Source organism: Janthinobacterium lyxosi (genome assembly GCF_051380665.1).
In the GTDB taxonomy this organism is placed as follows: domain Bacteria; phylum Pseudomonadota; class Gammaproteobacteria; order Burkholderiales; family Burkholderiaceae_D; genus Janthinobacterium.
On sequence record NZ_JBNYXM010000013.1, the window covers coordinates 114,145 to 170,440 of the forward strand.

General features: G+C 62.2%; 54 protein-coding genes (2 of these 54 running past the window's edge). 27 read left to right on the top strand and 27 right to left on the bottom strand.

Annotated elements, in window-relative coordinates; genetic code table 11:
• On the bottom strand, positions 1-349 hold the beginning of the coding sequence (locus ACQ4WP_RS16015) for a sensor histidine kinase (protein WP_436522271.1). The gene continues 725 nt to the left of window position 1, outside the view; only the first 349 of its 1,074 coding nucleotides appear in the window; its start codon is at positions 347-349; its stop codon lies off the left edge, out of view.
• Positions 350-487: 138 nt separating this feature from the next.
• On the opposite strand from ACQ4WP_RS16015, the gene ACQ4WP_RS16020 reads away from it, so the two are divergent.
• Positions 488-1,339, top strand: a complete 852-nt coding sequence (locus tag ACQ4WP_RS16020) for a DUF2306 domain-containing protein (RefSeq protein WP_436522273.1) — start codon at positions 488-490, stop codon at positions 1,337-1,339.
• Positions 1,340-1,417: 78 nt separating this feature from the next.
• Here the strand turns inward: ACQ4WP_RS16020 and ACQ4WP_RS16025 are convergent, their stop codons facing one another.
• On the bottom strand, positions 1,418-2,923 hold the full coding sequence (locus ACQ4WP_RS16025) for an anion permease (protein WP_436522275.1): 1,506 nt from the start codon (positions 2,921-2,923) through the stop codon (positions 1,418-1,420).
• 258 nt (positions 2,924-3,181) lie between these two features.
• Between ACQ4WP_RS16025 and ACQ4WP_RS16030 the strand changes: the two genes are divergently transcribed.
• Both ACQ4WP_RS16030 and ACQ4WP_RS16035 read left to right on the top strand, forming a co-directional pair.
• Positions 3,182-4,327 carry an acyltransferase family protein gene (locus ACQ4WP_RS16030; RefSeq protein WP_436522277.1) on the top strand — a complete coding sequence of 382 codons (1,146 nt, stop codon included), beginning with the start codon at positions 3,182-3,184 and terminating at the stop codon, positions 4,325-4,327.
• 233 nt (positions 4,328-4,560) lie between these two features.
• On the top strand, positions 4,561-5,334 hold the full coding sequence (locus tag ACQ4WP_RS16035) for a ferredoxin--NADP reductase (protein WP_436522279.1): 774 nt from the start codon (positions 4,561-4,563) through the stop codon (positions 5,332-5,334).
• Positions 5,335-5,407: 73 nt separating this feature from the next.
• Here ACQ4WP_RS16035 and ACQ4WP_RS16040 read toward each other — a convergent pair whose 3' ends face one another.
• Positions 5,408-7,072: a phosphoethanolamine transferase gene (locus ACQ4WP_RS16040; protein ID WP_436522281.1), complete on the bottom strand. Its 1,665-nt coding sequence runs from the start codon at positions 7,070-7,072 to the stop codon at positions 5,408-5,410.
• A gap of 218 nt (positions 7,073-7,290) precedes the next feature.
• Here ACQ4WP_RS16040 and ACQ4WP_RS16045 point away from each other — a divergent pair, with 218 nt between their 5' ends.
• Positions 7,291-7,881: a type 1 glutamine amidotransferase family protein gene (locus ACQ4WP_RS16045; RefSeq protein ID WP_436522283.1), complete on the top strand. Its 591-nt coding sequence runs from the start codon at positions 7,291-7,293 to the stop codon at positions 7,879-7,881.
• On the opposite strand, the gene ACQ4WP_RS16050 is transcribed toward ACQ4WP_RS16045, so the two are convergent.
• The 3 genes from ACQ4WP_RS16050 to ACQ4WP_RS16060 form a co-directional block, all read right to left on the bottom strand.
• A complete protein-coding gene (locus ACQ4WP_RS16050; RefSeq protein ID WP_436522285.1) occupies positions 7,878-9,356 on the bottom strand; it encodes a serine hydrolase domain-containing protein in 1,479 nt (492 codons plus the stop codon). The two genes, ACQ4WP_RS16045 and ACQ4WP_RS16050, sit on opposite strands and share 4 nt — an antisense overlap.
• A gap of 85 nt (positions 9,357-9,441) precedes the next feature.
• Entirely contained in the window at positions 9,442-9,771 is a 330-nt protein-coding gene (locus ACQ4WP_RS16055) for an immunity protein Imm33 domain-containing protein (protein WP_436522287.1), read from the bottom strand.
• Positions 9,772-9,778: 7 nt separating this feature from the next.
• Entirely contained in the window at positions 9,779-10,147 is a 369-nt protein-coding gene (locus ACQ4WP_RS16060; protein ID WP_436522289.1) for a hypothetical protein, read from the bottom strand.
• Between the two features lie 133 nt (positions 10,148-10,280).
• Between ACQ4WP_RS16060 and ACQ4WP_RS16065 the strand changes: the two genes are divergently transcribed.
• From ACQ4WP_RS16065 to ACQ4WP_RS16075, 3 genes are all read left to right on the top strand, one after another.
• Entirely contained in the window at positions 10,281-10,682 is a 402-nt protein-coding gene (locus tag ACQ4WP_RS16065) for a GFA family protein (RefSeq protein ID WP_436522291.1), read from the top strand.
• A gap of 208 nt (positions 10,683-10,890) precedes the next feature.
• Positions 10,891-11,217: a hypothetical protein gene (locus tag ACQ4WP_RS16070; RefSeq protein WP_436522293.1), complete on the top strand. Its 327-nt coding sequence runs from the start codon at positions 10,891-10,893 to the stop codon at positions 11,215-11,217.
• A gap of 181 nt (positions 11,218-11,398) precedes the next feature.
• A complete protein-coding gene (locus ACQ4WP_RS16075; protein ID WP_010398340.1) occupies positions 11,399-11,647 on the top strand; it encodes a DUF3297 family protein in 249 nt (82 codons plus the stop codon).
• A gap of 75 nt (positions 11,648-11,722) precedes the next feature.
• Here the strand turns inward: ACQ4WP_RS16075 and ACQ4WP_RS16080 are convergent, their stop codons facing one another.
• The 4 genes from ACQ4WP_RS16080 to ACQ4WP_RS16095 form a co-directional block, all read right to left on the bottom strand.
• A complete protein-coding gene (locus ACQ4WP_RS16080; RefSeq protein WP_436522295.1) occupies positions 11,723-12,370 on the bottom strand; it encodes a hypothetical protein in 648 nt (215 codons plus the stop codon).
• Positions 12,367-13,227, bottom strand: coding sequence for a hypothetical protein (locus tag ACQ4WP_RS16085; RefSeq protein WP_436522297.1), 861 nt, complete (start codon positions 13,225-13,227; stop codon positions 12,367-12,369). The genes ACQ4WP_RS16080 and ACQ4WP_RS16085 overlap by 4 nt, the downstream gene beginning before the upstream one ends.
• Positions 13,228-13,308: 81 nt before the next feature.
• Positions 13,309-14,127 (bottom strand): glutaminyl-peptide cyclotransferase, encoded by an 819-nt coding sequence (locus ACQ4WP_RS16090; protein WP_436522299.1) that lies wholly within the window; start codon positions 14,125-14,127, stop codon positions 13,309-13,311.
• Between the two features lie 25 nt (positions 14,128-14,152).
• A complete protein-coding gene (locus ACQ4WP_RS16095; RefSeq protein WP_436522301.1) occupies positions 14,153-15,061 on the bottom strand; it encodes a LysR family transcriptional regulator in 909 nt (302 codons plus the stop codon).
• A 103-nt stretch (positions 15,062-15,164) separates the two neighbouring features.
• Here ACQ4WP_RS16095 and ACQ4WP_RS16100 point away from each other — a divergent pair, with 103 nt between their 5' ends.
• The 11 genes from ACQ4WP_RS16100 to ACQ4WP_RS16150 all read left to right on the top strand — a co-directional run bounded on the left by ACQ4WP_RS16100 (position 15,165) and on the right by ACQ4WP_RS16150 (position 24,318).
• Entirely contained in the window at positions 15,165-15,638 is a 474-nt protein-coding gene (locus tag ACQ4WP_RS16100) for a CidA/LrgA family protein (protein ID WP_436522303.1), read from the top strand.
• Positions 15,635-16,324 carry an LrgB family protein gene (locus tag ACQ4WP_RS16105; protein WP_436522305.1) on the top strand — a complete coding sequence of 230 codons (690 nt, stop codon included), beginning with the start codon at positions 15,635-15,637 and terminating at the stop codon, positions 16,322-16,324. Before ACQ4WP_RS16100 ends, ACQ4WP_RS16105 begins: the two co-directional genes overlap by 4 nt.
• 191 nt (positions 16,325-16,515) lie before the next feature.
• Positions 16,516-17,607, top strand: coding sequence for a tRNA 2-selenouridine(34) synthase MnmH (gene mnmH / locus ACQ4WP_RS16110; RefSeq protein WP_436522307.1), 1,092 nt, complete (start codon positions 16,516-16,518; stop codon positions 17,605-17,607).
• A 45-nt stretch (positions 17,608-17,652) separates the two neighbouring features.
• Positions 17,653-18,717, top strand: coding sequence for a selenide, water dikinase SelD (selD, locus tag ACQ4WP_RS16115; protein ID WP_436522309.1), 1,065 nt, complete (start codon positions 17,653-17,655; stop codon positions 18,715-18,717).
• Between the two features lie 28 nt (positions 18,718-18,745).
• Positions 18,746-19,624, top strand: a complete 879-nt coding sequence (locus ACQ4WP_RS16120; RefSeq protein ID WP_436522311.1) for a putative selenate ABC transporter substrate-binding protein — start codon at positions 18,746-18,748, stop codon at positions 19,622-19,624.
• Positions 19,625-19,679: 55 nt separating this feature from the next.
• Positions 19,680-20,492 (top strand): phosphonate ABC transporter ATP-binding protein, encoded by an 813-nt coding sequence (locus tag ACQ4WP_RS16125; RefSeq protein ID WP_436522313.1) that lies wholly within the window; start codon positions 19,680-19,682, stop codon positions 20,490-20,492.
• A 17-nt stretch (positions 20,493-20,509) separates the two neighbouring features.
• On the top strand, positions 20,510-21,322 hold the full coding sequence (locus ACQ4WP_RS16130) for a PhnE/PtxC family ABC transporter permease (protein WP_436522400.1): 813 nt from the start codon (positions 20,510-20,512) through the stop codon (positions 21,320-21,322).
• Positions 21,319-22,119: a phosphonate ABC transporter, permease protein PhnE gene (gene phnE, locus ACQ4WP_RS16135; protein WP_436522315.1), complete on the top strand. Its 801-nt coding sequence runs from the start codon at positions 21,319-21,321 to the stop codon at positions 22,117-22,119. Before ACQ4WP_RS16130 ends, phnE begins: the two co-directional genes overlap by 4 nt.
• A gap of 26 nt (positions 22,120-22,145) precedes the next feature.
• Complete coding sequence (locus tag ACQ4WP_RS16140; RefSeq protein WP_436522317.1) at positions 22,146-22,511, top strand: hypothetical protein; 366 nt, start codon at positions 22,146-22,148, stop codon at positions 22,509-22,511.
• A 104-nt stretch (positions 22,512-22,615) separates the two neighbouring features.
• The gene (locus tag ACQ4WP_RS16145) at positions 22,616-23,110 is read left to right on the top strand and encodes a GNAT family N-acetyltransferase (protein WP_436522319.1); all 495 of its coding nucleotides are present in this window, start codon (positions 22,616-22,618) and stop codon (positions 23,108-23,110) included.
• A gap of 536 nt (positions 23,111-23,646) precedes the next feature.
• Entirely contained in the window at positions 23,647-24,318 is a 672-nt protein-coding gene (locus ACQ4WP_RS16150) for a hypothetical protein (RefSeq protein ID WP_436522321.1), read from the top strand.
• Positions 24,319-24,342: 24 nt separating this feature from the next.
• Here ACQ4WP_RS16150 and ACQ4WP_RS16155 read toward each other — a convergent pair whose 3' ends face one another.
• The 7 genes from ACQ4WP_RS16155 to cyoA all read right to left on the bottom strand — a co-directional run bounded on the left by ACQ4WP_RS16155 (position 24,343) and on the right by cyoA (position 31,117).
• On the bottom strand, positions 24,343-24,879 hold the full coding sequence (locus ACQ4WP_RS16155; protein ID WP_436522323.1) for a response regulator transcription factor: 537 nt from the start codon (positions 24,877-24,879) through the stop codon (positions 24,343-24,345).
• Positions 24,869-26,218, bottom strand: coding sequence for an ATP-binding protein (locus tag ACQ4WP_RS16160; protein ID WP_436522325.1), 1,350 nt, complete (start codon positions 26,216-26,218; stop codon positions 24,869-24,871). Before ACQ4WP_RS16160 ends, ACQ4WP_RS16155 begins: the two co-directional genes overlap by 11 nt.
• Positions 26,202-27,035 carry an SURF1 family protein gene (locus ACQ4WP_RS16165; RefSeq protein ID WP_436522327.1) on the bottom strand — a complete coding sequence of 278 codons (834 nt, stop codon included), beginning with the start codon at positions 27,033-27,035 and terminating at the stop codon, positions 26,202-26,204. The genes ACQ4WP_RS16160 and ACQ4WP_RS16165 overlap by 17 nt, the downstream gene beginning before the upstream one ends.
• The gene (gene cyoD, locus ACQ4WP_RS16170) at positions 27,032-27,418 is read right to left on the bottom strand and encodes a cytochrome o ubiquinol oxidase subunit IV (RefSeq protein ID WP_436522329.1); all 387 of its coding nucleotides are present in this window, start codon (positions 27,416-27,418) and stop codon (positions 27,032-27,034) included. Before cyoD ends, ACQ4WP_RS16165 begins: the two co-directional genes overlap by 4 nt.
• Positions 27,415-28,053 carry a cytochrome o ubiquinol oxidase subunit III gene (gene cyoC, locus ACQ4WP_RS16175; RefSeq protein ID WP_436522331.1) on the bottom strand — a complete coding sequence of 213 codons (639 nt, stop codon included), beginning with the start codon at positions 28,051-28,053 and terminating at the stop codon, positions 27,415-27,417. Before cyoC ends, cyoD begins: the two co-directional genes overlap by 4 nt.
• Positions 28,046-30,049 (bottom strand): cytochrome o ubiquinol oxidase subunit I, encoded by a 2,004-nt coding sequence (cyoB, locus tag ACQ4WP_RS16180; protein ID WP_436522333.1) that lies wholly within the window; start codon positions 30,047-30,049, stop codon positions 28,046-28,048. Before cyoB ends, cyoC begins: the two co-directional genes overlap by 8 nt.
• 84 nt (positions 30,050-30,133) lie before the next feature.
• Positions 30,134-31,117 carry a ubiquinol oxidase subunit II gene (cyoA, locus tag ACQ4WP_RS16185; RefSeq protein ID WP_298414640.1) on the bottom strand — a complete coding sequence of 328 codons (984 nt, stop codon included), beginning with the start codon at positions 31,115-31,117 and terminating at the stop codon, positions 30,134-30,136.
• 217 nt (positions 31,118-31,334) lie between these two features.
• Here cyoA and ACQ4WP_RS16190 point away from each other — a divergent pair, with 217 nt between their 5' ends.
• From ACQ4WP_RS16190 to ACQ4WP_RS16210, 5 genes are all read left to right on the top strand, one after another.
• On the top strand, positions 31,335-32,681 hold the full coding sequence (locus tag ACQ4WP_RS16190) for an MFS transporter (RefSeq protein WP_436522335.1): 1,347 nt from the start codon (positions 31,335-31,337) through the stop codon (positions 32,679-32,681).
• Between the two features lie 351 nt (positions 32,682-33,032).
• Positions 33,033-36,503 carry a response regulator gene (locus ACQ4WP_RS16195; protein WP_436522402.1) on the top strand — a complete coding sequence of 1,157 codons (3,471 nt, stop codon included), beginning with the start codon at positions 33,033-33,035 and terminating at the stop codon, positions 36,501-36,503.
• A 37-nt stretch (positions 36,504-36,540) separates the two neighbouring features.
• Positions 36,541-37,422, top strand: coding sequence for a CheR family methyltransferase (locus tag ACQ4WP_RS16200; RefSeq protein ID WP_436522337.1), 882 nt, complete (start codon positions 36,541-36,543; stop codon positions 37,420-37,422).
• Positions 37,412-38,602, top strand: coding sequence for a hybrid sensor histidine kinase/response regulator (locus ACQ4WP_RS16205; protein ID WP_436522339.1), 1,191 nt, complete (start codon positions 37,412-37,414; stop codon positions 38,600-38,602). Before ACQ4WP_RS16200 ends, ACQ4WP_RS16205 begins: the two co-directional genes overlap by 11 nt.
• 7 nt (positions 38,603-38,609) lie before the next feature.
• Positions 38,610-41,507 (top strand): hybrid sensor histidine kinase/response regulator, encoded by a 2,898-nt coding sequence (locus ACQ4WP_RS16210; protein ID WP_436522341.1) that lies wholly within the window; start codon positions 38,610-38,612, stop codon positions 41,505-41,507.
• Here the strand turns inward: ACQ4WP_RS16210 and ACQ4WP_RS16215 are convergent.
• A complete protein-coding gene (locus ACQ4WP_RS16215) occupies positions 41,504-44,704 on the bottom strand; it encodes a PAS domain-containing protein (RefSeq protein WP_436522343.1) in 3,201 nt (1,066 codons plus the stop codon). The two genes, ACQ4WP_RS16210 and ACQ4WP_RS16215, sit on opposite strands and share 4 nt — an antisense overlap.
• Positions 44,705-44,843: 139 nt before the next feature.
• On the opposite strand from ACQ4WP_RS16215, the gene ACQ4WP_RS16220 reads away from it, so the two are divergent.
• Together ACQ4WP_RS16220 and ACQ4WP_RS16225 are read left to right on the top strand one after the other, a co-directional pair.
• Positions 44,844-45,749 (top strand): alpha/beta hydrolase, encoded by a 906-nt coding sequence (locus ACQ4WP_RS16220; protein ID WP_436522345.1) that lies wholly within the window; start codon positions 44,844-44,846, stop codon positions 45,747-45,749.
• The gene (locus tag ACQ4WP_RS16225; RefSeq protein ID WP_436522347.1) at positions 45,746-46,255 is read left to right on the top strand and encodes a hypothetical protein; all 510 of its coding nucleotides are present in this window, start codon (positions 45,746-45,748) and stop codon (positions 46,253-46,255) included. The genes ACQ4WP_RS16220 and ACQ4WP_RS16225 overlap by 4 nt, the downstream gene beginning before the upstream one ends.
• Positions 46,256-47,106: 851 nt before the next feature.
• Here ACQ4WP_RS16225 and ACQ4WP_RS16230 read toward each other — a convergent pair.
• Both ACQ4WP_RS16230 and fusA read right to left on the bottom strand, forming a co-directional pair.
• Positions 47,107-47,637 (bottom strand): SRPBCC family protein, encoded by a 531-nt coding sequence (locus tag ACQ4WP_RS16230; protein WP_436522349.1) that lies wholly within the window; start codon positions 47,635-47,637, stop codon positions 47,107-47,109.
• A 105-nt stretch (positions 47,638-47,742) separates the two neighbouring features.
• A complete protein-coding gene (gene fusA, locus ACQ4WP_RS16235) occupies positions 47,743-49,851 on the bottom strand; it encodes an elongation factor G (RefSeq protein ID WP_436522351.1) in 2,109 nt (702 codons plus the stop codon).
• A 334-nt stretch (positions 49,852-50,185) separates the two neighbouring features.
• Between fusA and ACQ4WP_RS16240 the strand changes: the two genes are divergently transcribed.
• Positions 50,186-51,244 (top strand): phospholipase A, encoded by a 1,059-nt coding sequence (locus ACQ4WP_RS16240; RefSeq protein WP_436522353.1) that lies wholly within the window; start codon positions 50,186-50,188, stop codon positions 51,242-51,244.
• Positions 51,245-51,307: 63 nt separating this feature from the next.
• Here the strand turns inward: ACQ4WP_RS16240 and ACQ4WP_RS16245 are convergent, their stop codons facing one another.
• From ACQ4WP_RS16245 to ACQ4WP_RS16275, 7 genes are all read right to left on the bottom strand, one after another.
• Positions 51,308-51,505 carry a hypothetical protein gene (locus ACQ4WP_RS16245; protein WP_096235523.1) on the bottom strand — a complete coding sequence of 66 codons (198 nt, stop codon included), beginning with the start codon at positions 51,503-51,505 and terminating at the stop codon, positions 51,308-51,310.
• A 163-nt stretch (positions 51,506-51,668) separates the two neighbouring features.
• Positions 51,669-51,917, bottom strand: coding sequence for a hypothetical protein (locus ACQ4WP_RS16250; RefSeq protein ID WP_436522355.1), 249 nt, complete (start codon positions 51,915-51,917; stop codon positions 51,669-51,671).
• A 99-nt stretch (positions 51,918-52,016) separates the two neighbouring features.
• Positions 52,017-52,940: a class I SAM-dependent methyltransferase gene (locus tag ACQ4WP_RS16255; RefSeq protein ID WP_436522357.1), complete on the bottom strand. Its 924-nt coding sequence runs from the start codon at positions 52,938-52,940 to the stop codon at positions 52,017-52,019.
• Between the two features lie 269 nt (positions 52,941-53,209).
• Positions 53,210-53,860 (bottom strand): ankyrin repeat domain-containing protein, encoded by a 651-nt coding sequence (locus tag ACQ4WP_RS16260; protein WP_436522359.1) that lies wholly within the window; start codon positions 53,858-53,860, stop codon positions 53,210-53,212.
• 16 nt (positions 53,861-53,876) lie between these two features.
• Positions 53,877-54,656: a TatD family hydrolase gene (locus tag ACQ4WP_RS16265; protein ID WP_436522361.1), complete on the bottom strand. Its 780-nt coding sequence runs from the start codon at positions 54,654-54,656 to the stop codon at positions 53,877-53,879.
• Positions 54,657-54,747: 91 nt separating this feature from the next.
• On the bottom strand, positions 54,748-55,380 hold the full coding sequence (locus tag ACQ4WP_RS16270) for a carbonic anhydrase (RefSeq protein WP_436522363.1): 633 nt from the start codon (positions 55,378-55,380) through the stop codon (positions 54,748-54,750).
• Positions 55,381-55,437: 57 nt separating this feature from the next.
• Positions 55,438-55,824 (bottom strand): VOC family protein, encoded by a 387-nt coding sequence (locus ACQ4WP_RS16275; protein ID WP_436522364.1) that lies wholly within the window; start codon positions 55,822-55,824, stop codon positions 55,438-55,440.
• A gap of 154 nt (positions 55,825-55,978) precedes the next feature.
• Between ACQ4WP_RS16275 and ACQ4WP_RS16280 the strand changes: the two genes are divergently transcribed.
• Positions 55,979-56,296, top strand: the 5' portion of a protein-coding gene (locus tag ACQ4WP_RS16280) for a hypothetical protein (RefSeq protein WP_436522366.1). It continues 42 nt past the right edge of the window; the window shows 318 of its 360 coding nt (coding positions 1-318); its start codon is at positions 55,979-55,981; its stop codon lies beyond the right edge, outside the window.

The following is a 56,296-nucleotide window of genomic DNA, read 5'->3' on the forward strand; positions in this document are numbered from 1 at the left end:
GGAAGTGACCGACGAGGGTTTGCGTTTGCGCAAGGTAGGTAAAGAACTGGCTGCGCTGCGTGGCCAGTGCCGTCACAAACGCGGCCACGGGCGCCATCAGCACCACGGCGCCCACTCTTGCCGCCGCCAGGGGCAGCCAGCGCGGACGCAGGGCGCCGGCCGCCGAATACGCCAGCAGCAAGGCGGCACCGATAAAACCGATACGCCCGAACACGCCCAGGTAAGAAGTCCCGCTGAGCAGGTGCAGCAGCCACGACAGCAGCAAGGTGAAGACCGTCACGACGAGCGCCTGCCGCGCGCTGGGCAGAAGCGCGGCGTAGCGGCGGGTGGTGGCGGGCGCAGATGTCATGGCATCACCATACCCGCGATACGCCCGCCGTTCAAGCCCTGAAAACCGTCGTTCGTCGCACCGGCGGCGCCGGTTCGCGCCCGACCGGAGGATGCCCGCCTATCTTGATGGCTGCACAACACTGTCAGGAGACACGCCATGCCATCCGCACCTTCCGCCGCCAGCCATGTCCCCGCATCGCGTCTGGCGTCATCACGCAACGGGGCCGCCACGGCGCTGTCGGCCGCCGCAACCTTCTGGTTCGCGGCCACCGTCCTCGGCCAGCTGGTGTTTGCCGCCTACATCGTGGTCCTGTACGGCGGGCATGGCATACACGGCAACTTCCAGGGCTGGAATGCGGTCATGTCGCACGGCCACGTGCCCGGCGATGGCGTGGGCAACCTGGCCACCGGCATCCACCTGCTGCTGGCGGCCGTCATCATGCTGGGCGGCGCTCTGCAACTGGTGCCGCAGCTGCGCCGCATCGCTCCCCGCGTGCACCGCTGGAACGGGCGCGCGTACCTGGCCGGCGCCGTGCTGGCCGCGCTGTCAGGCATATACATGTTGTGGTGGCGCGGCGCCGTCGGCGACGTGGTGCAGCACATCGGCATCAGCCTCAATGCCGTGCTGGTGCTGCTGTTCGCGGGCCTGACGCTGCGCCGCGCCTTGCAGCGCGATATTGCCGCGCACCGGCGCTGGGCCATGCGCCTGTTCCTGGCGGTCAGCGGCGTGTGGTTCTTCCGTGTCGGCCTGATGTTCTGGCTGGCCGTCAACGGCGGCCCGGCCGGTTTCGACCCAGGCAGCTTCACGGGACCTTTCCTGAGTTTTCTTGCCTACGCGCAGTATCTGCTGCCGCTGGCCGTGCTGGAGGGCTATTTGCGCAGCCGCGACGGCGGCAGCGCGCCGGCCCGCTGGACGATGGCGACGCTACTGTCGCTCCTGACAGTGGCAATGGGCGTGGGCATCGCCGTCGCCAGCATGGGCATGTGGTTGCCGCGCATGCATGGCTGAGACGTCCGGCGACGGATGTGGTGCGATCCGCGCAGGTAGTGACTATCGACACTGGCGCGCCAGCGATAGTGTGCAGTCTTACCAGTAACCGAGCAATTTCCACCAGGTCGTGCCGACAACGGCAAAGATCACCAGTTCCACCACGCACATGATGAAGCCGACGCGCCACCAGTTGCCCATCGTCACGAAGCCGCTGCCAAAGATGATGGGCGACGTGCCCGTGGCATAGTGCGTCAGGGTCATCATGATGGCCGAGCCGGCCGTCATCATCAGCATGAAGGGTACGTGGTACTCGGCGGGAATCAGGTGCAGGCCCACCGTCAGGAAGGCCAGCAGCATGGCGCTGATGTGGGCCGTCGTGCTGGCAAAGAAGTAATGCGAAAAGACAAACACCAGCACCAGGACGGCGGCTATCGGCAGCCAGTCCATGCCGCTGGCGACAATGGCGGCCTTCATGCCGGCCGAGAACCAGGCAATCACGCCCGTCTTGTTCAACTGCTCGGCCATCATCACCAGCGCGCCGAACCAAACGAGGGTATCCCAGGCGCTCTTTTCGGACAACACGTCGTCCCAGTCGATGGTGCCGGTAATGATCAGCACGAACAAGCCGACAAAGGCCACCACCGTCGCATCGAGCGAAAACGCGGGACCGAACAGCATGGCGGGCACGTTCGCCCACAGCAACAGCAGCAGGGCGAAGGTGCCCAGCATGACTTTTTCCGACGGCGACAGCGGGCCCATGCTTTTCAGCTCCGCCTTGGCGTAGGTGACGGCGTCCGGCGTGGCTTTCAATTCCGGCGGCGACAGCCAGTAGATGATCAATGGCATCACCAGCAGGCACACCAGGCCCGGCAGCAGCATGCACAGGGCCCAGGTGGTCCACGTCAGGTGGAAACTCTGGCCGCTGGCCTTGGCCACGAAATCGACCACCAGCGGATTGGGCGCCGTGGCCGTCAGGAACATGGCCGAGGTGATGGGGTTGGCGTGGTAGTTGACGAGAGCCAGATAGGTGCCGACTTTCTTTTCCGTGCCCTTGGCAGGGTCCGAATCGAAGGCGTTGGCGATCGATTTCATGACGGGGTGGACGATGCCGCCACCGCGTGCCGTGTTACTCGGCGTAAATGGCGCCAGCACCAGTTCGCAAATCGCCAGGCCGTAGCCGATGCCCATGGTGCGCTTGCCCAGCAGGGAAATGAACAGCAGGCCGATGCGGCTGCCCAGCCCCGTCTTTTTCAGGCCGCGCGAAATCAGGATCGCCACGACGATCAGCCAGATCAATGGATTCGAAAAACTGCTGAGCGCATCCGTGATGGCGCCCTTGGACGAGGTCGACGTCACTTGCGACAAGGAAACGATGACAATGGCCATCATGGCCATCACGCCGATGGGCATGACTTTTAAAATGATCGCCAGGATGGTGGTGAGGAAAATCGCCAGCAGGCCCCAGGCCTTGGGCGTCAAGCTGTCCGGCGCCGGCAGCAATAACATGCTCACCAGCAAGGCAGTGCAAATTAAGGCGGGGACGAGGCGGAATGGGACGGCTTCCTTGAAATGCAGGAACATGTCGCGCACTGTTTTATACATCTTTATTACCTTTCGCTGTGGGGCAGGCATCTGGCGGTCGGAATCGTGCACGCAGATTCATGGGCTGGCAGGCACGAAAAACCGCGCCCGCAAGATGACAGATGCCCAACAATTCTGTTCGGCAATATCATACACGCAAGGCGCCCCCGCCCCCTGCTCCATTCGGCGCGCCTTCCCGGCAATTGCAAAATCGTTGACCTGCGAGCGACATATCTCACATAATCGCCCCTCATGCAAGCAAACCAAACAAGGACGCCATTGCAAGCCCGCAACCATCATATCGACGCCCTGCGCGGCGCGGCCATCCTGTGCGTGCTGGTGCTGCACTTCGCGCTGGCCTATGGCTTGAAGAACAGCCCGCTCTCGGCCTTGCCGGGCTGGCTGCTGGGCGCCGCCTACCAGGGCAATTACGGCGTGACCATGTTCTTCGTAATTTCCGGCTACCTGATCACCTCGACCTCGCTACGCCGCTGGGGCGACCTGGCGCGCATCGACCTGGCGGCGTTTTATGCATACCGCATCGCCCGCCTGCTACCGTCTCTGCTGCTGGCCCTGTCCCTCATCGTGCTGCTGGGCGTGCTGGACGTGCCCTTCTTTGCCAATTCGGATGGCGGCAAGGACTTGCCAGCCAGCTATTTCTTCATCGCCATCGCTTCCGTACTGACCTTCTGGCACAACGTGCTGATGCAAAGCGCCGGCTATTTCAATTACTGCCTGAACGTGTACTGGTCGCTATCGGTCGAGGAAATGTTTTATCTGCTGCTGCCGCTGTCGTGCCGCTTCCTGCGCCAGCGCCAGGCGATCATGCTGCTGTGCGGCGCTGTCATCGTGGCCGGCCCCGTCTATCGCAGCCTGCACGCGGACAACGAAATCTACTTCATGTATGGCTATGCCGCCTGTTTCGACGCCATCGCCATCGGCTGCCTGACGGCCCTGCTGACACAACATTGGCAGCCCGGCGCGCGTGCCGGGCAACGCTTGCGCTGGGTAGCGGGCCTGGCCCTGGCGGCCCTGTATGTACGCGGTATCGGCGGCCATGAAGTCTTCGGCTTCAGCGCGATCGCGCTGGCCAGCGCCGCCTTCATCATGGGCGCCACGGCGGGCCAGGCGGCCAGCCAGGGCCGCCCCGGTCTGCTGCAATGGCTGGGACGGCACAGCTATGAGCTGTACTTGTTCCATATCATCGTGCTGGCCGCCATGCGCAATGTGGTCGATAAGGCTAGCCTGGGCTACGCGGAGCGCTTGCCGTGGCTGGCGCTTTTCCTGGCCGTGACGGCGCTGGCGGCCGCCCTCGTCGCCCGCTATGTGTCCGAACCGGCCAATACCGCCCTGCGCCGGCGCTTCCGCGGCACCGCCACGGCCGCGCCTGCGTGTGCTGGCGGCAGCCCTGGAGCGGCACCTTGAAAAAGTGAGCCAGGTCAAGAGAGCGCATGCCCACAGCCCGTTTCCGGGCAAATCCCAGCCCGAACTTGCCATCCGCACTATAATGTTGGCACCGTATGCGGCAGCATTGGCGGCGATAGACGGTAACAATTTCGTGTGGAGGCCGGTACAATAGTGTCTGGGCCTACACAGGGTTTCACTTTTGCCAGCAGTTGCCAGCAACTAACCATTTTTTTGACCAGCCAACAAACACTATGAGTTCGATGAATGAAGAGCGCGTATTAAGCGTGCACCACTGGACGGATACCCTGTTCTCCTTTACCACCACGCGCGACCCGTCGCTGCGTTTCTCGAATGGCCATTTCACCATGATCGGCCTGCGCGTCGATGGCAAGCCCTTGCTGCGCGCCTACAGTATCGCCAGCGCCAACTACGAAGAGCACCTGGAATTTTTCAGCATCAAGGTGCCGGGCGGCCCCCTGACGTCGCGTTTGCAGCACTTGCAGGTGGGCGATACCGTCATTGTCGGCCGCAAGCCGACGGGCACCCTGGTGTCCGACTACCTGCTGCCAGGCAAGCGCCTGTACATGCTGTCGACAGGCACGGGCCTGGCGCCGTTCCTCAGCATCGTGCGCGATCCGGACATCTACGAGCGCTTCGACCAGTTGATCCTTGTGCATGGCGTGCGCCAGGTCGATGAACTGGCCTACCGCGAGCTGCTGGAAGAGCACCTGCCGAAGCATGAATTCCTGGGCGAAATGGTCAGCGACAAGCTGCGCTATTACCCGACCGTCACGCGCGAAGACTTCCGCAACATGGGCCGCATCACGGCACTGATCGAGAACGGCAAGCTGGCCGAAGACCTGGGCTTGCCACCACTCAATCCTGCCGAAGACCGCGTCATGATCTGCGGCAGCTCGGACATGCTGCGCGACCTGAAAGAGATGCTGGAAGCGCGTGGCTTTAAGGAAGGCAATACCTCGACGCCCGGCGACTTCGTTGTCGAGCGCGCGTTCGCCGAGAAGTAATCGGCAAGTCATCCGCAACACAGCAGAGGCCCGGCCCCGCCGCTTTCCGCGGCGGCGCCGGGCCTCTTGCATGTCAGCTGGCGCCAGGTGCGCGAACCAACACGGGCGCGCCGCGCTGGTATTGCAAGCCATTCATGAAGCGCTGCACGGGCTGAAAGGCACCGCTGAGGATATCGTCATGCGCCGCGTAATAACGCGTCTCGATCTTCAGCAGGCCCAGCACGGTCGCATCGAGCTTGTCCGTCTGATACGGCCGGTTTTCCAGCGCGGCGCGCGCGGCCGTCGATTGCGGCGCTTGCTGCTTGTTCCAGATCAACATGGGAATTTCATAGCCGCTCTTGTCCGACGCGGAATGGCCCGCGTGATTGCGGCTGTAGCCGACTTCCTGACCATGGTCGGAGACAAACAGCAGCGAGACGGCGCGCCCGGCCTTGCCTTGGTCGGCCATGCCGATCAAGTTGCCCAGCACATAATCGCCATAGCGGATGGCGTTATCGTACTCATCGCGCCGGCTGCGTACCCAGCTTGACCTGCCCTGGCTGGCCATTTGCGCGCTGACGGCGTCCTGCGCCTGGTCGAAATGCGCAAAGCGGCTGGGATAGCGCATGTCATAGCTGGGATGGGCACCCAGCAAGTGCACCACGATCAGCTTTTTCGGCGCGCTATCGGCCAGCGCACGGGCGAACGGCTGGAACAGCTTGCCGTCGAAATTGTTTTCGCCACGTCCCGTACCGTAGTTGATGAAATCGCTTTCATCCGCCTCGCCCGCCAACAGTCCGATCCAGCCATCGTTGCGCGTCTGGTTCGAGACCCAGAACGTCTTGTAGCCGGCCGCCTCGGCCAGCATCAGCAGGTTGGGCTTGGCCATCCACGCATCGGGGTTGCCGATATCGGCTGGCGTAAGCATGGTCATCATCGATTCCACCGTGCTGGACGCGGGCGAAATCACATCATTGAACACCAGCAGCCTGGAACGCATGGCGTCGAGCCGGGGCGTGGTGGCGCGCGCGTAACCATACAGCGACATCGAGGCGCGGTTGGTGCTCTCGCCGATCACCAGGATGACGGTGCGGGCATCCTCACCCGCATAGCGCACATGCCAGTCGCGCGGCGCGGCCATGGCCGCCGTCAGCGCATGCTGCATGGATTTCATCGCTTCCAGCTGCGCCTTGTACTGCTGGTAGCGTAGCGGCCAGAACAGGGCCGGATTTTCGCGCCGCATGGTGGTATTGACGTGCAGCAGCACGAGAAAGACGGCCATGGTGGCGGCAAAGCCTTTTTGCAGCAGGCCCGGCACCGCACTGCCGCGCGCCGCCTGCCAGCGCAGCAACTGGCGGTCGGCCAGCAGCAGCGCCACCGTCACGAGCACAAACCAGACCGCCGATTGCGCCAGGGCAATGCTGTTGTGCAGGAAAAATTCTCCCGTTTCGGCTTGATCTGTCGCAAACATGGCCTGTAAAACTGCATTTGGATTCGGCCGCATGCCAAAATAGCCACGTAAAAACCCTTTGATGGCGGCGTCGAGATAAAACACGGGCACGACGACGCGCAGCAGCACGGTGACCGCGCCGGCGCTGGCGTTGCAGCGCCAGGCGTGCAGCACGCCGCCCACGCCCAGCAGGAAAGCCGCCAGCAAGACGCTCAATTTCAGGCATTCGTTCGCGCTTAATTGATCGAAGAGGAAGAAAAGCAGCAGGCCAGCAACGCTGAACAGGACACGGCAAAACAGAATCAGCATGGAGGCGACAGGTAACAGGCATTCAAGGGGGGGAAGGCCCGTGCGGACGGGCCAGCGATTGTAGCGTAGTCTCTTGCAGTCTGTACCATCATTTCATGCGCGCTCTTGGTTCAAGCGCGCTCCTGACAGAAATTGTCAGTACTTTCTATTATGCTTTCGGCACCAGCAGGCTAGCCAGCCTGTACTATTGATATCTCCACCTGCGACAGGACTTTTCCATGACACGTGCCATCACCATATTGACCGAGAATTTTGCCGATTGGGAAACCGCCCTGATCAACTCCACGGCGCGCCTGTATTACGGCTTTTATACGCAGTTCGCCACGCCGGGCGGCCTGCCCGTCACCTCGTCCGGCGGCATGCAGGTCACGCCGCAGCTGGCGCTGGAAGCCATTTCACTCGATGAACTCGACTTGCTCATGGTGTGTGGCGGCAGCCACTGGAAAAGCGGCAAGGCGCCCGACCTGGGGCCCCTGCTGCGCGCCGCCCGCGACAAGGGCGTGGTGCTGGCCGGCATTTGCGATGGCACCCGCGTGCTGGCGCAGGCGGGCGTGCTCGACAACGTGCGCCACACCTCCAATTCCGCCGATAACCTGACGGATGTCGGCTATGCGGGCGCCGCCCTGTATCAGGATGTGCCCTGGGCCGTGGCCGACCAGCGCATCATCACGGCGCCAGGCACGGCGCCCGTCACCTTCACGCAAGAAGTCTTGCGCGCGCTGGGCATAGACGACGAGAATCTGGCCACTTACCTGGCCTTGCATGGGGCCGAGCACGGCAAGGCTACGGCAGCCCAGGCAGCCCCTTAGTCGGCGGCCAAGACCCGCAAGCGCGCCACGGCGTGCGTGTTGCCGGGATCCAGTTGCAGTGAACGGCGGTAATGCGTGACGGCCAGCGCCGTGGCGCCCGCCGCCTCGTACGCTTCGGCCAGGCTGTCGTGGCCATTCGCCCCTTGCGGGTAGAGTTGCACGCCGAGCTGGAAAACAGCGACCGCCTGGTTCGGCTGCTGCCGGCCCAGCAGGCGGTAGCCCCAGGCATTCAAGTCGTCTTCGGTGGGCTCGGACAGCCCATGCTGGCGCCGGATGGCCGCCAGTTTCTTGTCCAGCCCGTCGAAACCGTCGCTGGCCGCGGCCTTGCGCAGCAGGTGCGCGGCATACGCGCCGCCGCGCTGCTGGCGCAGGGCGGGAATGTAGAAACCGGCGACGGTATCGATCAGCTGTTCCGGCTGGCCGCCGGCCAGGTTGCTGAGGATAATGACGGCCAGACCATCGTCCGGATACACATAGAAGGCCGAGCGGGCGCCGCCGATGCCGGCCACGGCGCGGTGGCCATCGCGGCCGATGGTGGGCCAGCCCAGCGCCCACGGGGCCGGCTTGCCGTCGTTCAGGCTGGTCGGCTGCCACAGCCGCGCCACGCTGGCGGGCGCCAGCAAGCGTCCCGACTGCAGCGCGATGAGCCAGTTCGCCAGTTCACCCGCATTGCTGTTGATGCCGGCCCCGGCGCGCATGAACACGGGGAAATCCTCGTTCACGTTGCGGTAACCGTTGCCGCCCCGGTTCAGCACATAGGAACTGGCCTTGTTGACGACCACGTCCTTCGCATCGCCAAAACCGCTGTGCGGCATGCCCGCCACGTCAAACTGTTGCCGCTGGATGAAGGAGACAAAGGGCTGGCCGCTTTGCCGCTCGATCAATTGCGCCAGCAACACATAATTGGTCTGGTTGTAGCGGTAGCGCTCGCCTGGCTGGGCTTCCACGGGCAGCGCCTGCACGGCTCGCCACGCCGCGTCGGCGTCGTCCGGCTGCGGCCCCACCAGCTTGCCACTGCGCTGGTCCAGCACATCGGGCAAGCCCGAAATATGCTTGAGCAACTGCGTCACCGTCACGGCTTGCCAAGCTGAAGGCAAGCCCGTCAGATACTGTCCGATCGGTGCCGCCAGATCGATCTTGCCCTGCTGCACCAGTTGCATCACGGCCACGCCCGCAAACGCTTTCGTCGCCGAATTGATGGAAAACAGGCTGGCATCCGTCACCGGCACCTGGTATTGCAGGCTGGCCAGGCCGAAATTGCGCGCCAGCACGACCTTGCCACGCTGTATCACCGCCAGTTGCAGTCCTGGAATCTGGCGCTCCTGCATTTCGCTGCGCACAAAAGCGACGATGTCCTGTTCCGCACGCAATGCCTGCGGCCCGCTGGCGGGAGCGGCGGCTGCGGCTGCAGTGACGGGAGAGGTAACGGCGCCAAGCGCCATGATCAGCAGGACAGACGGGAGGTGTGGGTTCAAGATGCGGCTTTCAGCAAGAGAAAACGGAACAGCAGCATCCCATACCTATTTATCAACGTCAACGACAATCTTGCCGGTCAGAAAGTTACTCTTCGAGCCACACGTCTTCATAGCCTTCCCGGTCGAGGATGAACCTGGCGCCGCTGGGCAAAGCCAGGTAATCGACCACCTGCGGCAGCATCTCGTGCAGGTGTTCCGCATGCAGGGGCTGGTAAAAGCCGCTGGCATCGTCGTGCCCGCCGCAGTGGATGAACCAGCTGATGGTGCCGTTTTCCGGCAGCGCGATGCGCGTGCCGTAGATGGGCGATTGGTCCAGGCTGCCGATGGCCAGGGCCACCATGGGCTCGGGCGCCTGCGCCGGCAAGCCGAATTTGTCGCAGATGCGCTGTTGTGTTTCGCTGATCAGTGCGGTCATGCTGCTCTCAGGATCCGATGTATTGGTAATGCAGGCACAGAGCGCCATCGTGGCCGGACATTTCCAGGTGCAAGGTCGCTTCGCCCGGCTTGCCATCGGCCAGCAACAGGCATTCCATGCCCAGCGGCCCGGCGTCGGTGGCATACACATCCACGGCGGGACGGCCACCCTTGCCCGGCACAAAGGCCTGCGCCAGCGGCGCCAGCGACAGCGCCTGGTTTGCCGAAAAATAGCTGTCGAGCATCTCGACGATCTCCTCGGCCACGGCTGGCGACAGGGACCAGTCGCGTTGCAGCGCAACAGGATCGCGCCGGTCGAGCGTGTGCACGAAGGCTGCCGCCTGCGCATACGCCTGTTGCCGCAAGCTGTCAGTCATGTTAATTTCCATACTGCAACTCCTATCCCGTCCATTCAACAGCCGTCATTATAGGGCGTGACCTGGTGGATGCCACACTCTCGCCATGCCGATAGTTGCATGACAGTCCGGCAACCCTGTAAAGTGGGTCACGATGAAAAAAACCTACCATGGCAGTTGCCACTGCGGTGCCGTGCGCTTCGCGGCCGAGATCGACCTGGCGGCCCGCAGCCTGCGCTGCAACTGTTCGTTCTGCCTGAAAGTGCGCTGCTGGGCCAGTCTGGTGCCACCCTCGGCCTTCCGCCTGCTGGCCGGCAAAGGGGACTTGAGCGAATACCGCTTCGGCGCCGGCCGCGAACGCCACTATTTTTGCCGCCATTGCGGCGTGCGCCCGTTTGGCCACGGCGATTCTGCACGCAGCGGTCCGTTTATCGGCATCAGCGTCAGTTGCCTCGATGACGCGTCGGTGGCTGAACTGGCCCAGGTGCCAGTCACCTTTATCGATGGCCGGCATGACGAGTGGGACACGCCGCCGCAGGAAACACGGCATCTGTAAAAATGCAATGCAGAAATGGTTATCACGCACCACGGAGTTTTCCTACGTAGCGACAGGTAGTGTCCCTATGGTTAAGCCAGCGTCAGGCAGCGAAAATGGCCTCAACGGTGCTGCACGGCGCCGGAGGCCAGCCAGGAGCATCCTTCATCCATCCTCACGCCATCCTTGGTACGGATGATGACGCAGACTAACCATAGGGGTAATGATCATGACTTCCAACAGCAACGACAAAAGCGGTAAGCAGTCGAACAAACAGCAATCGGGCAACCAACAGTCGGACAAGCAGCAGTCGGACAAGCAGTCCGGCACCCGCCAGCCGTCCGGTGGCACCCAGGGCGGCAAGCACGAGCAGCATGTCGAGGCGGGCCGCCAAAGCCACAAGAATGACGGCGACAAGCAATCCGGTTCGCAACAATCGGGACTAGGCAGGAGCGCCAGCGAACAAGCGGGTTCCGGCGCCGGTTCGCGCGGCGGCGCGCATGAGCAGCATGTGGAAACGGGACGTCAAAGCCACAAGAATGATGACAAATCCTGATTGCCGGGTCGTGTGATTGCCGGCAAATCTGCCGGGACTCCGCTGCAGCATGGGCCGGTGCGGCAGTGCCGTGCCGGCCCATGGGTACCGTAGGGCCAGGCCCGCCATTTCATGGACGGTCCGACGGGTGCCCTGCGAAAGGCCGTTGTCTGGATCCGCATTCTGGGTGATAATTACGCCCATGAACGATACCACCACCTTACCCCCTTTGCCCGATCGCCTGTCGATCGACCCTAGCAGCCCTTACCACGTTGCAGCCGTGTTCGAGAACGACGTCGGCATCCGCTTCAACGACAAGGAACGTCTTGACGTGGAAGAATATTGCATCAGCGAACGCTGGATCAAGGTCGCTTCCACCAAGTCCCTCGATCGCCGCGGCCGTCCGCTGCAGATCAAGCTGAAGGGCAAAGTCGAAGCGTTTTACCGCTAAGCAACACATTGTCATCGAGGCCGATTTTCATCGGCCTTTTTTTACGTCTGCAGGTATTGCTCAGCCGCGTACCGATCAAGCGGCCGGCGGCGGCTGGAAGGCGCAAAAGCCCGGCCACTGGTCGCGGCTGTCGCATACTTTCAGGCATCCCTTGCCATCCTTGAAGGTGGCGCTGACCTGGATGGGAAAGCCATATTTGGGCGTGATGGCATTGAAAGCGGAGGGACAGCTTTTTTCGTTGCTGAAGCGGAAAGTGATCTCTTCGCGGCGGCCCTTGCGTTCAAATTTCAGCATGAAGGTTTCATTGCTGTTCCACTGCGCCTTGCCCGGCACGCGGAAGCGGTAGCGCGGGCTGCCCTGCTGCTGGCCATCGATGTGCTGGCCGAAGACGCGGCTGCTGGCCGTGGCCGTCTCGACCTTGGCGACCGGATACACCACGGCAAACATGTAAGTGCCGGCAAAACCCTGGTCGAAACCGAGGCCCTTCTGGTAAAACGGCACGACGATATGCGGCGCGCCCGAGTATTCCACGCTGTTGTGGGCCGTCATGCGCGACGTCAGTTTGTCATCGGGCGTTTGTGCAAAGAGCACATCGAGTTCCAGCAAGGCTTGTTGCTTGTCGATGTCTTGCGCCAGATAATCCTTGGGGAATATTTCGCCATGCACGCAGCCGGCCAGCAAGGAGGCGGCGAAGCAGCCGGCGATAAGTTTAGGTATTGTCATGGCAGTTTTCCCTCCGGCGGTGCGGAAGCGAGGCCCAGCCCCGTCACCTGCCAGCCGTTCTTGCCTTGTTTCCATTGAAATTGCTGGCCAAACCAGGCCAGTTCCAGCTCGCGCTGGATGCGGTTCGAATCCGTGCGGCCCTGGCGCGCCTTGATGGCGGCGCCCGCCTGTTCGGAAGCGGCCTCCGACAAGGGCTTCAGCCAGCGTTGATAGGTGTCGGGCGGCAAAGCCAGCACGCCGGCCACGCCGTCGTCACGCGTGGCAACGATGACTTGCAGCTTGGTCAGCTTCCTGGCGAGATAGGCGCCGCGCTGGCGGTCGGGCGAGATGGAGACCAGCATGGCGGGCGCGTAATCGCCCGTGACGGTACCCGGCACGTCAAACCACAGCAGCTCGCCCGTGCCCGTATCGAGCGCGCGGCCGTCGCGGGCAAACAGCAGCACCTCGCTGCGGCCCGGCTGCGGCACGCCCCATTCGGGATCGCGTTCCGTGCGCACCATGCTGTCGCGCTGCATGGGACTGATGGGGCGCATCAGCGGTTCGCCATTCTGCACGCCGATGAGAATCGTGCCCTGGCCCGTGTAGCCCTTGGTAAACGCCAGCAGCATGGGCTGGCCTTCGCGCGTGGCCTTGAGGGGGCGCACTTCCACCACTTCGCGCGCGCCGCCGGGCCAATAGCCCTGCTTGCGGAAAGAAAAAGTGACGAGCGAGTCGTGGCGGTCGTTCGTGACGACGAAGTCGCCGTATTGTTTGGTCACCGGCACATACGGCGTTTGCGCCTGCGCGGCGGGCACGATGGCGGCAGCCAGGCTGGCGGCCGCCGCCAGGCGGCGCAGGGGGAAAGAAAGGGACAGCATGGCATCCTGTGAAGGTCGCACTGGGCGAAGGATGAGCATCATAGACGATTCATCGCCAGCAACACTGTCCGGTAGGAAGCATCAAGGGCGCTGGATTTCAATCAGCTCGATTTCGAACAGCTTGGGCCACAGTTTGCCCGTGACAAACAAGCGCTTGCCGCGCGCATCCCAGGCAATGCCGTTGAGCACGGCGTCGGGATTGGCCGTGCCCCGCTGCGCGGGCGGCAGCAGGCCCGTCAAGTCGATCCAGCCCACGACCTTGCCGCTGGCCGGGTCGATGCGGGCGATCACGTCCGCGCCCCACACATTGGCAAACAGTTCGCCGTCGACTATTTCCAGTTCATTCAGGCGCTCGATGGGACGGCCTTCCGCCTTCACCTCGAAGCGACGCACCTCGGCCAGGGTTTTAGGATGCAGCACGCGGATGGCGGAAGTGCCGTCGCTCATGTAGACAAATTTGCCATCGCTGGCCAGGCCCCAGCCTTCGCCCTGGTAGCTGAAGGTGCGTTTCAGTTTGAAGGTTTTTTGGTCGAACACATAACCGGTCTGCGAAATCCACGTCAGGCCAAGGATTTCGTCGCCCACGTCCGTGATGCCTTCGCCGAAGACCTTTTTGTCAAGCATGCTTTTCTGCAGCACTTTGCCCGTCGTCAATTCCACCTTGCGCAGCGAGGACTGGCCGTTCTGGCCCGTGCTTTCATACAGGTGACCATCCTTGAACAGCAAGCCCTGGGTAAAAGCCTGGGGGTCGTGCGGATAGCTATTCTTGACGAAATAGCCATACACGGGTAGCGCGGCCTGGGCGTAGCCCATTTCGCTCATCAGGCCCACCGTGCATGACAATCCCAGCAGCAGCGAGCCGGCGGTGCGCTTGAGTCTGGCTTTCCCGATGTTCTTCATATTCTTGGCGATGGTTGGTGTACGCCTATTGTAAACGTGCCGCGTCCGCCATGCGCGCCCTGACGAGGTCCAGCCAGGCGCGCGCGGCGAACGACAGCCGCCCGCCGCGGCGCCAGGCCAGCATCAGATTCCATTCCACGGGCGGACCGGCTAGGGGAGTGACGGCAAACTGCGCGGGCTCCAGCGTGTCGCAATACATCTTCGGCAGCAGGCAGATGCCCACGCCCAGCCGCACCAGCGAGGCAATGAAATCCCACTGGCCGCTGCGGCCCGTGATGCGCGGCGCAAAACCGGCCCGCTGGCAGGCGTCGAGCACGATGTCATTCAGGGCAAACGCGGCGCCATAGAAGATGAAGGGACTGTCGGCCAGCTCGACCAGGGCCACCGAAGAGCGTCCCTGCCACGGCGAGCCGGGCGCGGCCAGCAGACACAGAGGTGAGCGCACGAGGGGCAAGGCTTCGAAATCCTGCCAGGTGGCCGCATTGCCCGGATAGTCGAGCATGGTGCCCAGTTCCACCGTGCCGGTGCGCAGGTCGCGCTCGATGGCTTGCGTGCCGCTTTCATACATCTTCAGCTCGATGCCCGGATAGCGCTGGTGGTATTCGGCCAGCCATGGCGCCAGGGTGGAATGCGTTTGCGGCGACACCCCCACGCGCAACTCGCCCCGCTCCAGCTCTTGCAAGTCGCGCAATTCCACCTTCAGTTCCGCGTGCAGGGCCAGCAACTCATGCGCGCGCGACAGCACCACCTTGCCCGCGTCGGTCAAGGTAAAACGCTTGCCGGCGCGATCCAGCAAGGCCAGGTCCAGCGACTGCTCCAGCTGGGCGATCATCTTGCTGACGGTAGGCTGCGTCACGTGCAGCTTGGCGGCCGCGCGCGTAAAACTGTTTTGCTCGACCACTTCGACGAAGTAGCGCAAGGAGCGGATATCCATGATGCATTCCAATATCGAATGATAATCATGAGTTTAAGTCATTTTATCTTTTGATGTGGGGTCACTACAATGAGAACTTCCCCCAGCCGTTAGAAAGCCCGCCGTGAAAGCACCAGCCTTGCAGCATTCCATCCATCCCACCGCCGCCCTGCCGTCCGCCCCCGCCTGGCGCCAGCCCGCGCAGACCGTGTGGCAAGTGGGCGTGCTGATTGCCGCCTGGTGGTTGGCCGACGAGGCCGCTTCCGCCCTGCACTTGCCGTTTTCCGGCGGCGTGGTGGGCCTGTTCGCGCTGGTGGCCCTGTTGCTGTCCGGCTGGATGCGGCCGGCCGCCATCGAACTGGGCGCGAACTGGCTGCTGGCCAATATGCTGCTGTTCTTTATACCGCTGGTTGTATCCGTGGTGCAATTTACGCAACTGTTGAAGGCGCAGGGTTTGATGCTGTTCGTGAATATCGGCCTGGGTTTTGCCAGCGTGATGCTGGCCACGGCGTTGACGGTGGAATGGGTGTGCCGTTATGAACGCAAATTGCGCCTGCAAAAACTCGTGCGCCAGCGCACAGCCAGGGCGGCAGCATGAGCACCCTGGTCTTGTCCCTGCTGTTTTTGCTGCTGACCCTGGTGCTGTTCTATGCCAACCAGGCCGTGCACCGCCGCCATCCGCATTTTTTGCTGACGCCCGCCATCTGCACCTCGGCGATATTGATCGTCATCGTGCAGGCGACCTCGACGCCGTTCGCCACGTATTTCGGCGAAACGCGCTGGCTGCCGTGGCTGCTGGGACCGGCCACCATCGCCTTCGCCCTGCCCATCTTCCAGGAACGCAAACTGATCCGCAAGCATTGGCTGGCCCTGAGCCTGGGCAGCTGCGCCGGCATCGTCGCGTCCGTGGCCGCCACCCTGCTGCTGGACCGCTTGCTGGGCGTGCACGGCGACATGGCGCGCAGCCTGCTGGCCCGTTCCGTCTCGACGCCGTTCGCGCTGGAAGCGTCGCGCCACATGGGCGGCTCGGCCCAGCTGACGGGGATTTTCGTGGTGATGACGGGCTTGTTCGGCTTGATGCTGGGCAAACCGTTATTAAAACTGCTGCCCTTGCGCATGCGCATCGCCCGTGGCGCCCCGTATGGCGCGGCCGCGCACGGCTTCGGCCTGTCCGTGGCGCGCCGGGTCGGCACGGAAGAAGGCGCAGTGGCCAGCCTGACGATGATATTCTCGGGCGTCGTAACGGTGCTGCTGGCGCCTCTGCTGGGCAGGCTGTTAGGCTAAAAACACCTATCAAAACCTACTGCGCGTCGTAATTTGCGGTCTGCGATGCTCACTGTACCTTCGTACAGTTGTGCTACTCGACCACAACTTCCTTCCGCTCGCTACGGTTTTGTTAGGTGTATTATGCCCCCACAGCACGGGCGTTTATCGGGGATAATACGTCTTTCCCCATTTCAAGCAGCCGTGCCACGATGAAATACCCTGCAGTCCTGCCTTTCAGCGACATCCTGCCCCGCTTGCACGAGTTCGATGCCATCATCGACGTGCGCAGCCCATCCGAGTTCGCGGAAGACCACTTGCCGGGCGCCATCAACCTGCCCGTGCTCGACGACGAGCAGCGCGTGCGCGTGGGCACTTTATACAAGCAGACCAGCGCCTTCGAGGCAAAAAAGCTGGGCGCGGCACTGGTGGCGAAGAATATCTCGCGGCATATCGAAGAGGGTTTCCTCGCTCATCCGCATGACTGGAAACCGCTCGTTTACTGCTGGCGCGGCGGCAACCGCAGCGGCGCCATGGCACACATCCTGGCGCGCATCGGCTGGCCCGTCACGCAGCTCGATGGCGGCTACAAGGAATACCGGCGCCATGTGAACGCCGAGCTGGCCACCCTGCCCGAACGCTTCGACTTCATCAACGTGCTGTGCGGCCCCACGGGCAGCGGCAAGAGCCGCTTGCTGCAAGTGCTGGACCGCCAAGGCGCGCAAGTGATCGACCTGGAAGACCTGGCGGCGCACCGCGGCTCCGTGCTGGGTGGCTTGCCCGACGCGGACCAGCCCTCGCAAAAGGCGTTTGAAAGCGCGCTGTGGCAGCAGTTGCGCCATTTCGACCCGCAGCTGCCCGTATTCATCGAGTCCGAAAGCAAGAAAGTGGGCCGGCTGCGCGTGCCCGATGCGCTGATGGAAAAGATGCGCGCGGCTGCCTGCACGGACGTGCAACTGGCCACGGAGCAGCGCGTGCAGCTGCTGATGGACGATTACGCCCATTACGTGGGCGATGCGGCCCGCCTGAACGTGCAACTGGCCCTGTTGACGCAGCTGCATGGCCGCGAGAAAATTGCCCACTGGCAGCAGTTGGCCACCTCGGGCCACATGGCCGAGCTGGTGGAAGCGTTGCTGGTGCAGCATTACGACCCCGTCTACCGGCAATCGATCGCCCGCAACTTCAGCCGCTACGCCCAGGCGACGCCGCTGGTCTTGCCCGATATTTCAGAACATGCCTTTGAGCAAGCCGCGCGCGCATTGTGTGCTATCGTCGGCGAACCCCGCACCGCCAGCGCCGCGTGAACGCTGGCGCCGCCTTTCATACTTTTTTTCAGCAGGATGACGACCATGTCCGATAGCGCAGCAACACCAAATACACCCATCCGGTTGACCGAATTTGCCCATGGCGGCGGCTGCGGCTGCAAAATTGCGCCGGGCGTGCTGGCCGACATATTAAAAGGCAGCGGCGGCTTTCCCCTGCCGAAGGAATTGCTGGTCGGCATAGAAACCTCGGATGACGCGGCCGTCTACCAGCTCAACGACGAGCAGGCGCTGATCGCCACGACGGATTTCTTCATGCCCATCGTCGACGACCCGTTCGACTTTGGCCGCATCGCCGCCACCAACGCCATTTCCGACGTGTACGCCATGGGCGGCACGCCCATCATGGCCCTGGCCCTGGTTGGCATGCCGATCAACAAGCTGCCGGTGGAAACCATCGGCCTGATCTTGAAAGGCGGCGAAACCATCTGCGCCCAGGCCGGCATCCCCATCGCGGGCGGCCACACCATCGATTCCGTCGAACCGATCTACGGCCTGGTCGTGCTGGGCCTCGTGCACCCGTCGCAGGTGAAGCGCAACGCGGGCGCGCGCGCCGGCGATAAACTGGTATTGGGCAAGCCGATCGGCGTGGGCATCTTGTCGGCCGCGCTGAAGAAGAATGCGCTGGACGCGGCTGGCTACGCCTCGCTGATCGACAACACCACCAAATTGAATACCCCGGGCAAGAAGCTGGCCCTGCTGGACGGCGTGCATGCGCTGACGGATGTGACGGGCTTCGGCTTGCTGGGCCACACCCTGGAACTGGCACGCGGCGCCAAGTTACAGGCGCGCATCGCCATGAATTCGGTGCCGCTGCTGCCGCAAGTGCAGCAACTGGCGCAAAACGGCAACATCACGGGCGCCTCCGGCCGCAACTGGCAGGGATACGGCGCGCAAGTGGCGCTGGACGACAGCCTGAGTGCCATCGACAAGGCGATCTTGACGGACCCGCAAACGGCCGGCCCCCTGCTGGTGGCCTGCGCGCCGGAAGCCGTCGAGCAAGTGCTGGCGATTTTCCGTGCCGAAGGCTTTGGCGACGCCGTCGTCATCGGCGAGATGCAGGAAGGCAGTACCGGAGTTTCCGTCATCTAATGAACAAATTTTTTGCAAAGGCACTCCCATGACCACGTTCTCGAACTCATTGAACAAGTTCCCCGCCATCCTGGCCACCGTCGCCGCCACCCTGGCCATCCACAGCGGCCTGGCGCAGGCGCAGCAAGTGCTGCGCGTCTCCGCCATTCCCGACGAAGCGCCGACGGAATTGCAGCGCAAGTTCAAGCCGCTGGGCAGCTATCTGGAGAAAAAGCTGGGCATGAAGGTGGAATTTACGCCCGTCACCGATTACGCGGCTTCCGTGGAAGGTTTGATCAATAACAAGCTCGACATGGTCTGGTTCGGCGGTTTCACCTTCGTGCAAGCCAATGCGCGCAGCGGCGGCAAGATCGTGCCCCTGGTGCAGCGCGAGGAAGACACGAAGTTCCGCTCGGTGTTCGTCACCACCAGCAAGGACATCAATCAGTTGTCCGACCTGAAAGGCAAGAATTTCACCTTCGGTTCGGAATCGTCGACCTCCGGCCATTTGATGCCACGCTACTACTTGCTGGCCGCCAAGATCAACCCGGACACGGACATGAAGCGCATCGCATTTTCCGGCGCGCATGACGCCACCGTGGCGGCCGTGGCCGGCGGCAAGGTCGATGCGGGCACCCTGAATATTTCCGTGTGGGAAAAACTGCTCGAAACGAAAAAGGTCGATCCAAGCAAGGTACGCGTGTTCTACACGACGCCCGGCTACTACGATTACAACTGGAGCGTGCGCGCCGACATGAATCCCGTCGTGCGCAAGAAGCTGACGGACGCTTTCCTGGCGCTGGACCCTGCCACGCCGGAAGGAAAGGAAATCCTCGAGCTGCAGCGCGCCACCAGGTTCATCCCGACCAAGGCCGAGAACTACAAGGATATCGAAGCGGCCGCGCGCAATGCCGGTTTGCTGAAGTAACGCTAGCCAATCCGCTGGCCGGCGGCACGCTGGCCAGCACATTCCCCATTCTCGCATGACATTTCAACTTCACAAGGTCAGCGTCCACCACGCGGGCGCCGCCAGCAATGCGCTGGCCCTGCGCGACCTGGACCTGGACGTGGCACCAGGTGAACAGATCGCCCTGATCGGCCCTTCCGGCGCCGGCAAGACCAGCTTGCTGCATACCCTGGCCTGCGCGCTGCGCCCCGCATCGGGCACCTTGAGCATCCTTGGTACTTCTCCGTGGCAGATCGGCAGCACCGGGCGCCACGCCTTGCGCGCGCGCCTGTTCCTGGCGCCGCAAACGCCGCCCCTGCCGCCGCGCCAGAGGGTCGTCAACGCCGTGCTGGCGGGCCGCTTGCCGCAATGGAGTTTGTGGACCGCCATCCGTTCGCTGCTGGCGCCCGTCGACCCACGCGCCGCGTGGGAAGCCCTGGGCAAATTCAAGCTGCAGGATAAATTGTATGCAAGAGTCGACCGCCTGTCCGGCGGCGAACGCCAGCGCTGCGGCATGGCCCGTGCGCTGGTGTCGAATGCGGAAGTGTTCCTCGTCGACGAACCGCTGTCCGCGCTCGACCCCACACTCGCTTTGCAGACGATCAATGTGCTGCAGGCCGAAGCGACAGCGCGTAACGCCACCCTGATCTGCAGCCTGCACCAGGTGGAGATCGCCCGCGCCTGCTTTACGCGCATCGTCGCCTTGCGCGATGGCAAGATCGTCTTCGACTTGCCTGGCGCCGAAGTCAGCGATGCCATGATAGAGCAACTGTATCGCAACAAGGCCGATCCGGCGCCGCAGTTCGAGGCCGTGGAAACGAACCTGGACGCCGCGAGACCCCTTTGCTGAAGAGTGCCGACGCCGCCATGCAGCGTGATCCCGCCTGGCGCGGCCGCCTGACCACCGCTGCCATCGTGCTGCTCGTGCTGTGGCCGATGCTGGTGCAGGCCGAATTCAAGCCGTGGATTTTATTCGATGCGCAAAGCCTGGCCGCCACCTGGCAATTCCTTGCCAGCTTCGTGCCGCCCGCCCACTCGCTGGAATTCCTGCAACTGGTAGCCATATCCAGCTGGGAAACCATTGCCATGGCCACGGCCGGCATGGCGCTGGCCATGCTGGGCGCCATACCCCTGACCTTGCTGGTGACGGAGCGTTTGTCGATTTCGCGCATCGGCTCTGGCCAAGTGTCGCCGCTGGCCGCCGCCGTGCGCCACGCCGTGCGTACTCTGCTAGTGCTACTGCGCAGCGTGCCGGAACTGGTCTGGGCATTATTGCTGGTACGCATAGTCGGCCTGGGGCCGACGGCGGGCGTGATCGCCATTGCGCTCACGTATTGCGGCATGCTGGGCAAGGTCTACGCGGAAATTCTCGAATCGTCGGACGCCGCCGCCTGCAACGCCCTGCTCCACAACGGCAGCGGCCGCCTGAAAGCCTTGCTGTACGGCGCCCTGCCCGAATCGGCCGCCGAGCTGGTGTCGTACACGATTTATCGCTGGGAATGCGCGATCCGCGGCTCCGTCGTCATGGGTTTTGTCGGCGCGGGCGGCCTGGGCCAGCGCATGGATGAATCGATGAAAATGATGGCAGGAAATGAACTGGCCACCATGCTGATGGTCTTCGTACTGCTGGTGGCAGGCGCCGATGCGGTCTCGGCCATGCTGCGCCGGAGGCTGGCATGAAGCAAGAGTCAACTTTGCTGCCCATCCCTACCCCGGTGCGCTGGTCCACCTGGGCCTTGCTGGCTGGTTTATTGCTGCTGGTCATCGCCAGCTTCGCCACCCTGCCCTTGAAATGGGGCGAGTTCTTCAGTGCCGACGCCGTGCGCACCAGCGCCGACTTCCTGCACGGCTTCGCGCCGCCGGAACTGGCCAGCCCCTTCCTCATGAGAGTCGGCGTGGCCACCTTTGAAACCCTGGCCATGTCGGCCATCGGCACGGTGATTGCCGCTCTCCTGGGCGCGCTGCTGGCCCTGCCCGCCAGCGGCCGTTTTGGCAGCCTGGCGCGCAATGCCACGCGCGCAATCCTGAACGTCCTGCGCTCGATTCCCGAACTGGTGTGGGCCTCGATTTTGCTGATAGCCGCCGGCCTGGGCCCGTTCGCGGGCACCCTGGCGCTGGCGCTGCATACGGTGGGCGTGCTGGGCCGTCTGTTTGCCGATGCGTTTGAAAACTGCCCGCCCTTGCCGGCCGCCACCTTGCGCATGAATGGCGCACACCCCGCCATGGCCTTCCTGTACGCGACCTTGCCGCAGTGCAGCCCGCAAATGATGTCCTACACCTTGTACCGCTGGGAAAACAATATCCGCGCCGCCGCCATTCTCGGCGTGGTGGGTGCGGGCGGCCTGGGGCAAATGCTGAAATACCATCTGTCGCTGTTCCAGATGCCCAGCGCCGCTACCGTCATCGTCGCCATGTTGTTGATGGTGGCCGCCGTCGATGCGCTCAGCTACGTGCTGCGTCGCGCCATGACCCGTTAACTTTTTACTTTTCACAAGGCAAACCCATGTCAGGCTGGTGGACCATTATCTCGACGCAAACGCCGGAACAGCTGGCTGATATGACGAAAGTCAACAAGGAAGCGTTTCTCGCCACCTGGGAAGCTGGCCTGTTCGGCGCGGACTGGATCGCGCAATTGTGCGCACAAGGCAAGGCAACCCAGCTGAGCTTCAACGGTTTCCCCAACCGCTACACGGCCTCGGCGGACATCATCGCGCCCCTGCTGCTGGCGGGCATTGCCGAGGCGCAAGACGGAGAATTTCCACAGGATCAGCTCACGGGCTGGCCCGGCTGCATTAGCCTGCACCGGGAACGCATTGCCGCCTGCACGCCCGGGCAACTGCTCACCATCGAAGTGTGGGACCAGTCCTAAGTTGCACGCGATAAACACGAACGGGGAGCCGGCACGGCAGCGATGCTGTTAATATTGCCAAATACATCAATGAACGGCCTTGTCGCGTAAGGAATCCTGGAGATTTGAACAACATTATCATCCACGCCACCATCGTCAGCGACTGGCCGGCCCTGAAAGCCACGCGCCTGGCCGCCCTGCTTGACGCCCCCACGGCCTTTGGCGCCAGCCACGCCAGCGCGGCCGGTTTTTCCGATGCCGACTGGCAGCAGCGCGCCGTCAGCACGCCGCAGCGCACGTTTTTCCTCGCATTTGACGGTGACAAACCCATCGGCCTCGCCGCGCAAGTGGTGGCCAACGATGGCGAGTGCCACCTGATCGCCATGTGGGTAGCGCGGCAATATCGCGGCCAGGCCGTGGCGCAAGGCTTGGTCGAGGCCGTGAAACAATGTGCCGTCGGCAGCGGGCACGCGCGGCTGGTGCTGGGCGTGGCGCCCGAGAATGCGCGTGCTACTGCGTTTTACCAGAAACAGGGCTTTGTCTTCCTGCCGGAATGGGAGTCGCTGGAAAGCCATCCGCATATCCAGGTGCAGAAGATGGAGTGGCTGGCGCCGGCATGAGCTCAATCGGTACACATAACGGCAATCCTGCAGCCCTCGATACCGCTGCTGGCACACCCTCAGGATGGCCTGTGTTTGATTGGATTTTCGACGCTATCGTCTGAATGGTTCGCCTATTGATGTATGGCCTGCTAGGAACAGTCATTGAAAAGCTATTCTATTGGCCTGGCTGGGCAATGCTGCGACTACTCACTCTGGGCCACTACCCTCCGGTGAGGGGGCTTCCTCACAATCACTTTGCCGTTGCCCTATTTTCTGCAGCAGTCATTGCTTCTGGCTTGCTGGTGGTATTGACGTAAATACAGTTGCGCGTATTGGGGAAAAACAGCGATTTCAAGCACTCCATCCATCCCAATTGACATCCTGTCTTAAAAACTTCCTGGCGCCTCTGTTTCTTTTTACACTCATGCCAAGGTGGGCTTGACAGGTAATTACTTGAGATTCGGATGAACAGGATGAAGATGCGTGCGATAGCTGGTCTTCTGCTGTGTTTATGCGGCGCTGCGGTCCAGGCCCGGGCGGACTCCACGCAAGCCATGGATCCATCCGGACAGGATGCGGCGGTGTCCGTCAGTGTGAAGCGCATCAGGGATCCGGACTGGAAGCCCTACAGTGCGATGCTCAAGGGCGTCAAACGGTTTGAGGAAAAACATGTGCTGGCGCCTGGCGCCGAGTTGCGCTTCATCCTGGAACCGCGCCGTGCCGATGTCGACATGCACGCCATCGCGCTCCGGCTGGAAAGCGATGAGGCAGGTACGGCGATACCGCTGGGGGAGCGCAATATCTTCACCTTGCCCGTCGAGCAGGGTCCGCTGTATGAAAAGGCCGAGCTGACCTTGAATCGCAAGGCGGGGTCGGTCAGGTGGATACCCTACATCCGCAGTGCGGCAACCAGCGACACGACGCGCCGCCTGGGCGACCTGTGGCTGGCCTGCGAAGTCCATTGGACCATCGACAAGGAAACCTTGCCTTTTGCGATGCGTACCGCGATGAGCGCATTCGGCGGTCCGTGTAATTTCGTGTCGCAAAAGGGCACCTACAGCTTTTCCGAACCGCGGCGCATCACCGGCGCAACGATCAGCTTCAATGGGAAAAGCGCGCCCGTGCCATTCAGCGTATCGTCGTTCACGCCGCCGTTACGGGAGCAGGACTGGAGCGACGACAGCGTGCTGGAACTGACATTCGACAACGACCAGGCTGCGCAGTAACTATCGCAGTACCTACTTCACCCGCTACTTCACCCGCTGCTTCTCCAGCTTGCGCGCCAGGGTGCGCCGGTGCATGCCCAGCCGGCGCGCCGTTTCCGAAATATTGAAATCCGTCTCGGCCAGCATTTCGTGGATGCGTTCCCATTCCAGGGTCTTGATGTTGGTGGCGCGGTTGCTCAGTTCGATGTCGGCGTTGCCGGCCACGTGGCCGAAGGCCGCTTCGATGTCATCCGTGTTCGACGGTTTCGCCAGGTACTGGCAGGCACCCAGCTTGATGGCTTCGACGGCCGTGCCGATGCTGGCGTAGCCCGTCAGCACGACGATCAGCATGTCCGGGTCGTGCTGGTGCAGCATCTGCACGCAGGCCAGGCCCGACGTATTGCCATTGAGCTTCAGGTCGACGACGGCGTAATCGGGGCAATGCTGTTCCAGCAAGGCGCTCGCTTCGTCGAAATTGGTGGCCAGGATGACCTGGTAGCCGCGCCGCTCGAACGAGCGGCCCAGGGTGCGGGCAAACGCGGCGTCGTCTTCCACGATCAGTAACAGACGGTCATCCTGCATGGTGGTCGCTTTCTCTTTCCAGTTTGATGGCCGCCAGCGGCAAGGCCAGGTGCACCACCGCCCCGCCCTGCACGCGGTTGCGCGCCGTCACCGTACCGCCCAGGGTACGCGCGACATTTACCACCAGGAACAGTCCCAGACCGCCGCCGGGTTTGCCCTTGCTGCTTTGATACGGTTTGCCCAGGTGCGTCAGCATCGACGGCTCGAAGCCGGGCCCGGCATCGGTAATCACCAGGTGCAGGGCGTCCGCTTCGCGCGTCGCTTCGAAGCGCAGCCAGTCAGGCGACGCCTCCAGCGCATTGTCGAGCACATTGCAGATAGTTTGTTTCAGGGTCGAATCGAAGACCACGGGCACGTCATGCACGATGCGGTTATCGTACTCGAAATCCTGGATCGGACGGCTGACGCGCCACTCGTCGACCAGGTCGTTGAGGAAGGTGTTGATCGTCGTTTTCACGGACGATTCGCCGCGCGCCTCGCCGGCCGACAGCAGGATGCCGCTGACGATGCTCTTGCAGCGCTGCAACTGTGCCTGCATTTCCGTGATTTCTTCCAGCAATTCGCTGTTCTTGCTCAATTCCGGCATGCGGCGCCAGTCGCCGAGGATGACGGACAGGGTCGCCAGCGGCGTGCCCAGCTCGTGCGCGGCGCCCGAGGCCAGCAAGCCCATGCGGATGATGTGTTCTTCTTCCGCCGCGCGCTGGCGCAAGTCGGCCACCTTGGCGTCGCCGGCGCGCTGGTTGCGGTTGATGCGCGTGATGAACACCACCAGCAAGGCGGCGTTCAAAATGAAGCAGATCAGCAAGCCTTGCACGTACAGGCTGGAAAAGCCCCGCTCGGGGTCGATTGGCAAGATCAAGGGGCCGGGCAGCAAGGCCAGGCCGGCCAGGCACAGGCTGGTGATGGCCACCATGATCCAGGTCGACCATACTTCCAGCAGCACGGCGCTGAGGATGACTTGCAATAAGTACAGGAAGGCAAACGGGTTGCTGATGCCGCCGCTCAGGTAGAGCTGGGCCGTCAGCACGGTGACGTCCACCAGCAAGGCGAGGAACAGGGCCGTGTTGGAGACGGGCTGGCGTTCGTGCCAGCGCAACAGGCTGGCCAGATTGAAGGCGATGAGGCAGGACAGCACTTCGAGCATGTAGGGCACGGGCAAGGCGATGCCCAGCCCCACGCCCACGCCGAAGATCGTGCTGATCTGGCCGATCACGGCCAGCCAGCGCAACTGGATCAGCAGCTTCATGTTCTGGTGGCCGGCCGGATGTTCCATCTCGGCCGCCACCGCACCGCGCTCCAGGACTTCGCGGTTGGGCAGGATTTCAATCCTGCCCGGCATGGTCGCTTTCCTGGCGCTGGGCGCCACGGGCGCGGCGGCGCCGGCTTTCGCGCACGATCCACCAACTGATACCGGCTACCATCAAGGCCAGGGCAAACCACGTCAAGGCGTACACCAGGTGGTTGTTATGGAAGGAAATCACGGTCAGGCCGCCGACGGGGGAGTCGCTGGCCGTTTCCGATTTTTCCTTCGCATCGACAAAATACGGTGCCACCTTGGTCAGCATGTGCGAAGCGCCGATGGCGGCCACGTCGCGCGAATACCAGTGCTGCGTAGCAGGACTGTTTTCACGCAGGAAACCGCCGCCCGTCTCGCTGATGCGCAGCAAGCCGTCGACGTGGACGATGCCGGCCGGCGTACTGGCGGCGATGCCTTCGCGCTTGGGCACGAAGCCACGGTTGACCAGCACAGTGCTGCCATCGGCCAGGCGCAAGGGCGTGACCAGCCAATAGCCGCTGCCCAGTGCCGTCGTTGCCTGCACCAGGGTATTGAAAATGGGGAGATAGGTACCGGAGAGTCGCACGTGGCGGTATTCATCCGTTTGTGGCGTGACACTGGCCCAGGCTGCGGGTCCAGGTGCGTCCGTTGCGGGCGCATGTACGCGTTGTTCGACGCGCTCGATCAGGTCAAGCTTCCAGAACAGGCGCTTGACTTGCCAGGTGCCCAGGGCACAGAAACCGGCAAAAACGATCCCCGCGAGTATGGCCAGTGCAATTTTTGAATAATGCACAGCCATGCCGCGTGGTCCTGGCGCGGCATCTTGCGATGCGGCGCCAGGGGCGCGCCCGGTGTTGCCAGGGCGCGTTTGACTCATCATGGAGCCGTTTTCGTATGCATGTACTCAGGCATCAGATCCGGCATCATGTTGTGGTTCATGTGGTACATGACCCACAGGGAACCGGCCATGGCAATGCCCACAATCATGATGGTGAAGATCAGCGCCATCATGTTCCAGCCGCCTTCGGACTTGGTGTTCATGTGCAGGAAGTACACCATGTGCACGACCACTTGAACAGCCGCGAACGCCAGCAGGACCAGGCCCATGGTGCCCGAGTTGGTGATGACTTTCGTCATCACCAACCAGAACGGAATGGCCGTCAGGATCACCGACAGGATGAAGCCGATGGCGTAGCTTTTCAGGCTGCCATGATCGTGATTGTCATGGTGGTGGCTATCGCCGTGTGTGTGGTGGTCGCTCATGGCAGCACTCCCATCAGGTAGACAAAGGTGAAGACGCCGATCCAGATGACGTCCAGGAAGTGCCAGAACAGCGACAGGCACATCATGCGACGGCCGTTTTCCGGGGTCAGGCCATGCTTGTTCAACTGGAACATCAAGGTCACGAGCCAGATCACGCCGAACGTCACGTGCAAGCCGTGGGTACCGACCAGGGCGAAGAACGACGACAGGAACGCGCTGCGCTGCGGACCGGCGCCTTCGTGGATCAGATGCATGAATTCATACATTTCCAGCGACAGGAAGGCCAGGCCGAACAGGCCCGTGATGCCCAGCCAGACCAGGGTGCTGCGCAATTGCTTGCGCTGCATGGCCAGCATGGCGAAGCCATAAGTGATCGACGACAGCAGCAGCATGGCCGTGTTGACGGCCACCAGCGGCAGGTCGAACAGCGCGGCGCCCGTCGGGCCGTCCGCGTAGTTGCGGCCCACCACGGCGTACGTGGCGAACAGACAGGCGAAGATCAGGCAATCGCTCATCAGGTAGAGCCAGAAACCCAGCAAGCTGCCGTTTTCCGGGTGGTGCTCGCGCACAAAGTAGCTGCGCGTGCTTGGTGCGGCGCCAGCGGCGCCGGTGTTATGGGCGATGGTATCAGACATGGCTGCTCAGCAATTTAGTATAAGCGTCTTCGGTACGGACCACTTCTTCCGCAGGAATGTAGTAATCGCGCTTGTAGTTAAAGGTATGGACGATGATGGTAATCATCATGATCACGAAGCCAATGCTGGCGACGAGCCACATTTGCCAGATCAAGCCAAAACCGACCAGTGCGGAGAGTGCGGCGATCACGAAACCAGCCCAGGTATTCTTCGGCATATGGATCTTCGTGAAACCGGACGTCGGACGCTGGTAAGCGTGTTTCTTCATGTCAGTCCATGCATCGAGTTCGTGCACTTGTGGCGTGAAGGCGAAATTATAGTCTGGCGGAGGCGACGACGTCGACCATTCCAGCGTACGACCACCCCATGGGTCACCGGTCACGTCGCGCAGGGCGTGACGGTTGCGGTAGCTGACGACGAACTGGATCAGCATGGAACCGATACCGAGCGCGATCGAGACGGCGCCAAACCAGGCGATGATGGTCCAGATTTGCAGCGATGGATCTTCAAAGTGGTTGACACGACGGGTCACGCCCATCAGGCCCAACACGTACAGCGGCATGAAGGCCAGGTAGAAGCCGACGAACCAGAACCAGAACGAGCACTTGCCCCAGAATGCGTCAAGCTTGTAGCCGAAGGCTTTCGGGTACCAGTAGTTAATCGCAGCGAACACGCCGAAGACCACGCCGCCGATAATCACGTTATGGAAGTGGGCAATCAGGAACAGGCTGTTGTGCAGCACAAAGTCAGCTGGTGGTACGGCCAGCAACACGCCGGTCATGCCGCCGATGGTGAAGGTGACCATGAAGCCGATCGTCCACAGCATGGGCAGTTCAAAACGGATACGGCCGCGGTACATGGTAAACAGCCAGTTGAAGATCTTCGCGCCCGTCGGGATCGAAATGATCATCGTCGTGATGCCGAAGAAGGAGTTGACGCTGGCGCCCGAACCCATGGTGAAGAAGTGATGCAGCCATACCAGGTACGACAAGATCATGATGACGCAGGTGGCGTACACCATCGAGGCGTAGCCGAACAGGCGCTTGCTGCTGAAGGTCGCAACGACTTCCGAGAACACGCCGAACAGCGGCAGGATCAGGATGTAGACTTCCGGGTGACCCCAGATCCAGATCAGGTTGACGTACATCATGGCGTTGCCGCCCAGCTCCGTCGTGAAGAAGTTAAAGCCGGCAACGCGATCCAGCGACAGCATGGCCAGTACAGCCGTCAGCACCGGGAAAGCGGCGACGATCAGGATGTTGGTGCACAGTGCGGTCCAGGTGAAGACGGGCATTTTCATCCAGGTCATGCCTGGCGCGCGCATCTTGACGATGGTGGCGATCAGGTTGACACCGGACAAGAGCGTCCCGACCCCGGCAATCTGCAAGGACCAGATGTAATAGTCTACCCCCACGTCCGGGCTGCCGACGATGCCCGACAGCGGTGGATACGCCAGCCAGCCCGTGCGGGCGAATTCGCCGACGAACAGCGACGCCATGACCAGGGCGGCGCCCATGGTGGTCATCCAGAAGCTGAAGTTGTTGAGGAAAGGGAAAGCCACGTCGCGCGCGCCGATTTGCAGCGGCACCACGTAGTTCATCAGACCCGTCACGAAAGGCATCGCGACGAAGAAGATCATGATCACGCCGTGGGCGGTGAAGATCTGGTCGTAGTGATGCGGTGGCAGGAAGCCGGCATTGTCGCCAAAGGCGATCGCCTGCTGGGTACGCATCATGAGCGCATCGGCAAAGCCGCGCAGCAGCATGACCAGGCCCAGGATCATGTACATGATACCGATTTTTTTATGGTCGATACTGGTGATCCAGTCGCGCCACAGGGTACCCCAGACGCGGAAATACGTCAGTGCCGCAACGAGTGCGATACCGCCCAGGGCGACCATGGCAAAGGTCGCCAGCAGGATAGGTTCGTGAAATGGAATTGCATCCCAAGTCAGACGGCCGAATATAAGCTTCGTCAGATCAATATGGTCTAGCATTGTTACTCTCAGAGAAAAAAGGGAGGCGCCAGGCAAGCGGCGCCAGTATCTGCAGCGCAATGCGCTGCGGGATTCATGCAGTTGTTACTTGGCTTGAACGCCCTTTTCAACCACTGCATCGCTAGCGACTACTGCCGTTACGGCCGCTACCGGGCTATTTGCCATCGACAATTTGTATGGCTCGACCGGCGTCACGCACAGGGCGTCGGAAACGATGGTGCGGTTCAGGATTGCCTTGTACAGATCGCTAGGTACGGCGCTGTAGCGGCGCACCGGGTCGCGTTCGCTAGGCTGGGCCAGCGACAGGTAGTCGTCGCGGTTCAGCGCGCCACCACCGGCACGTGCCGATGCCACCCACTTATCGAAGTCCGCATCATTCACACCGTGGAACTTGAAGCGCATGCCCGAGAAACCGGCACCGCTGTAGTTCGCCGAGAAGCCCTTGTATACACCAGGCTTGTTGATGACGGCATTCAACTGCGTTTCCATGCCTGGCATGGCGTAGATCTGACCTGCCAGTGCGGGGATAAAGAACGAGTTCATGACGGACGAGGCGGTGATCTTGAAGCGGATCGGACGATCGACGGGCGCATACAGTTCATTCACGGAAGCGATGCCTTGCTCGGGGTAGATGAACAGCCATTTCCAGTCCAGCGCCACGACTTCGACGATCATCGGCTTGTGGCTGGCAGGAATCGGGCGGTTGGCGTCGATACGGCTCAGCGGACGATACGGATCGAGGGTGTGGGTGCTGATCCAGGTCAGCAAGCCCAACACGATGATGATCAACAGGGGCGCGCCCCAGATAATCAGCTCGAGGCGAGTCGAGTGGTCCCAGTCCGGCTCGTATTTGGCCGCGGTATTGTTTTTTCTATAGCGCCATGCGAAAAGCAGGGTCAGGGCGATTACCGGAACGATAATCAACAGCATCAGCAGAGTGGAGATGACAATCAAATTGCCTTGCTGAACTGCGATGTCACCGGACGCGTTCAGTACCACCGTATTGCAACCAGCCAACAATGCGAGAGGTAAAAGAAGCAGTCCGCGACGAACTTTTAATGAAAACATACAGGAAAGTCCAGTACAGGGGATGAAGATATGGTACTGTATTCTCACTGGAGCGCGTTGGCAATTGGACGTTTTGTCCACCCCCTTGCTCGGATTTTCAATAGGTATGCGCGCAGTTTTCCTACAGCTATCCATTGAATAGTCCTACTCCGGGCGTGAGACACCCGGGGTATGTTACGCGTTGGCCGAACTCGAAACTATATTGGAGACGATCATCATGTCCAGCACACGCATACACAGCGGGGATGTACCCGCCGACTTTTCCCCTCATTCCCTGCGCGACGCAAGCGGGGCCGGCACGGTCGAATCGCATATCGACCCTGGTGAGATCGCCGTCGGCGTGATCATCGGCCGCGCTTCCGAATACTTTGACTTCTTTGTCTACGCCATCGCCTCGGTGCTGGTGTTTCCGCGCGTCTTCTTTCCGTTTGAAGAGCGCCTGGAGGGCACATTATATGCCTTCCTGATTTTCTCGTTTGCCTTCATCGCCCGTCCGTTCGGCACCGTGATCTTCATGGAGATCCAGCGCCGCATGGGCCGCAGCGCCAAGCTGACGATCGCCCTCTTCCTGCTGGGCGTGTCGACGGCCGGCATCGCCTTCCTGCCGACCTATTCGCACCTGGGCTTTGCCGCCATCATCTGGCTGTCCGTGCTGCGCATCGGCCAGGGCGTGGCCTTGGGCGGTTCGTGGGATGGTTTGCCATCGCTGCTGGCCCTGAACGCGCCGGAAAACAAGCGCGGCTGGTACGCCATGCTGGGCCAGCTGGGAGCGCCCGTCGGCTTCCTGATCGCCGCCGGCCTGTTCTGCTTCATGCTGACCACCCTGACGGATGAAGACTTCCTCGACTGGGGCTGGCGCTATCCTTTCTATGTGGCCTTCGCCATCAACGTGGTCGCCCTGTTTGCCCGCTTGCGCCTGGTGTCGACGAATGAATATGCGCGCCTGCTGGACGAACGCGAACTGCAGCCCGTGAGCGTGTTTGAAATGAGCCGCGGCCAGGGCCGCAACGTGCTGATCGGCGCCCTCGCCGCGCTGGCCAGCTACGCCCTGTTCCATCTGGTCACCGTGTTCCCGCTGTCGTGGATTTCCGTCTACCAGACGCGTTCGGCATCGGACTTCCTGCAAGTGCAGATGATTGGCGCCGTGCTGGCCGCCGTCGGTGTGGTCATTTCCGGCTTGCTGGCCGATAAATTCGGCCGCCGCACCACCCTGGGCGTGCTGGCCGTGCTGATCGCCATCTTCAGCGCCTTCGTACCGACCCTGATGGGCGGCGGCAATACGGGCCAGGACGTCTTCATCCTCGTGGGCTTCAGTCTGCTGGGCCTGTCCTACGGCCAGGCAGCCGGCGCCGTGACGGCCAACTTCCCTGCCCGCTTCCGCTACACGGGCGCGGCCCTGACGTCCGACCTGGCCTGGCTGGTAGGCGCCGGCTTCGCCCCGCTGGTGGCGCTGGGCCTGTCAGCCAACTTCGGCCTCGCCTATGTCAGCTTCTACCTACTGTCAGGCGCCGTCGCCTCGCTGGCCGCCCTGAGCCTGAACCGGGCGCTGGAAATCCGCGACTGATATATATATATAGAGGGCAGCGCACAAAGCACTGAAAAACGCCGGCACCGTCCGGCGTTTTTTTATGCCGCCGCGGCAGCCTGCCACCACGCTCACTGTATCGCCAGCTGCCGCCCGCAAAGACGCCACCACCTGCCTCTTAGGATGCGAACGGCCAATCTCTTTGATCCGCCTCATCGTGGCCAGCTTGATTTTCCCTTCACTTTCATCTGTGCGCTGCCCCGCATTGCATGACCTTGCGAGTCGGCAATTGTCCGCAAGGCTGTTATGCTAGCGCACACTTTGCTTGACCACCAGAAAACTTGCATTTCAATTAAAATTGCTTTTTCGCGACAGCCTTACACGGACATGATGAATACCAAGACACCGATCGATTCCTTCAGCTTTCGCCGCATCCTCGCCCGCAACGTGACCTTGCCGCTGGTCATCGGCGTCGCCACAGCCCTCGTGTTTGTCGGCCTGATCGCCTATCTGCTCTCGGCCCTGCGCTCGGTCGAGCATTCCGAGCGGGTGATCGGTAATGCGAATGAAGTCATGAAGTTGTCGGTCGACCTGGAAACGGGCATGCGCGGCTATTTGCTGACGGGCGACGAGACATTTTTGGCGCCGTACAAATCGGGCAAGGCCAAGATCGCTGTGGAAATGACTACCCTGCTGGACCTGGTGTCCGACAGCCCCATCCAGACGGACCGCCTGCGCCGCATCCGCGCCCTGCAAAACCAGTGGATGGCCTATGCGGAAAGCGTGATCGCCCAGCGCCGCAACAACCAGGAATTCCTCGCGCGCGTGCGCCAGGGCGAGGGCAAGCTGGAATTTGATGAAATCCGCCGCGAATTTCTCTCCTTCCTGTCCATGGAACAGCGGCTGCGCCAGGAACGGGCCGATACGGCCGAGAGTCGCACCATGCTGGCCGTGGTGGTGTTCCTCATCCTCAGCCTGGGCATGTCCGGCTTGCTGGCCTATCTGGGACGGCGCGAACTGCTGCGCCTGTCCGATATCTACAACGATGCGCTCGAGCAGCGCGGCAAGGATAACGAGGTGCTGCAGGAGCAAGCCTGGCTGCGCACAGGGCAGACGGAGCTGGCGGCCCATACCAGCGGCCAGTTGGGCTTGCCGCAGCTGGGACGGCACGTGCTGGACTTCCTCGCCCACCGGCTGGAAGTGGCCGTGGCCACGCTGTACGTCATCGACGAGGATGGCAGCCTGCGCCGCACGGCCGTGTACGGTTTCAACGAACAGGGTGTGAAGGACAAGCAAGTCTTCAAGCTGGGCGAAGGCTTGGTGGGCGAGACGGCGCGCGAGAAAAAGCTCAAGCATGTGAAGCAAGTACCCGAGAATTATCTGACCGTGACCTCGAGCCTGGGCTGCGGCGCGCCGCTGGAACTGGTCTTGACGCCCGTCAACAATGAAGGTGTCGTCAACGGCGTGATCGAACTGGGCTTTACGCATCCCGTCAGCGCCCACGCCAAGGAATGGCTGAACCTGATTGCGGCGAATGTCGGCACCTCGCTGGAAGCGGCCCTGTACCGCCAGCGCCTGCAAAACGTGCTGGAAGAAACCCAGCAATTGAATGAAGAGCTGGAAGTGCAGCAGGAAGAATTGCGCACGGCCAATGAAGAGCTGGGCGAACAGTCGCGCGTGCTGGAACAGTCGCAGGCCCACCTGGAAGAGCAAAAGGCGGCGCTGGAGCAGTCGAACGAACAGCTGGCCGTGCAGGCGCTGTCGCTGGACCAGAAGAACATGGCGATCGGCCAGGCGCACGCCCAGCTGGAAGCGCGCGCCGAAGAGCTGCAGCGGGCCAGCCGCTACAAGTCCGAATTCCTGGCGAATATGTCGCACGAGCTACGCACGCCGCTGAACAGCTCGCTGATCCTGTCCAAGCTGCTGTCGGACAACACCAGCGGCAACCTGACGCCGGAGCAAGTGACGTTTGCGCAAACCATTTATTCGGCCGGCAACGATTTATTGACCCTCATCAACGATATCCTCGACATTTCCAAGGTCGAGGCGGGCAAGCTGGAATTGACGCCGGAAGCCGTGCCTTTCGATGAGCTGCTCAGCAGCATGAAGATGCTGTTTGGCGCCCAGGCGCAGCAAAAGAAACTGGTTTTTGACGTCAAGCTGGCACCGGACACGCCGCCCTCCTTCGTCAGCGACCGCCAGCGCCTCGAGCAAATCCTGAAAAACCTGCTGTCGAACGCCATCAAGTTTACCGATACGGGCACGGTGTCCCTGCACGTGAGCACCGATGCGGCCCGCCAGGTGCGCTTCCAGGTGCAAGATTCGGGCATCGGCATTGCCGACGACCAGCAGCAGAAGGTGTTCGACGCCTTCCACCAGGCCGATGGCACCACCAGTCGCCGCTATGGCGGCACGGGCCTGGGCCTGTCGATTTCGCGCGACCTGGCTGCCTTGCTGGGCGGCAGCATCGAGCTGGCCAGCACGCCAGGCCAGGGCAGCACGTTTACCCTGGTGCTGCCGGCGCTCATGCCGGAACGTGCCATGCAAGCGGCCGCAGTGCCGTCCGCACCGCCGCAGCCGCCCGCCGCCGCGTCCAAGGCGGCGCCTGCCGCCAAGCCCGTGCCGCTGCCCACCTTCCAGGATGACAGGAATAGCGTGCCGGCCTTCAAGACCGGCCAGCGTTCCGTGCTGGTGATCGAGGATGAGCCCTCGTTTGCCGGCATCCTGTTCGACCTCGCGCATGAAATGCAATACCGCTGCCTGGTGGCGCATGGCGCCGACGAAGGCTTGCGCCTGGCGGAAGAATTCCTGCCCGACGCCATCCTGCTCGACATGGGCTTGCCGGACCGCCCGGGCTTGCTGGTCTTGCAGCAGCTCAAGGAAAACCCGCTGACGCGCCACATTCCCGTGCACATCGTGTCCGGCAATGACCAGATGCAGGAAGCCATGCAGCTGGGTGCCATCGGCTACGCCACCAAGCCGCGCACGCGCGAGCAGCTGAAGGAAGTGTTCCGCAAGCTCGAATCGAAATTCACGCAAAAGATGAAGCGCATCCTGCTGGTCGAGGACGACGCACGCCAGCGCGAAAGCGTGGTCCACCTGATCAGCGACGACGACGTGGAAATCACGGCCGTGGCGCTGGGCGAGCAAGCGCTGGAATTGCTGAAAACGCAGATTTTCGACTGCATGATCATCGACTTGAAGCTGCCCGACATCCAGGGCAACGAATTGCTCGAACGCATGGAGCATGAAGAGCTGTGCTCGTTCCCGCCCGTCATCGTCTACACGGGCCGCAACCTGAGCCGCGAGGAAGAGGCGGACCTGATGAAATACTCGCGCTCCATCATCATCAAGGGCGCCCGCTCGCCCGAGCGCCTGCTCGACGAAGTCACCCTATTCCTGCACAAGGTGGAATCGGAACTGTCGAGCGAGCGCCAGGGCATGCTGCAGCAGGTGCGCAGCCGCGAACGCGTGTTTGAGGGGCGCAAGATTTTGCTGGTGGATGACGATGTGCGCAATATCTTTGCCCTGACGAATGCGCTGGAACAAAAAGGCGTGGTGGTGGAAATCGGCCGCAACGGCTTCGAAGCCATCAGCAAACTCAACAGCGTGGACGATATCGACCTGGTGTTGATGGATGTCATGATGCCGGGCATGGATGGCCTGGAAGCGACGCGCTTGATCCGCGCCGATGGCCGCTACAACAAGCTGCCCATCATTGCGATTACCGCCAAGGCCATGAAGAATGACCAGGAAGAATGCCTGCAGGCGGGCGCGTCCGACTACCTGTCCAAGCCGATCGACCTGGACCGTCTGTATTCGCTGCTGCGCGTGTGGATGCCAAAGATGGAACGCATGTGATGCAACGCTACCTACGCCACGCAGTGGAGCGTCGCTGATGTCCCAGCGCGCCACGGACGCACAACTGCATGCGCTGATGGACGCGATCTATCAGCGCTACAGCTATGATTTTCGCGACTACTCCCTGCCCTCGCAGCGGCGCCGCCTGAATCAGGCGCTGGAGCGCTTCCACTGCACCGACTTGCCCGCCTTGCAGCAACTGGTGCTGGACGACGACGCCGCCTTTGGCAAGTTGCTGCAGATTTTGACCGTGCCCGTCACGCAAATGTTCCGCGACCCGGCTTTTTTCCGCGCCTTGCGCGAGCAGGTGGTGCCCGTGCTGAAAACCTATCCGTCACCGACGATCTGGGTGGCCGGCTGCTGCACGGGCGAGGAAGCGCTGTCGCTGGCCATCGTGCTGCACGAGGAAGGCTTGCTCGGGCGCAGCACGATTTACGCCACCGACATCAATCCGCAAGCGCTGGCCACGGCCGCGCGCGGCGTGTATCCGCTGCACCGCATGGCCGACTACAGCGACAACTACCTGGCTGCAGGCGGCCTGGGCCAGCTGGCCGAGTACTACACGGTCGAGCATGCCACCGCGCATTTCCAGCAGCGCCTGCTCGACAGGATCAACTTTGCCGACCACAGCCTGTCCACGGACAGCGTTTTCATTGAAACGCAATTGATTTGCTGCCGTAACGTGCTGATTTACTTCAATAAAACCTTGCAGGAGCGGGCCCTGGGCCTGTTCCACGACTCGCTGTGCCACCGGGGTTTCCTGGGACTGGGCAGCAAGGAAAGCACACATTTCACGCGCTTTGCCACCGACTTCGAGCCATTGCCGGGTCCCGAAAAGCTCTACCGCAAGCGTGCACCGTCGCACGCCGCTTCCCACTACGCTGGACGGCACATGCCAGGAATGAAACATGATGAATGAAACAAGCACCAAATTGCTGATCGTCGACGACTTGCCGGAGAACTTGCGCGCGCTCAATGCGCTGATCCGCGAGAGCGACCGCAGCGTTTATCAGGCGTCGTCGGGCGAAGAAGCGCTGGCCCTGCTGCTGGAACACGATTTCGCGCTGGCCATCCTCGACGTGCAAATGCCGGAAATGGATGGCTTTGAGCTGGCGCAACTCATGCGCGGCACGGAAAAGACGCGCCATATTCCCATCGTCTTCGTCACGGCGGCCGGCAAGGAAATGAATTTCGCCTTCCAGGGCTATGAAAGCGGCGCCGTCGACTTCCTGCACAAGCCGCTCGACATCAATGCCGTGCAAAGCAAGGTCAACGTCTTTGTCGCCCTGCACCAGCAGCGCAGCGAAACGCGGCGACAGGTGCAGGCGCTGGAGCACAGCCGCCAGCAGCAGGAAGCGTTACTGAAAGAATTGCGCGCCACCCAGGCTGAACTGCAGCGCTCGCTGCGCCTGCGCGACGAATTCATGTCCATGGTGGCGCACGAACTGCGCACCCCGTTAAACACGCTGTTCCTGGAAACGCAGATGCGCACCGTCAACCTGGAGCGGGGCAACTTGGCCGCCTTCGAGCCGGAAAAGCTGGGCAAGATGGTCGCGCGCGACGGGCGGCAAATCCGCAGCATGGTACGCCTGATCGACGACATGCTCGACGTCTCGCGCATCACCAGCGGCAAGCTGTCGATCCGCCGCGAAGCCGTCGACCTGACCAGCCTCGTGCGCCGGGTGGCTGACGACCTGGGCCCCTATGCGGCGTCCACGGGCAGCGTGCTGGAAGTAATGGCCTTCGAGCCCATCCAGGGTTTCTGGGATGCCTTCCGCGTCGAGCAGATCGTTGTCAACCTGATCAGCAATGCCGTGCGCTACGGCCAGGGCCAGCCAGTGGAAATCAGCCTGGCGCACACGCAAAACAGCGCCGTCATCGAAGTGCGCGATCATGGCATCGGCATCAATGCGCGCGACCAGGAACGCATCTTCGACGCCTTCGAGCGCGTCATGCACCAGGACCGCACGGGCGGCCTGGGCCTGGGGCTGTTCATCACCAAGCAACTGGTCGATGCACATGGCGGCGCCATCACCCTGCAAAGCCAGCCCGGCAATGGCGCCCTGTTCAGCGTCACCCTGCCGCTGGCCGGCAGCTGAGACCGGCATGAGCAGCACCCCTGCCCCCCGCAGCCAGGCCGGCTCCAGCGGCGTGGCCTTTCTGCTGCAACTGGAGCGCCGGCTGCGCTTGCTGCAAGACACGGGCGAGATTCTCTCCGTGTCGGCGCAGTTGCTGGGACAGCGTCTGGGCGCCCAGCAAGTGGCCTGTTTCGATATCGACCAGACCCTGCAGTGCCCCACCCTGCAGCATGCGTGGAGCGACGGCCTGGCACCCGGCGCCGTCGGCGAATATTTCCTGGGCGATTATGCCGCCGGCCTGGCCGATGCGCTGGCCGCCGGCCAGGTGCTGGCCGTCAGCGATGTGGCGAGCGACCCGCGCATGGCCACGCCGGCCGCGCTGGCCACGTTTGCGCGCCTGGGCATCCGTGCCTTCCTGAACATTCCCATTGCCACGGATGGCCGGCTGGCGGCCCTGTTCGTCGTGCACAGCCGCACGGAGCGCCTGTGGCACGCGGACGAGATCGAACTGGCCGTGCAAGTGTCGGAACGGGCCTGGTCGACCATCCTGCGAGCCCAGGCGGAATCACGCTTGCGCGCCCTCAGTGCCAACATGGAAACGCAAGTGGCCGAACGCACGCGCGAATTCGGCCGCACCTGGAACGTCAGCCCCGATTTGCTGGGCGTGCTCAACCTCGACGGCTATTTCGAGCACTCGAACCCCGCCTGGCAAACCACCCTGGGCTGGTCGGTGGAGGAAATCCGCACGACGAAATTCCTGGAACTGATCCATCCGGAAGACTTGCCGCGCACCCATGCGGCCTGGGAGGCGGCCAACCAGGGTCAGCCGGCCTTGCGCTTCGAAAACCGTTACCGCCACAAGCTGGGCGGCTGGCACTGGCTGAGCTGGGTGGCCGTGCCCGAGGGCGAGAAGGTGTATTGCAGCGCGCGCGACATCACCGTGGAAAAGAAGCTGGAAGCGGACCTGGCGGCGCGCAACAGCGAGCGCGAGCGGCTGTGGCGCAGTGCGCAAGACCTGATGGTAGCCATCGATGCCGAGGGCTGCTTTGCCGCCGTCAACCCGGCCGCCAGCGCCATCCTGGGCTGGCTGCCCGAGGAAATGCTGGGCCGCAGCCTCTTCGACTTCGTGCTGCCCGAGGATGCCGCCGCCACGCGCCAGGCCTTGCTGCAAGTCGGCAAGGAATCCATGCCCAGCTTTGAGAACCGCTACCGGCACCGCGAGGGTGGCCACCGCTGGCTGTCGTGGGTGGCGGCGCCCGAAGGTGACCTGGTGTTTGCCACCGGGCGCCACGTCACGCTGAAAAAGGAAGCGGAAAGCACCTTGCGCAGCATGCAGGAATCGCTGCGCCACAGCGAGATGGCCCTGTTGCAATCGCAAAAGCTGGAGGCGCTGGGCAAGCTGACGGGCGGCGTGGCCCATGATTTCAATAACGTCCTGCAAATTATCTCCGGCAATCTGCAGCTGCTGCAGCTGACCCTGGACGACGACCCGCTGGCCGCCAAGCGCATCGCCAGCGCCTCGGCCGCCGTGGAACGGGGCGCCAAGCTGTCGGCCCAGCTACTGGCCTTTGCGCGGCGTCAACCATTGAAACCGCTGGTGACGGACCTGACGCACCTGCTGCGCGCAACGGAAGAGCTGCTGCGCCGCGCCACGGGTGAAAGCATCGAGACGCGTTTGCTGCTGGCCGACGACTGCTGGCGCGCCTTGGTCGACCCGCACCAGCTGGAAAACGTCATCCTCAACCTGGCCATCAACGCGCGCGATGCCATGGATGGGCAGGGCCAGCTGACCATTGAACTGAGCAACAGCGTGCTGGGCATCGACTATGCGGCGCACCATGCGGACGTGACGCCCGGCGACTACGTGCAGCTGGCCGTCTCCGATACAGGCACGGGCATTCCGGCCGAATTGCTGGACAAGATTTTCGAACCCTTCTTCACGACGAAGAAGGAAGGTGAAGGCACTGGCCTGGGCCTGTCCATGGCGTACGGCTTCCTGCGCCAGAGCGGCGGCCACCTGACGGTGGACAGCCTGCCCGGCCATGGCAGCACCTTCCGCATCTACCTGCCGCGCTCGCTCGAAGCGGAAACGGAGCTGCCGCTGCAGCTGGGCGGCCCCGTGCTGGGCGGCAAGGAAACCATCCTCGTCGTGGAAGACGACGTGCAGGTGCAAACGACGGTGGTGGACATGCTGCGCGGCCTCGGCTATGGCGTGCTGCGCGCCAGCGATGGCGAAAGCGCGCTGGCCATCATCGGCAGCGGCATCCCCATCGACCTGCTGTTTACGGACGTGGTGATGCCAGGCAAGGTCGCCAGCACGGCACTGGCGCGCCAGGCCCGATTGCTGCTGCCGCAGCTGGCCGTGCTGTTTACCTCGGGCTACACGCAGGACGCCATCATGCAGGGCGGCCGGCTGGAACCGGGCGTCGAGTTGTTGAGTAAACCTTACCGGCGCGAAGACCTGGCGCGGCGCATCCGCCACCTGCTGGCCAACGGCCGCCACGTGACGGCCCTGCACCAGTACCGCGCGCAACTGGCGCCGCAGCCGCCAGCGCCGGCGCGGCCGGGTATGCGGCAGGGGATGCGTCACATCTTGCTGGTGGAAGACAATGCCGACGCGCGCGCCATGACGAGCGAACTGCTGACCATGCTGGGACACACGGTGCTGGCCGTAGGCACGGCCGAGGAAGCCTTGCCCCTGCTGGACACGCCGGGACTGGAACTGCTGCTGACCGATATCAGCCTGCCGTACATGTCCGGCGTCGAGCTGGCCGAGCAGGTGGCCCGCGAGCAACCGCAGCTGGAAGTGGTGTTTTCCACCGGTCATGCGCCGGCCAATTCCGGCGTGCCGGACCCGGCCGCGCGCTTCCTCGTGAAACCATTTACCGTCGAGCAATTGCAGCAAGCCTTGTTGCCGCCAACTTAGTACACGTCGAGCCGGCGCGCCTTCAGTGCGCTGGCCAGCTCTTCCAGGCCAAACGGTTTGCGCAGGAAGCGCGCGCTGGCGTCCTGCATCAGGCTGGCGCCCCAGTCATGCCCGGAAGCAAACACCACATCCAGCTGCGGCCAGTGGACGCGCGCATGGCGCGCCAGTTCCAGGCCGGACATGGTGGGCAGGCTGATGTCTGTCACCAGCACGTCCAGGCCTGGCATGGCCAGCAGGGGCAAGGCTGCCTCGGCGCTGGCCACGCCGTGCACGGTATGGCCCAGCATATTCAGCATTTCCGTCGTCATTACACGCGCATCGTCATTGTCTTCCACCAGCAGGATGCGCCGCCCGGACGGATCGGGCGCGCCCACCAGGCGGCGGTCGGCCAGCAGGTGGCGGATGCGCCGCGCCAGGTCTTCGCGCCGGTAAGGCTTACTCAACAGCTCCACGCCCGGGTCCAGGCGCCCGCCCTGCATGATGGCATTGTGCGTATAGCCCGAGGTAAACAACACGGCCAGCTCCGGCAACAGCAGCCGGGCCTGCTGCGCCAGCTCTTTACTGCTGACGGGACCCGGCATGACCACGTCCGTAAACAGCAGGTCGATGGCCACGCCCGTGCCCAGCAGGGCCAGCGCCGAGGCGCCGTCGTCCGCATGCAATACGTCGTAGCCCAGGCCACGCAGCATGTCGACCACAGTATGTTGCACGGGAGCATCGTCTTCCACCACGAGGATGGTCTCGCTGCCGCCCAGTACGGGGCCAGTCAGGCCCGGTGGTGGCTCGGCCAGCTTTTCCAGCGAGCGCGGCAAATAAATCTTGAAGGTCGTGCCGGCGCCCGGTGCGCTGTGCACCTTGATGTGGCCCGCGCTCTGGCGGATGAAGCCGTAGGCCATGGACAGGCCCAGCCCCGTGCCCTCGCCTTCGCGCTTGGTGGTGAAGAACGGCTCGAAGATCTGGTCGATCACGTCGCGCTCCATGCCATGGCCCGTATCGGTGATGGTCAGCAGCACGTATTGCCCCTCCAGCACATCGGCATGCAGGCTGGCGTAGGCGGCATCGAGCGTGACATTGCTCAAGGTAAAAGTCAGGCGCCCGCCCTTGTCCATCGCATCGCGCGCGTTGATGGCCATGTTCAGCAACACGTTTTCCATCTGGTTCGGGTCGACCAGGGTATGCCACAAGCCGTCGCTGATGAAGGTTTCCTCGGCAACCGCCTCGCCCAGGGCGCGGCGGATCAGCTCATGCATGCGGCGCAGCAAGCGGCCCAGGTCCGTCACCAGCGGCCTCAACGGTTGACGCCGCGCAAAGGCCAGCAATTGCGACGACAGCTTGGCGCCCCGCTCGACGGCGGAGGCGGCCGAATCGAGGCGCCTGGCCGCCTGCGGATTGTCGGCCACCGTCAATTTCAGCAACTGCAAATTGCCGGAGATGATTTGCAGCACGTTGTTGAAATCGTGGGCCACGCCACCCGTCAGCTTGCCGATCGATTCCAGCTTTTGCGCCTGTAATAAAGCTTGCTCGCTGCGCACCAGCGCCAGCCGCGCCTCTTTTTCATCCGTGACGTCGCGGCCGATGGCGTGGATCAGCTTTTGCGCCGGCACGGCCGTCCAGGAAATCCAGCGGTAGCCGCCATCGCGGCGCCGGTAGCGGTTTTCCATGCGCAAGGTGGGCGCGCCATGCGCCAGGCGCGACAAATCCTTCAAGGCCGCCATGCGGTCGTCGGGATGCACGAGGCTGATGAAATCCATGCCCAGCGACTCGATTTCCGGGCGTTCCAGGATCTTGCTCCAGGCGGGATTGACGGCGATGATCATGCCAGCCAGGTCCGCCACCAGCATGATGTCCGTCGACAGCCGCCACATGCGGTCGCGGTCGGCCGTGCGGTTGGCCATTTCCACTTCCAGCGAGGAATTCAGGTAGGCCATCTTTTCCAGCACGTTCTTCTGTTCCTGCACGTCCGTATTCGTGCCCACCCAACGCAGCACCTTGCCCGTTTCGTCGAACAGGGGCAAGGCGCGCGTCAGGAACCAGCGGTAAGCGCCGTCGCTGGCACGGCGCATGCGGAACTCGTATTCGTAGGCGCTGGCCGTGGCGACGGCCTGTTCCCAGCTTTTCTGCGTGGCTTGCACGTCGTCCGGATGCACGCAGTGGCGAAAGCCGCTCGACACCAGGGACTTCATCGATTGCCCCGTGTATTCGCAGACCTGCTCGTTGACCCAGTAGGTGGCGCCGCTGCCATGCGCCAGCCAGGCCTGGTTGGGCATGGTCGAGGCCAGCGAACGGAACTGCGCTTCGCTGTCGAGCAAGGCATTGCGCGCCTGCCAGTGCTCGTCGATATCCTCGCATGAGCCATACCATTTCACGGGCTGGCCCCGCTCGTCGAGGCGGCAATAGGCGCGTGTATGCACCCAGCGGTAGAGGCCGTTTTGCCAGCGCACCCGCATTTCCGCATCGAAAGGCTGGCCGCTGCCCATGGATTCGCTCCACGCCGCCAGGGAATGGGGCACGTCATCGGGGTGGATGGCTTCCAGCCAATTGAGACCCAGGCCGCTGCAACCCGTCCATTCGCGCCAGCGCTGCGCCACATAGTCGAGCTTGCCGTCGATGTCGGCCGTCCACAGCACTTGGGTGTTGAGTTCTATGGCGTAATGAAAGTGTTCGCGGCTATCGTGCAGCGCTTTTTCCAGCAGGCCCCGCTCGATGACGTGCGCGGCTACGCGCGCGGCCAGCGCCAGCAGTTCGATTTCGGGTTGCGTGGGATGGCATGGCGCCTGGAAAAACAGGCCCTGTACGCCCAGGATATGCCCCTTGGCGCCGAAGACGGGGGCGACCCAGCAGGCGCGGTAGCCGTGCAGCATGGCTTCCTTGCGTCCCGCGCTCCAGTATACGTCGCGCGTGATGTCGCCGCAATACACGGGCGCACCGGAAAAGGCGGCCGTGCCGAACGGGGACGGCTGGTCGCCGCCGTGGCGCAGGGCCAGGCACAGGTCTTGTGGCAGGCTGGGCGCGGACAAGCCGCAAAAACGGTCGGCCTCGTCGATCAGCACCAGGCAGGCATGCGCGCCGCCCTCGGCCAGGTCTTGCAGCGCCAGCAACAAATGCTCTAATGCATGGGCCGGGTCGGCGCCTGCCGCGATACTGCCCAGCGCACTATGCTCGGCGTCCAGCAAGGAAAGAATGTTGTTTGCGTGCACCGTGTCGATATGGGGAAAACTGATGCCCGAAATATACCATGGGGCAACCCTCTTCTAGAGGAAAACAGCGCACCGCTTGATCTCAGCGGCAACGCGGCCCTATGCTAAAGTATTGCTCTCTTCTCAAGCGAACCCCAGCATGCCCACCTCCTTGCCGTCCTCCCTGATCGCCTTCGCCCTGCTCGCCTCCGTCCACGGTGCCGTCGCCGCCCCCATGAGCCTGGACGACTACCTGGCCCTGAACGGCCCCCCGCCCACGGCGCAGATCGCGTATGGCCCCGCGCCGTCGCAATACGCGCAGCTGTTCCGGCCCGAAGGCAGCGGACCGTTCCCCGTCGTCGTGCTCGTGCATGGCGGCTGCTGGACGGTGGCCTTTGGCGGCATCAAGCAAATGCGCAACATGGCCGGCGCCCTGGTGGCGCAAGGCATCGCCGTGTGGAATGTCGAGTACCGGCGGGTCGACGAGGAAGGCGGCGGCTACCCGGGCACCTACGAAGACATGCACGCGGCGCTCGACAGCCTGCAACAGCACGCACCACAGTACCAGCTCGACACCAGCCGCATCGTCGCCATGGGCCATTCGGCCGGTGGCCAGCTGGTGCAATGGATCGCCGGCAGGGAAAAACTGCCGAAGACCAGTCCCCTGTACCGCGAGCAGTATTTGCCGATCAAGAATATCCTCAGCCTGGGCGGCCTGGCCGACCTGCGCCACGAAAAGGAGTTGATCCAGACCAGCTGCGAGCGCGACATCGCGCAATTGGCAGGCAGCGCCAGCACTGAGCGTCCCGACATCTACAGCGACACCAACGCGGCCGACCTGATGCCCAACGGCAGCCGCACCGTGCTGGCCACGGGCGAGCTCGACACCATCTCCCCGCCCCGCGTCGCGCACGACTATGCGGCCAAGGCCAAGCTGGCCGGCGACCATGCGGAAGTGCTGATTTTGCCCGGCGCCAGCCACTACGACGAGATCGCGGCCACGTCGAATGCGTGGCGGATGATCTTGCCGGTAATCAAACAGATGCTGGCAATGGAGGCGAAATGAAACGCGCCATCGCCATCACCCTGCTTGCCGCCAGCTCCGCCATGGCGTTCGCCGCCGACACCCTGTCACTCGAAAGCGGCTTGCTGCATGCCATGCAGCTCAAAAAGGGCACGACCGAGCGCACGGGCACGTCCGGCCAGGCCATCCGCGCCTACCAGCACGCCGGTCTGGTCAGCAAGACGCCCCGCCAGCGCTTCGACTACACCGACTACTACCTGCTGGACAAGCCAGCGCCCTTGATGGGCCACGAACTGGTGCTGATCGAAGAAGAATACATCGACAAATACATAGGCTGCTGCGTCAGCCCCGGCGTCGGGATCACGCTGAAAGTCCATGGCAGCATCAAGAATCTGCAACAGTTCGCCCGCGCCAGCCGCTGCACCCTGACCGATCATGTTGATTTTGCACATGCACTGCGCGAAGTGGCGATCAAGAACAAGATTCCCAAGGCGCACTATGCATCCCTGAGCTGCCGCGAGCGCGATGCCGAGCGCAATGAGTCGTGACGTCTCCCCGCAAGGCATGCCTCTCGGTAGAGATGGAACGCTACGTTCAATTTCAGGGACAACGGTGTTTAGTGTACTGGAAGCGCAAATCATCGATAGGTAATTACGGACGGCTAGCGCCTGCGAAGTCCACCAGTCGACGTGACAATGCGTGTCCCTTCTCGCTTGGTAATTCGTTATGCTCGTGGGCCGCTAGCGGCCATAAGCAGACAATGCTCATGACGTTGGGACGCCTAAAGTTCACCACAGTCCAGTTTAGCCCGGTGAAGCTAGCTTAAAGTGTGTTATTGCGTCATACTGGAAATCTCAAAGGCGTCATTTTGACGTCCGCTTTACGTTGGAAGGTAAGCACAAACTGTAATTTTTTAACCACAAAGGAGAGCATTCATGGCACTTAAACCAGGACCAAAGCCGATAGCAAAATCAACAGGGCAGCCGGATCAGCGCCGCCGTGATAATAAAACCACACCAGGGAATACACCATCCCTCAAACCTAGCAAATCTAGCAATCCCCCAAAAAGTAAATGATAGGGGGGCGTTACCCGGCGGTCGACCACGTGTCCTGCACGCACTGTACGCTGGGCGATAAAGCCGCACAGCGCAGGTCACCACTACTTTGGACATCTATGCCCTGTGAGTCCGCTTTGGGGCGCAAGCAGACGTCCCTCAAACGCGAAATGGCAACGACAGCAAGAACTCGCCCGCGCCTCAAACCATGGCTCCCCGGGCCCAGCGAGCCTGAAAAATGGCCAGGGCAAGGCGCGCGGGCGCAGACAGTACGCATGTACGGCAAGCCCAAGCAACGCGGCCATGGCCATTTTCTCAGGCCCGCGACTCAGGCCCGCTGTTCTTTATTGAACACGCGCCAAGTACTGGGCCAGCTGGCCGAAAGTAGCCTTAAATCCCTGCTTCATCGACTCAAACCCCTGCTTGAAAGTCTCATGCTGCTCATCCGTCGCCTTGTGGGGCGTGGAGCGCAAGGTCATCGTCGTCTTGCCATTTTCCTCGGTCAGGGTCATGGTATTGAACGATTCCAGCGGCCAGGTGGCGCTGACGGGGTGCTGCACGGGGTTGCCCTGTTTGTCGGCGAACGACAGGATGGAGACAATCTTTTCGGGCGCTTCGATCTGCTGGTAGGTGAACTTGCCCCACATCTCGTAGCCATTGTCGGCGCGCATGCCGTAGTGGAAGATGCCGCCCGGCTGCAAGTCCAGCGCCAGCACGCTCAATTCAAAGCCGACAGGTCCCCACCAATGGGCCAGGCGCTCCGGCTCCACCCACGACTGGAACACCAGTTCGCGCGGCGCGTCGAAGGTTTGCGTGATGACAAAGTCGCTGCTGTCGCGGTGCTGCCCTTCCTGCTTCTGTTCTGCGGTGGCCATGCTCTCTCCTGTTTTGGTGGACTGGCAATTAATGTAACAGCGGCGCCGATATCTGGTCAAATTGCAGCGGCACCTGGCGGCAGTCCCCAATTTGGTCCATTGAGCCTACTTCGCCTTCCCCGCCGCCGCCACCTGCTCGAGGATATGCTTGGGCACCGCCGCATAGTGCTTGAATTCCATCGTATAGGTGGCGCGGCCCTGGGTCAGCGAACGCAAAGTGGTGGAATAGCCGAACATTTCGGCCAGCGGCACCAGGGCCTTGACGATGCGCCCCGCGCCGCCGGGGATGTCGTCGACGCCCTGCACCATGCCTCGCCGGGCCGTCAGGTCACCCATGACGTTGCCCATGAACTCTTCCGGCGTTTCCGCCTCCACCTGCATCATCGGTTCGAGCAGCACGGGATGGGCCTTGCGCATGCCATCCTTGAAGGCGATCGAGCCGGCCATGCGAAACGCGTTTTCATTCGAATCGACGTCGTGGTAGGAACCGAAGGTCAACGTTGCCTTCACGTCCACCACGGGGTAGCCGGCCAGCACGCCGGCCTTCAAGGTTTCGACGATGCCCTTGTCGACGGCGGGGATGAATTCGCGCGGCACCACGCCGCCCTTGACGGCGTCGACGAACTGGTAGCCCGTGCCTGGCGGCAAGGGTTCAAGTTTCAGCACCACGTGGCCATACTGGCCCCGTCCGCCCGACTGCTTGACGAACTTGCCCTCGATATCTTCCACCGTGCGCGTGATGGTTTCGCGGTAAGCCACTTGCGGCTTGCCCACGTTCGCTTCCACGCCGAATTCACGGCGCATGCGGTCGACTAAAATTTCCAGGTGCAATTCGCCCATGCCCGACATGATGGTCTGGCCCGATTCCTCGTCCGTGTGCACCTTGAACGATGGGTCTTCCTGCGCCAGGCGGTTCAGCGCGATGCCCATCTTTTCCTGGTCGGGCTTGCTCTTTGGTTCGACCGCCTGCGAAATCACGGGTTCCGGGAAAATCATCTTTTCCAGCACGATGATGTGGTCGATGGCGCACAGGGTGTCGCCCGTGGTCACGGCTTTCAGGCCCACGGCGGCGGCGATGTCGCCTGCATACACTTCCTTGATTTCCTTGCGTTCGTTGGCATGCATCTGCAGGATGCGCCCCAGCCGTTCGCGCGCGCTCTTGGTGGGGTTATAGACCATGTCGCCCGAGTTCACCACGCCCGAATACACGCGGAAGAAGGTCAATTGCCCCACGAACGGGTCCGTCATGATCTTGAAGGCCAGCGCGGCAAAGTGCTCCTCGTCCGTCGGATGGCGCTCCACCTCGTTGTCGTGCTCGTCGTGGCCCATGATGGGCGGCACTTCCATGGGCGACGGCAGGTATTCGATGACGGCGTCCAGCATCGCCTGCACGCCCTTGTTCTTGAAGGCGCTGCCGCACAGCATGGGCACGATTTCATTGCGGATGGTGCGCGCGCGCAATGCCTGCTTGAGCTCCGCTTCCGTGAACGTGTCGCCATTCAGGTAGCGTTCCGTCATGTCGAGGCTCGCTTCGGCCGCGTGCTCGACCATGTGCTCATGCCACTCCTGCGCCTGTTCCCGCAGTTCGGCGGGAATCTCGCCATAGCTGAACTGCACGCCCTGGCTGGCGTCGTCCCAGGTAATGGCGCGCATTTTCAGCAAATCGATCACGCCCGTAAAATGCTCTTCGGCGCCGATGGGCAGCTGGATGGGCACGGCCACGCCTTTCAGGCGGGCGGCGATCTGCTTGCGCACGCGCAGGAAATCCGCGCCCACCCGGTCCATCTTGTTGATGAAGGCGATGCGCGGCACGTGGTATTTGTTGGCCTGGCGCCAGACGGTCTCGGACTGGGGCTGCACGCCGCCGACGGCATCGTAGACCATGACAGCGCCGTCGAGCACGCGCATCGAGCGCTCCACTTCTATCGTGAAATCCACGTGGCCCGGCGTGTCGATGATGTTGATGCGGTGTTCCGGAAAGTTGCCGGCCATGCCTTTCCAGAAGGCCGTGGTGGCGGCCGAGGTGATGGTGATGCCCCGTTCCTGCTCCTGCTCCATCCAGTCCATGGTGGCGGCGCCATTGTGCACTTCCCCGATCTTGTGATTGACCCCCGTATAAAACAGGATGCGCTCGGTAGTGGTGGTCTTGCCGGCGTCGATATGGGCGCTGATGCCAATGTTGCGGTAGCGCTCGATAGGTGTTTTGCGGGTCATCACAATCTCCTTGGCTAGCCCCGGCACCCGGTTTTCCAGTGTAGCAGACATCGATTTGGCGGACAGCCAGTGAGCAGTTTTTACCGTGGGCGCAACACTAATACTAACGCGCACGCGTGTTGCACAGGACAAACAAGAGTTTCGGCTATACTTTTAACTCTGTTAATCCAACAAAGATGAATCAGAATCAAGACGCACGGTGATGTATCGTGCAAGGCGACGCCGCCGGCATGCCAGCCCAGGTGTGCACCGAATGACATGCCCCACTCAGCCTATGACTATCCGACTAAGAAAAATAATCCTCTCCTCCCTGCTGGCGTCCCCGGCGCTGGCCATGGCCGGCGAACTGGAACAACAGATGCAGCGCTGCGCCGTGCTTGGCGATGCCAGCGCCCGCCTGGGCTGCTTCGATACCCTGGCCAAGGCGGCGGAAAAAGCCACCATCGCCGCCGGCGGTGATCCCGCCACCGCGGCCGTCACCCTGGCAGCTGCCGCTGAGGCCGCCCCCCTCACCCCGGTCAGTCCGCCTGGCGTGGCCACGCCCGACGCGGTCAACGCCGCCATTCCCGTGATCGCGCAAGCTGGCGCGGCGCCACCGGAAGCGCCGATTTCGCGCACGCAGCAATCCTGGGAACTCAACGAAGCGTCGAAGCGCGGCCTGTTCAACTTCCGCCCGCACCGCGACACTTATCTGCTGCTGGCCAATTACAGCGACGCCTCCAACGACGAACCGTTCCAGGATTTCACGCCAGGCGGCATCAAGAGCCAGCATGTGGAATTGACCTTCCAGCTGAGCTTCAAGATGAAGTTGCTGGAAGACATAGCCGGCACGCCCATCGACATGTGGTTCGGCTACACGCAGCAAAGTTTCTGGCAAGCGTATAACCGCAAGGCATCGAGCCCCTTCCGCGAGACCAACTATCAGCCGGAATTGATGCTGGTCTTGCCGATCAACAAGAATTTTGCCGGTGTGGAATTCAATTACCTGAACTTCGGCCTGGTGCACCAGTCGAATGGCCAGACGTCGACCCTGTCGCGCAGCTGGAACCGCGTGTATGCCGAGCTGGGCGTGGAAAAAGACAACCTGGCCGTCACGACGCGCATCTGGCACCGTCTCGACAATGGCAAGACCGACAATGACAATATCGACATCACCGATTACATGGGGCATGGCGACTTGCGCGTGAGCTACCGCAACAAGGGGCATGAATATGCCGTGACGGCGCGCCGCAATTTCAGCAAGAAGCATGGTTCGATGCAGGCAAGCTGGGCGTTTCCATTGAAGGCCAACCTGAAAGGCTATCTGCAACTGTTCTCCGGCTATGGCCAGAGCTTGATCGACTACAACTATTCGCAGAAATCGATCGGCGCCGGTTTCATGGTCGACCTGTAAGCAGCACAGTGACAGAAATGAAAATGGCGCCGACGGCGCCATTTTTTATGGGAAACATAGTTTTTAGCGCCGGCCGCCACCCAGCACGCGCGCCGGCAGCATGACGATGGCACGCAGCAGTTCGAACACGCCTTCCACGCCAATGCCGATCAAGCGCAATGGCAGCAACAGCAGCCAGGCCAGCGGATACAGCACGAGGGCCAGCAAGGCCAGGGGCCAGCACACCAGCAAGAGCAGCAGCCACAGCACAAATCCCAGCATCGCGTTCCCCTCGAATAAAATGTGCGGAGCAAGCCGTGCTTGCCCCGCTACCGTGACAGCACTATATAAAAGCGCTACCGGGGCGGCAACGACCATGCGATGAACTGCACAATGCGGGGATGAACTGAGTAAAAACGGGGATGAACGGTCGCTGGCGAGCGCCTTATTGGCCGACGCAAATCACTTTCGTGATGTACTCATGCGCATTGGGCTTCTTGTTGGCGGCCCATTTGATCGCCTGGTTGGCCTCTTCGATGGTCATGATGGTGGCCTTTTCCTTCGACTTGATGAAGGACACGCCCTCAAACGCGCCTTCCTTGCTGCGCATTACCTTGGCAAACACGGGCGGCTTGGTCTCGCCATCGCTGATTTTGTTCTGTTGCACGAGGTAACGCTGATCGATCTGTTCCATGATAATAAAGCTGTCCAGTGGTAAAAGACGAAATATACCCTGAATGGACAAACGCCGCAGGACGAAATGCCTGCGGCGCTGCCTTTAATGCAATGATATTTATGCGTAAACGGCGTTCTGCACCACCGGTTGCAGATTGACATCGTAGATGACTTGCGCGCGGATCGACGCTTCCAGCGAGGGAATCGAGCCGCCCGCGCGGTACTGGAAGCTCACCTGCAAGACGTCGCCCGCCTTCACGGCCACCGGCGCGGCCAGCGGCAAACACATGTAGTGGTTCAGCCAGTCGATGGTGGTCGAGCGCTCGGGCACCACGGCCAGGATATTCTTGGTGACGAAACGCAAGGCGTTCAGGGTGCCGCTGCGCTCGACGACAAACTTGCCGTCAAAGCCGAACACGGTGTCCGTCGGCTGGCTGAAGTCGATGATGCTGTAGACGGACGGCGGCGCCAGTTCCTGCACGCCCGGGTGGATGGCCGTGGTTTCCTGGAATTGCACGATGGGCGCATAAAAACCCTCGAAGTCGTATTCCTGCTGCATGGGCTGCACGGCCATGATGACGGCTTCGGGCAGGAAAATGGGCAGCGGGCCGCCAAAACGGGCCAGGTAGCGGCGCTTGAACGATTCGATCACTTCCACCTGCTTTTCGCGCAGCATGCCCACATGAATCATTTCGCAGATGACCACATCGACAGGCTCGGGCGGCAGGTATTCAAAGGCGTCCGCGTGGACGACTTCGACTTTTTCACCGTTGGGATTGAGCGCCAGCATCTTGCGCGCTTCCTTGACCATGTCCGGGTTGAACTCCACGCACCAGACCTTGTCGGCGCGCGCGGCCGCAAACCACGACAGCACGCCCGTGCCGCCGCCCAGCTCCAGCACCTTCATGCCGGGTTTTACCGCGTAATCGATCGCCGACTTGAACCCGTGCATGCGGTTCTGGTCCATCAACATATTGTGATGGTAATGGACGGGGATAAATTGCCCCAGGTAACAACTCTCGATTTCTCGTTCATTCAGCATGTCTGTCCTCTTGGAGTCTGGCTCCGATGGCCGATCGGTTTTGTCATTCCAGAAAGCAGTGATATCGCACGGGCTGCGCGAGGGGCGGCGACAGTACAGCCGGCGCCTGACGGTGGTTTGATTGCCCATGCGAAAGATCTCCTGATTAATGCGACACGATCATTATCGTTAATCGCCAGGGAGAACAAAGGGCTGAGGTGAAAGGCAATTCCATGCCAGTTTCAGCGCTGGCATGGAAAGTATTGAAATTAAAACATTGCTTGAAAACATTACTTGCGGGCGGCGCGCGCCTTCTGGGCAGCTTCGATGATGGCCACCACGCCCGGCTTGTCGCCGGCCTGCGCAAACTGCACGGCCGTCCAGCCATGATCGCTTTTCAGGCTGGCGTCCGCGCCCCAGGACAGCAGCAGCTTGACGGCGCCTTCCTGCCCTTCGCGGGCGGCAAACATCAGCGGCGTGACGTTGGCGGGCGCGCGCGCATCGACCACGGCATCGCGCTCCAGAAAAACCTTCATGATGGGCAAGTCGCCCGCCGAGGCCGCATAGTGGAGCGCCGTCCAGCCGCTCTGGTTGACCTTGGCGCCCTTGGCCAGCAAGGCGTCCACGGCGTCCTGCTTGTGCTTGTAAGCCGCCATCATCAGCGCCGTGTTGCCATTGGCCGAGCGCGCTTCGATATCGATACCGGGCGTGTCGAGCAGCAGCTTGAACACTTTGTCCGCATCGTCGCGCAGGGCCAGCACGAGGGGAATGTCGCCCCGCTGCGCGTCAGCCTGGTTCGGATTCATGCCTTCGGCCAGCATGCTGCGCACGCCGCTGGCGTTGTTGACGGACACGGCGCGGAAGAAGGCATCCGGTTCCGGCGCCGCGTGGCTGGCGGCGGCACAGCACAGCAGCATCGCCAGGACGAGTTTTTTCATCATGTTTGACCTTAAGAAGTTATGGCAACTGATTGAATAACTTGAAGAAATTTTCCGTCGTCTGGCGCGCCACCTGGTCCAAAGGGATGCCTTTCAGGGTCGACAGGTATTCCGCCACGTGGGCTACATAGCCGGGCTCGTTCATGCGGCCGCGGAAGGGCACGGGCGCCAGGTAGGGCGAATCCGTCTCGATCAGGATGCGTTCGAGCGGCACTTCCAGGGCCACGGTTTGCAAGTCTTTCGCGCTCTTGAACGTGACGATGCCGGAAAACGAAATATAGAAGCCCATGGCTATGGCGGCGCGCGCCACTTCGAGCGATTCTGTAAAGCAATGCATGACGCCAGCCACGCCGCCGTCGGACACCCCGGCGCCCTCTTCGCGCATGATGCGGATGGTGTCTACACTGGCCGCTCTTGTGTGAATAATCAAGGGCTTACGCGTGATTCTTGACGCCTTGATGTGCGTCCTGAAACGCTCGCGCTGCCACTCCAGGTCGCCCGTCAGGCGGAAGTAGTCGAGGCCCGTCTCGCCGATGGCGATAATCTTCGGGTGGTCGGCCAGCCGCACCAGGTCTTCCACGGATGGCTCAGGCGTGTCCTCGTAGTCGGGATGCACGCCGACGGAAGCAAAAATATGCGGATACTGCTCGGCCAGGGCCAGCACCTGGGGAAAGTCCGGCAAGTCGACGGACACGCACAGCGCGTGCGTCACCTTGTTCTCGGCCATCTTGGCGAGGATCTCGGGCATGCGAGCAGCCAGCTCGGGGAAATTGATATGGCAATGGGAATCGATATACATAAGGCGCGATTGTACCGGAGGGAGCAAAAACTGGCAGGGGAAGCGCTGGGCCCAGCCCTCTGCCGCGGCAGATCCGGATGCTTGCAGCCGATTACAGCTGAGAGGCCGGGTGTTCGGCGAGCGGAACGAAGTGGCCGGTCGACTCGTCGAGCGCGTCGAGGGAACCGTTCTCGATGTCGTACACCCAGCCGTGCAGGGTCAGCCGGTTTTGCGCCATGGCCAGCGCCACCGAGGGATGGGTGCGCAGGTTATTCAGTTGCGCCACCACATTGGCGCGCACCATGCCATCGATGCGCGACTGTTCCGTCGGATGCTCGACCGATTCGTTGATCATGCGCGCCGCATCGGCATGGTGCAGCCAGCTGCGCACGGCCGGCATGTGGTCCAGGCAGGCGCAAGTGGCAATCGCCTTCATCGCACCGCAATCGGAATGGCCGCAAATAACGATGTCGCTCACGTTCAAGGCAGACACGGCAAATTCCACCGTGGCGCTCACGCCGCCCGGTTCGGGTCCATACGAAGGCACGATGTTGCCCGCGTTGCGGATCACGAAGAGCTCGCCTGGTTCGCGCTGCGTCACCAGTTCCGGCACCATGCGGCTGTCCGAACAGGAAATGAACAGGGCCTTGGGGGTTTGTCCCGTGGCCAGCGTCTTGAACAACTCGCGGCGCGTGGGAAAAACCTCTTTTTGGAAGCGTAGAAATCCAGCAATAATGTCGCGCATAAATAAATAGAATAGTTAGCTGAGCCGATATTATCGCTGATCTGGCGCCTGTCCTGCTTATTGCCCCTTTAGTGGCTGCCACAGCTCCACTTTGTTGCCCTCGGGATCGATGACCCAGCCGAACTGGCCATATTCCGAGTCGGGCGCCTTGTCCAGCACCGTGCAGCCTTCGTCGCGCAGGGCTTGCAGCAACGCATCGAGGTCATCGACCCGGTAATTGATCATGAAAGAAGCCTTGCCGGGCGCGAATTGCTCGCCGTCCCGTGCTGCCACGGACCAGATGGTGGTGCCGCCTGTGGGCTGGCCATCGGCGTCCGCCCAGGTGAAGGCGGCCCCGCCCCAGGGCTGCACGTCCAGGCCCAGATGGCGCTGGTACCAGGCACGCAGCGCGGCCGGGTCTTGCGCGTGGAAGAAGATGCCGCCGATGCCAGTGACTCGTTTCATGCACGCCTCCATTGCTGTCCAGTGCCTTGACTGTAACACCGGGCCCCGGGCGTGGCAAACGGCCATGGCGCGCTAGGCAAAAATATTATCAAGATGTAGAGTGGACAGCCGGTGTGCAGCCATGGGGTTGCGCACGCAAACGTGGAGAGTGTTCATGCTGAAAATTGCCGGCCCTTTGATACTGTTGGCCTGTCTGGCCCTGACAGCGCCTGCGCCTGCACAAGACAAGCGCGACGCGCCCAAGGTCATCCCCGAAGCGGGCCTGTGCCCGCCCGTGTGCGCATCGGCACGCCAGGATTGCCGCGCGCGAGTGCAAGGCGCCACGGAAAACGATAGCAGCCCCATCTTGTCGATGAAGCCCAGCAGCAATCCCTACGCTGCCGCGGGCCGGGCAACGGGGCCCCAGTCGCAGCAGCTGCAACCGACGCAAGCCCAGGCCTTCCGCGCCCGGCGCGCCGAACGCCAGCAAGCC

Bases quoted from the DNA above. Each gene is read 5' to 3' on its own strand.
- selD (WP_436522309.1), top strand. From the start codon at position 17,653: ATGTCCGATAGCGCAGCAACACCAAATACACCCATCCGGTTGACCGAA.
- ACQ4WP_RS16255 (WP_436522357.1), bottom strand. From the start codon at position 52,940: ATGCTGAATGAACGAGAAATCGAGAGTTGTTACCTGGGGCAATTTATC.
- ACQ4WP_RS16225 (WP_436522347.1), top strand. From the start codon at position 45,746: ATGAAACGCGCCATCGCCATCACCCTGCTTGCCGCCAGCTCCGCCATG.
- ACQ4WP_RS16140 (WP_436522317.1), top strand. From the start codon at position 22,146: ATGTCAGGCTGGTGGACCATTATCTCGACGCAAACGCCGGAACAGCTG.
- ACQ4WP_RS16090 (WP_436522299.1), bottom strand. From the start codon at position 14,127: ATGAAGAACATCGGGAAAGCCAGACTCAAGCGCACCGCCGGCTCGCTG.
- ACQ4WP_RS16060 (WP_436522289.1), bottom strand. From the start codon at position 10,147: ATGACTGACAGCTTGCGGCAACAGGCGTATGCGCAGGCGGCAGCCTTC.
- ACQ4WP_RS16075 (WP_010398340.1), top strand. From the start codon at position 11,399: ATGAACGATACCACCACCTTACCCCCTTTGCCCGATCGCCTGTCGATC.
- ACQ4WP_RS16265 (WP_436522361.1), bottom strand. From the start codon at position 54,656: ATGTATATCGATTCCCATTGCCATATCAATTTCCCCGAGCTGGCTGCT.
- ACQ4WP_RS16270 (WP_436522363.1), bottom strand. From the start codon at position 55,380: ATGCGCGACATTATTGCTGGATTTCTACGCTTCCAAAAAGAGGTTTTT.
- ACQ4WP_RS16260 (WP_436522359.1), bottom strand. From the start codon at position 53,860: ATGATGAAAAAACTCGTCCTGGCGATGCTGCTGTGCTGTGCCGCCGCC.
- mnmH (WP_436522307.1), top strand. From the start codon at position 16,516: ATGAAATACCCTGCAGTCCTGCCTTTCAGCGACATCCTGCCCCGCTTG.
- ACQ4WP_RS16085 (WP_436522297.1), bottom strand. From the start codon at position 13,227: ATGCTGTCCCTTTCTTTCCCCCTGCGCCGCCTGGCGGCGGCCGCCAGC.
- fusA (WP_436522351.1), bottom strand. From the start codon at position 49,851: ATGACCCGCAAAACACCTATCGAGCGCTACCGCAACATTGGCATCAGC.
- phnE (WP_436522315.1), top strand. From the start codon at position 21,319: ATGAAGCAAGAGTCAACTTTGCTGCCCATCCCTACCCCGGTGCGCTGG.
- cyoB (WP_436522333.1), bottom strand. From the start codon at position 30,049: ATGCTAGACCATATTGATCTGACGAAGCTTATATTCGGCCGTCTGACT.
- ACQ4WP_RS16130 (WP_436522400.1), top strand. From the start codon at position 20,510: ATGCAGCGTGATCCCGCCTGGCGCGGCCGCCTGACCACCGCTGCCATC.
- cyoA (WP_298414640.1), bottom strand. From the start codon at position 31,117: ATGTTTTCATTAAAAGTTCGTCGCGGACTGCTTCTTTTACCTCTCGCA.
- ACQ4WP_RS16035 (WP_436522279.1), top strand. From the start codon at position 4,561: ATGAGTTCGATGAATGAAGAGCGCGTATTAAGCGTGCACCACTGGACG.
- ACQ4WP_RS16230 (WP_436522349.1), bottom strand. From the start codon at position 47,637: ATGGCCACCGCAGAACAGAAGCAGGAAGGGCAGCACCGCGACAGCAGC.
- ACQ4WP_RS16150 (WP_436522321.1), top strand. From the start codon at position 23,647: ATGGATCCATCCGGACAGGATGCGGCGGTGTCCGTCAGTGTGAAGCGC.
- ACQ4WP_RS16240 (WP_436522353.1), top strand. From the start codon at position 50,186: ATGGCCGGCGAACTGGAACAACAGATGCAGCGCTGCGCCGTGCTTGGC.
- ACQ4WP_RS16275 (WP_436522364.1), bottom strand. From the start codon at position 55,824: ATGAAACGAGTCACTGGCATCGGCGGCATCTTCTTCCACGCGCAAGAC.
- ACQ4WP_RS16190 (WP_436522335.1), top strand. From the start codon at position 31,335: ATGTCCAGCACACGCATACACAGCGGGGATGTACCCGCCGACTTTTCC.
- ACQ4WP_RS16205 (WP_436522339.1), top strand. From the start codon at position 37,412: ATGATGAATGAAACAAGCACCAAATTGCTGATCGTCGACGACTTGCCG.
- ACQ4WP_RS16080 (WP_436522295.1), bottom strand. From the start codon at position 12,370: ATGACAATACCTAAACTTATCGCCGGCTGCTTCGCCGCCTCCTTGCTG.
- ACQ4WP_RS16105 (WP_436522305.1), top strand. From the start codon at position 15,635: ATGAGCACCCTGGTCTTGTCCCTGCTGTTTTTGCTGCTGACCCTGGTG.
- ACQ4WP_RS16195 (WP_436522402.1), top strand. From the start codon at position 33,033: ATGAATACCAAGACACCGATCGATTCCTTCAGCTTTCGCCGCATCCTC.
- ACQ4WP_RS16250 (WP_436522355.1), bottom strand. From the start codon at position 51,917: ATGGAACAGATCGATCAGCGTTACCTCGTGCAACAGAACAAAATCAGC.
- ACQ4WP_RS16025 (WP_436522275.1), bottom strand. From the start codon at position 2,923: ATGTATAAAACAGTGCGCGACATGTTCCTGCATTTCAAGGAAGCCGTC.
- ACQ4WP_RS16165 (WP_436522327.1), bottom strand. From the start codon at position 27,035: ATGATGAGTCAAACGCGCCCTGGCAACACCGGGCGCGCCCCTGGCGCC.
- ACQ4WP_RS16200 (WP_436522337.1), top strand. From the start codon at position 36,541: ATGTCCCAGCGCGCCACGGACGCACAACTGCATGCGCTGATGGACGCG.
- ACQ4WP_RS16045 (WP_436522283.1), top strand. From the start codon at position 7,291: ATGACACGTGCCATCACCATATTGACCGAGAATTTTGCCGATTGGGAA.
- ACQ4WP_RS16065 (WP_436522291.1), top strand. From the start codon at position 10,281: ATGAAAAAAACCTACCATGGCAGTTGCCACTGCGGTGCCGTGCGCTTC.
- ACQ4WP_RS16095 (WP_436522301.1), bottom strand. From the start codon at position 15,061: ATGGATATCCGCTCCTTGCGCTACTTCGTCGAAGTGGTCGAGCAAAAC.
- ACQ4WP_RS16120 (WP_436522311.1), top strand. From the start codon at position 18,746: ATGACCACGTTCTCGAACTCATTGAACAAGTTCCCCGCCATCCTGGCC.
- ACQ4WP_RS16040 (WP_436522281.1), bottom strand. From the start codon at position 7,072: ATGCTGATTCTGTTTTGCCGTGTCCTGTTCAGCGTTGCTGGCCTGCTG.
- ACQ4WP_RS16155 (WP_436522323.1), bottom strand. From the start codon at position 24,879: ATGCAGGATGACCGTCTGTTACTGATCGTGGAAGACGACGCCGCGTTT.
- ACQ4WP_RS16210 (WP_436522341.1), top strand. From the start codon at position 38,610: ATGAGCAGCACCCCTGCCCCCCGCAGCCAGGCCGGCTCCAGCGGCGTG.
- ACQ4WP_RS16055 (WP_436522287.1), bottom strand. From the start codon at position 9,771: ATGACCGCACTGATCAGCGAAACACAACAGCGCATCTGCGACAAATTC.
- ACQ4WP_RS16020 (WP_436522273.1), top strand. From the start codon at position 488: ATGCCATCCGCACCTTCCGCCGCCAGCCATGTCCCCGCATCGCGTCTG.
- ACQ4WP_RS16125 (WP_436522313.1), top strand. From the start codon at position 19,680: ATGACATTTCAACTTCACAAGGTCAGCGTCCACCACGCGGGCGCCGCC.
- ACQ4WP_RS16220 (WP_436522345.1), top strand. From the start codon at position 44,844: ATGCCCACCTCCTTGCCGTCCTCCCTGATCGCCTTCGCCCTGCTCGCC.
- ACQ4WP_RS16245 (WP_096235523.1), bottom strand. From the start codon at position 51,505: ATGCTGGGATTTGTGCTGTGGCTGCTGCTCTTGCTGGTGTGCTGGCCC.
- ACQ4WP_RS16070 (WP_436522293.1), top strand. From the start codon at position 10,891: ATGACTTCCAACAGCAACGACAAAAGCGGTAAGCAGTCGAACAAACAG.
- cyoC (WP_436522331.1), bottom strand. From the start codon at position 28,053: ATGTCTGATACCATCGCCCATAACACCGGCGCCGCTGGCGCCGCACCA.
- ACQ4WP_RS16160 (WP_436522325.1), bottom strand. From the start codon at position 26,218: ATGCCGGGCAGGATTGAAATCCTGCCCAACCGCGAAGTCCTGGAGCGC.
- cyoD (WP_436522329.1), bottom strand. From the start codon at position 27,418: ATGAGCGACCACCACACACACGGCGATAGCCACCACCATGACAATCAC.